The organism is Mycobacterium sp. E787, from assembly GCF_001668725.1.
In the GTDB taxonomy this organism is placed as follows: domain Bacteria; phylum Actinomycetota; class Actinomycetes; order Mycobacteriales; family Mycobacteriaceae; genus Mycobacterium.
This window is the reverse complement of the sequence record NZ_LZKL01000049.1, coordinates 1-56,073: the sequence shown is the minus strand read 5'-3', so window position 1 is coordinate 56,073 and position 56,073 is coordinate 1. Positions and strand designations below refer to the sequence as shown.

The 56,073-nt window shown below is 70.1% G+C and carries 54 protein-coding genes, 3 pseudogenes and 1 riboswitch (1 of these 58 only partly in view); of the genes and pseudogenes, 29 read left to right on the top strand and 28 right to left on the bottom strand.

What is annotated here, in order from left to right:
• Positions 1–109 carry the 5' portion of a cyclic nucleotide-binding/CBS domain-containing protein gene (locus A5705_RS09920; protein WP_067874694.1) on the bottom strand. The gene continues 314 nt to the left of window position 1, outside the view, so the window shows 109 of its 423 coding nt (coding positions 1–109); it begins with the start codon at positions 107–109; its stop codon lies beyond the left edge, outside the window.
• A gap of 152 nt (positions 110–261) precedes the next feature.
• On the opposite strand from A5705_RS09920, the gene A5705_RS09915 reads away from it, so the two are divergent.
• Positions 262–2,607, top strand: a complete 2,346-nt coding sequence (locus A5705_RS09915; RefSeq protein ID WP_068277182.1) for a heavy metal translocating P-type ATPase — start codon at positions 262–264, stop codon at positions 2,605–2,607.
• Here A5705_RS09915 and A5705_RS09910 read toward each other — a convergent pair.
• The 6 genes from A5705_RS09910 to A5705_RS09885 all read right to left on the bottom strand — a co-directional run bounded on the left by A5705_RS09910 (position 2,596) and on the right by A5705_RS09885 (position 10,053).
• The gene (locus A5705_RS09910; protein ID WP_068277179.1) at positions 2,596–3,738 is read right to left on the bottom strand and encodes a PPE family protein; all 1,143 of its coding nucleotides are present in this window, start codon (positions 3,736–3,738) and stop codon (positions 2,596–2,598) included. The genes A5705_RS09915 and A5705_RS09910 overlap by 12 nt on opposite strands.
• 70 nt (positions 3,739–3,808) lie before the next feature.
• Positions 3,809–4,945, bottom strand: a complete 1,137-nt coding sequence (locus A5705_RS09905; protein WP_068277176.1) for a PPE family protein — start codon at positions 4,943–4,945, stop codon at positions 3,809–3,811.
• A 196-nt stretch (positions 4,946–5,141) separates the two neighbouring features.
• The gene (locus A5705_RS09900) at positions 5,142–5,945 is read right to left on the bottom strand and encodes an MBL fold metallo-hydrolase (protein WP_068277173.1); all 804 of its coding nucleotides are present in this window, start codon (positions 5,943–5,945) and stop codon (positions 5,142–5,144) included.
• A 36-nt stretch (positions 5,946–5,981) separates the two neighbouring features.
• On the bottom strand, positions 5,982–6,860 hold the full coding sequence (locus A5705_RS09895; RefSeq protein WP_082956392.1) for a pseudouridine synthase: 879 nt from the start codon (positions 6,858–6,860) through the stop codon (positions 5,982–5,984).
• Positions 6,857–8,581, bottom strand: a complete 1,725-nt coding sequence (locus A5705_RS09890; protein WP_067874674.1) for a glycerol-3-phosphate dehydrogenase/oxidase — start codon at positions 8,579–8,581, stop codon at positions 6,857–6,859. Before A5705_RS09890 ends, A5705_RS09895 begins: the two co-directional genes overlap by 4 nt.
• Positions 8,582–8,637: 56 nt before the next feature.
• Entirely contained in the window at positions 8,638–10,053 is a 1,416-nt protein-coding gene (locus A5705_RS09885; RefSeq protein WP_068277165.1) for an NAD(P)H-quinone dehydrogenase, read from the bottom strand.
• 106 nt (positions 10,054–10,159) lie between these two features.
• Between A5705_RS09885 and A5705_RS09880 the strand changes: the two genes are divergently transcribed.
• Positions 10,160–10,639, top strand: a complete 480-nt coding sequence (locus tag A5705_RS09880; RefSeq protein ID WP_067874668.1) for a gamma-glutamylcyclotransferase — start codon at positions 10,160–10,162, stop codon at positions 10,637–10,639.
• 114 nt (positions 10,640–10,753) lie between these two features.
• On the opposite strand, the gene A5705_RS09875 is transcribed toward A5705_RS09880, so the two are convergent.
• From A5705_RS09875 to A5705_RS09860, 4 genes are all read right to left on the bottom strand, one after another.
• Positions 10,754–11,635, bottom strand: a complete 882-nt coding sequence (locus A5705_RS09875; RefSeq protein ID WP_067874665.1) for a hypothetical protein — start codon at positions 11,633–11,635, stop codon at positions 10,754–10,756.
• A 130-nt stretch (positions 11,636–11,765) separates the two neighbouring features.
• The gene (locus A5705_RS09870; protein ID WP_067874662.1) at positions 11,766–12,935 is read right to left on the bottom strand and encodes a M20 family metallopeptidase; all 1,170 of its coding nucleotides are present in this window, start codon (positions 12,933–12,935) and stop codon (positions 11,766–11,768) included.
• Entirely contained in the window at positions 12,932–14,116 is a 1,185-nt protein-coding gene (locus tag A5705_RS09865) for an amidohydrolase (RefSeq protein WP_067874660.1), read from the bottom strand. The genes A5705_RS09870 and A5705_RS09865 overlap by 4 nt, the downstream gene beginning before the upstream one ends.
• A gap of 36 nt (positions 14,117–14,152) precedes the next feature.
• On the bottom strand, positions 14,153–14,818 hold the full coding sequence (locus A5705_RS09860; protein ID WP_067874658.1) for a cutinase family protein: 666 nt from the start codon (positions 14,816–14,818) through the stop codon (positions 14,153–14,155).
• Between the two features lie 40 nt (positions 14,819–14,858).
• On the opposite strand from A5705_RS09860, the gene A5705_RS09855 reads away from it, so the two are divergent.
• Together A5705_RS09855 and A5705_RS09850 are read left to right on the top strand one after the other, a co-directional pair.
• Positions 14,859–15,665 carry a purine-nucleoside phosphorylase gene (locus tag A5705_RS09855; RefSeq protein WP_067874655.1) on the top strand — a complete coding sequence of 269 codons (807 nt, stop codon included), beginning with the start codon at positions 14,859–14,861 and terminating at the stop codon, positions 15,663–15,665.
• A 13-nt stretch (positions 15,666–15,678) separates the two neighbouring features.
• Positions 15,679–17,169, top strand: a pseudogene (locus A5705_RS09850) (phospho-sugar mutase); the annotation flags it as partial.
• 1 nt (position 17,170) lies between these two features.
• Here the strand turns inward: A5705_RS09850 and upp are convergent.
• A complete protein-coding gene (upp, locus tag A5705_RS09845; RefSeq protein ID WP_067874651.1) occupies positions 17,171–17,794 on the bottom strand; it encodes a uracil phosphoribosyltransferase in 624 nt (207 codons plus the stop codon).
• A 168-nt stretch (positions 17,795–17,962) separates the two neighbouring features.
• Between upp and A5705_RS09840 the strand changes: the two genes are divergently transcribed.
• The 3 genes from A5705_RS09840 to A5705_RS09830 are packed head-to-tail and all read left to right on the top strand — an operon-like array spanning position 17,963 to position 21,150.
• Complete coding sequence (locus A5705_RS09840) at positions 17,963–18,769, top strand: alkaline phosphatase family protein (RefSeq protein ID WP_304442246.1); 807 nt, start codon at positions 17,963–17,965, stop codon at positions 18,767–18,769.
• 35 nt (positions 18,770–18,804) lie between these two features.
• The gene (locus tag A5705_RS09835) at positions 18,805–20,109 is read left to right on the top strand and encodes a primosomal protein (protein WP_067874648.1); all 1,305 of its coding nucleotides are present in this window, start codon (positions 18,805–18,807) and stop codon (positions 20,107–20,109) included.
• 57 nt (positions 20,110–20,166) lie between these two features.
• The gene (locus A5705_RS09830) at positions 20,167–21,150 is read left to right on the top strand and encodes a VWA domain-containing protein (RefSeq protein ID WP_067874644.1); all 984 of its coding nucleotides are present in this window, start codon (positions 20,167–20,169) and stop codon (positions 21,148–21,150) included.
• Between the two features lie 15 nt (positions 21,151–21,165).
• Here A5705_RS09830 and A5705_RS09825 read toward each other — a convergent pair whose 3' ends face one another.
• Together A5705_RS09825 and A5705_RS09820 are read right to left on the bottom strand one after the other, a co-directional pair.
• Complete coding sequence (locus tag A5705_RS09825) at positions 21,166–22,173, bottom strand: VWA domain-containing protein (RefSeq protein WP_068277162.1); 1,008 nt, start codon at positions 22,171–22,173, stop codon at positions 21,166–21,168.
• A 51-nt stretch (positions 22,174–22,224) separates the two neighbouring features.
• Entirely contained in the window at positions 22,225–23,259 is a 1,035-nt protein-coding gene (locus A5705_RS09820; protein ID WP_067878299.1) for a cupin, read from the bottom strand.
• A 146-nt stretch (positions 23,260–23,405) separates the two neighbouring features.
• Between A5705_RS09820 and A5705_RS09815 the strand changes: the two genes are divergently transcribed.
• Positions 23,406–24,086, top strand: a complete 681-nt coding sequence (locus tag A5705_RS09815; protein ID WP_067878295.1) for a GntR family transcriptional regulator — start codon at positions 23,406–23,408, stop codon at positions 24,084–24,086.
• Between the two features lie 7 nt (positions 24,087–24,093).
• Here A5705_RS09815 and A5705_RS09810 read toward each other — a convergent pair whose 3' ends face one another.
• On the bottom strand, positions 24,094–24,519 hold the full coding sequence (locus A5705_RS09810) for a hypothetical protein (RefSeq protein WP_067878292.1): 426 nt from the start codon (positions 24,517–24,519) through the stop codon (positions 24,094–24,096).
• A 90-nt stretch (positions 24,520–24,609) separates the two neighbouring features.
• Here A5705_RS09810 and A5705_RS09805 point away from each other — a divergent pair, with 90 nt between their 5' ends.
• From A5705_RS09805 to A5705_RS09790, 4 genes are all read left to right on the top strand, one after another.
• The gene (locus tag A5705_RS09805; RefSeq protein ID WP_067878289.1) at positions 24,610–24,957 is read left to right on the top strand and encodes a hypothetical protein; all 348 of its coding nucleotides are present in this window, start codon (positions 24,610–24,612) and stop codon (positions 24,955–24,957) included.
• Positions 24,958–24,999: 42 nt separating this feature from the next.
• Positions 25,000–25,356 carry a hypothetical protein gene (locus tag A5705_RS09800; protein WP_067878286.1) on the top strand — a complete coding sequence of 119 codons (357 nt, stop codon included), beginning with the start codon at positions 25,000–25,002 and terminating at the stop codon, positions 25,354–25,356.
• A gap of 94 nt (positions 25,357–25,450) precedes the next feature.
• Positions 25,451–25,846, top strand: a complete 396-nt coding sequence (locus A5705_RS09795) for a DUF4189 domain-containing protein (protein ID WP_197521255.1) — start codon at positions 25,451–25,453, stop codon at positions 25,844–25,846.
• A gap of 139 nt (positions 25,847–25,985) precedes the next feature.
• A complete protein-coding gene (locus tag A5705_RS09790) occupies positions 25,986–26,270 on the top strand; it encodes a GlsB/YeaQ/YmgE family stress response membrane protein (RefSeq protein WP_067878280.1) in 285 nt (94 codons plus the stop codon).
• A gap of 30 nt (positions 26,271–26,300) precedes the next feature.
• On the opposite strand, the gene A5705_RS09785 is transcribed toward A5705_RS09790, so the two are convergent.
• From A5705_RS09785 to A5705_RS09775, 3 genes are read right to left on the bottom strand one after another with little or no spacing between them, the layout of a single operon-like run.
• Positions 26,301–27,386, bottom strand: a complete 1,086-nt coding sequence (locus A5705_RS09785; protein ID WP_067878277.1) for an adenosine deaminase — start codon at positions 27,384–27,386, stop codon at positions 26,301–26,303.
• Positions 27,383–28,669, bottom strand: coding sequence for a thymidine phosphorylase (locus A5705_RS09780; protein WP_068277156.1), 1,287 nt, complete (start codon positions 28,667–28,669; stop codon positions 27,383–27,385). Before A5705_RS09780 ends, A5705_RS09785 begins: the two co-directional genes overlap by 4 nt.
• Positions 28,666–29,064: a cytidine deaminase gene (locus tag A5705_RS09775; protein ID WP_067878271.1), complete on the bottom strand. Its 399-nt coding sequence runs from the start codon at positions 29,062–29,064 to the stop codon at positions 28,666–28,668. The genes A5705_RS09780 and A5705_RS09775 overlap by 4 nt, the downstream gene beginning before the upstream one ends.
• 231 nt (positions 29,065–29,295) lie before the next feature.
• Between A5705_RS09775 and sdhC the strand changes: the two genes are divergently transcribed.
• From sdhC to A5705_RS09755, 4 genes are read left to right on the top strand one after another with little or no spacing between them, the layout of a single operon-like run.
• A complete protein-coding gene (gene sdhC, locus A5705_RS09770; RefSeq protein WP_067878268.1) occupies positions 29,296–29,634 on the top strand; it encodes a succinate dehydrogenase, cytochrome b556 subunit in 339 nt (112 codons plus the stop codon).
• Positions 29,631–30,098 carry a succinate dehydrogenase hydrophobic membrane anchor subunit gene (locus tag A5705_RS09765; RefSeq protein ID WP_067878265.1) on the top strand — a complete coding sequence of 156 codons (468 nt, stop codon included), beginning with the start codon at positions 29,631–29,633 and terminating at the stop codon, positions 30,096–30,098. The genes sdhC and A5705_RS09765 overlap by 4 nt, the downstream gene beginning before the upstream one ends.
• 10 nt (positions 30,099–30,108) lie before the next feature.
• The gene (sdhA, locus tag A5705_RS09760; protein WP_068277155.1) at positions 30,109–31,863 is read left to right on the top strand and encodes a succinate dehydrogenase flavoprotein subunit; all 1,755 of its coding nucleotides are present in this window, start codon (positions 30,109–30,111) and stop codon (positions 31,861–31,863) included.
• A gap of 11 nt (positions 31,864–31,874) precedes the next feature.
• Positions 31,875–32,663 carry a succinate dehydrogenase iron-sulfur subunit gene (locus tag A5705_RS09755; protein ID WP_068277191.1) on the top strand — a complete coding sequence of 263 codons (789 nt, stop codon included), beginning with the start codon at positions 31,875–31,877 and terminating at the stop codon, positions 32,661–32,663.
• 87 nt (positions 32,664–32,750) lie between these two features.
• On the opposite strand, the gene A5705_RS09750 is transcribed toward A5705_RS09755, so the two are convergent.
• The gene (locus tag A5705_RS09750) at positions 32,751–33,815 is read right to left on the bottom strand and encodes a diguanylate cyclase (protein WP_067878258.1); all 1,065 of its coding nucleotides are present in this window, start codon (positions 33,813–33,815) and stop codon (positions 32,751–32,753) included.
• A 58-nt stretch (positions 33,816–33,873) separates the two neighbouring features.
• On the opposite strand from A5705_RS09750, the pseudogene A5705_RS09745 reads away from it, so the two are divergent.
• The 3 genes and pseudogenes from A5705_RS09745 to A5705_RS09735 all read left to right on the top strand — a co-directional run.
• Positions 33,874–34,482: pseudogene (locus A5705_RS09745) on the top strand (carboxymuconolactone decarboxylase family protein); the annotation flags it as partial.
• Positions 34,483–34,527: 45 nt separating this feature from the next.
• Positions 34,528–35,259, top strand: coding sequence for an AraC family transcriptional regulator (locus A5705_RS09740; RefSeq protein ID WP_067878252.1), 732 nt, complete (start codon positions 34,528–34,530; stop codon positions 35,257–35,259).
• Positions 35,260–35,306: 47 nt separating this feature from the next.
• Positions 35,307–36,398 carry an alpha/beta hydrolase gene (locus A5705_RS09735; protein ID WP_068277154.1) on the top strand — a complete coding sequence of 364 codons (1,092 nt, stop codon included), beginning with the start codon at positions 35,307–35,309 and terminating at the stop codon, positions 36,396–36,398.
• Here A5705_RS09735 and A5705_RS09730 read toward each other — a convergent pair.
• Together A5705_RS09730 and A5705_RS09725 are read right to left on the bottom strand one after the other, a co-directional pair.
• Positions 36,342–37,256: a sigma-70 family RNA polymerase sigma factor gene (locus tag A5705_RS09730; protein WP_068277150.1), complete on the bottom strand. Its 915-nt coding sequence runs from the start codon at positions 37,254–37,256 to the stop codon at positions 36,342–36,344. The genes A5705_RS09735 and A5705_RS09730 overlap by 57 nt on opposite strands.
• Before the next feature lie 61 nt (positions 37,257–37,317).
• Positions 37,318–37,944, bottom strand: coding sequence for a DUF4190 domain-containing protein (locus A5705_RS09725; protein ID WP_068277148.1), 627 nt, complete (start codon positions 37,942–37,944; stop codon positions 37,318–37,320).
• A gap of 110 nt (positions 37,945–38,054) precedes the next feature.
• Here A5705_RS09725 and A5705_RS09720 point away from each other — a divergent pair, with 110 nt between their 5' ends.
• Positions 38,055–39,386, top strand: coding sequence for an aspartate aminotransferase family protein (locus A5705_RS09720; protein ID WP_068277146.1), 1,332 nt, complete (start codon positions 38,055–38,057; stop codon positions 39,384–39,386).
• Here A5705_RS09720 and A5705_RS09715 read toward each other — a convergent pair.
• On the bottom strand, positions 39,361–39,612 hold the full coding sequence (locus tag A5705_RS09715) for a hypothetical protein (RefSeq protein ID WP_082956395.1): 252 nt from the start codon (positions 39,610–39,612) through the stop codon (positions 39,361–39,363). The two genes, A5705_RS09720 and A5705_RS09715, sit on opposite strands and share 26 nt — an antisense overlap.
• A gap of 214 nt (positions 39,613–39,826) precedes the next feature.
• Here A5705_RS09715 and A5705_RS09710 point away from each other — a divergent pair, with 214 nt between their 5' ends.
• From A5705_RS09710 to A5705_RS09690, 5 genes are read left to right on the top strand one after another with little or no spacing between them, the layout of a single operon-like run.
• Positions 39,827–41,065: a D-alanyl-D-alanine carboxypeptidase family protein gene (locus A5705_RS09710; protein WP_067878237.1), complete on the top strand. Its 1,239-nt coding sequence runs from the start codon at positions 39,827–39,829 to the stop codon at positions 41,063–41,065.
• A gap of 33 nt (positions 41,066–41,098) precedes the next feature.
• A complete protein-coding gene (locus A5705_RS09705; RefSeq protein WP_067878315.1) occupies positions 41,099–41,428 on the top strand; it encodes a hypothetical protein in 330 nt (109 codons plus the stop codon).
• Positions 41,425–42,801, top strand: a complete 1,377-nt coding sequence (locus A5705_RS09700) for a sugar porter family MFS transporter (RefSeq protein WP_068277144.1) — start codon at positions 41,425–41,427, stop codon at positions 42,799–42,801. The genes A5705_RS09705 and A5705_RS09700 overlap by 4 nt, the downstream gene beginning before the upstream one ends.
• On the top strand, positions 42,792–43,919 hold the full coding sequence (nagA, locus tag A5705_RS09695; RefSeq protein ID WP_068277141.1) for an N-acetylglucosamine-6-phosphate deacetylase: 1,128 nt from the start codon (positions 42,792–42,794) through the stop codon (positions 43,917–43,919). The genes A5705_RS09700 and nagA overlap by 10 nt, the downstream gene beginning before the upstream one ends.
• A 52-nt stretch (positions 43,920–43,971) precedes the next feature.
• Entirely contained in the window at positions 43,972–44,340 is a 369-nt protein-coding gene (locus A5705_RS09690; RefSeq protein WP_067878311.1) for a DoxX family protein, read from the top strand.
• Positions 44,341–44,350: 10 nt separating this feature from the next.
• Here the strand turns inward: A5705_RS09690 and yhjD are convergent, their stop codons facing one another.
• Both yhjD and trpS read right to left on the bottom strand, forming a co-directional pair.
• Positions 44,351–45,376 carry an inner membrane protein YhjD gene (gene yhjD / locus A5705_RS09685; protein WP_067878228.1) on the bottom strand — a complete coding sequence of 342 codons (1,026 nt, stop codon included), beginning with the start codon at positions 45,374–45,376 and terminating at the stop codon, positions 44,351–44,353.
• 8 nt (positions 45,377–45,384) lie between these two features.
• Positions 45,385–46,404, bottom strand: a complete 1,020-nt coding sequence (gene trpS / locus A5705_RS09680; RefSeq protein WP_067878225.1) for a tryptophan--tRNA ligase — start codon at positions 46,402–46,404, stop codon at positions 45,385–45,387.
• A 74-nt stretch (positions 46,405–46,478) separates the two neighbouring features.
• Here trpS and A5705_RS09675 point away from each other — a divergent pair, with 74 nt between their 5' ends.
• Positions 46,479–47,321 (top strand): alpha/beta fold hydrolase, encoded by an 843-nt coding sequence (locus A5705_RS09675; protein ID WP_082956389.1) that lies wholly within the window; start codon positions 46,479–46,481, stop codon positions 47,319–47,321.
• On the opposite strand, the gene A5705_RS09670 is transcribed toward A5705_RS09675, so the two are convergent.
• Together A5705_RS09670 and A5705_RS09665 are read right to left on the bottom strand one after the other, a co-directional pair.
• Complete coding sequence (locus A5705_RS09670) at positions 47,310–48,539, bottom strand: NADP-dependent isocitrate dehydrogenase (RefSeq protein WP_067878221.1); 1,230 nt, start codon at positions 48,537–48,539, stop codon at positions 47,310–47,312. The genes A5705_RS09675 and A5705_RS09670 overlap by 12 nt on opposite strands.
• A gap of 16 nt (positions 48,540–48,555) precedes the next feature.
• Positions 48,556–50,793, bottom strand: a complete 2,238-nt coding sequence (locus tag A5705_RS09665; protein WP_067878218.1) for an NADP-dependent isocitrate dehydrogenase — start codon at positions 50,791–50,793, stop codon at positions 48,556–48,558.
• Between the two features lie 192 nt (positions 50,794–50,985).
• Positions 50,986–51,103, top strand: a riboswitch (SAM riboswitch).
• A 146-nt stretch (positions 51,104–51,249) separates the two neighbouring features.
• Here A5705_RS09665 and A5705_RS09660 point away from each other — a divergent pair.
• Genes A5705_RS09660 through A5705_RS09650 form a run of 3 tightly spaced genes read left to right on the top strand, consistent with a single transcriptional unit; the run spans position 51,250 to position 54,498 of the window.
• Positions 51,250–52,623 (top strand): bifunctional o-acetylhomoserine/o-acetylserine sulfhydrylase, encoded by a 1,374-nt coding sequence (locus tag A5705_RS09660; protein WP_068277137.1) that lies wholly within the window; start codon positions 51,250–51,252, stop codon positions 52,621–52,623.
• Between the two features lie 10 nt (positions 52,624–52,633).
• On the top strand, positions 52,634–53,767 hold the full coding sequence (locus A5705_RS09655; RefSeq protein ID WP_067878304.1) for a homoserine O-acetyltransferase: 1,134 nt from the start codon (positions 52,634–52,636) through the stop codon (positions 53,765–53,767).
• On the top strand, positions 53,764–54,498 hold the full coding sequence (locus tag A5705_RS09650; protein ID WP_067878211.1) for a class I SAM-dependent methyltransferase: 735 nt from the start codon (positions 53,764–53,766) through the stop codon (positions 54,496–54,498). The genes A5705_RS09655 and A5705_RS09650 overlap by 4 nt, the downstream gene beginning before the upstream one ends.
• Before the next feature lie 10 nt (positions 54,499–54,508).
• Here the strand turns inward: A5705_RS09650 and A5705_RS09645 are convergent, their stop codons facing one another.
• On the bottom strand, positions 54,509–55,753 hold the full coding sequence (locus tag A5705_RS09645) for a PE-PPE domain-containing protein (RefSeq protein ID WP_082956388.1): 1,245 nt from the start codon (positions 55,751–55,753) through the stop codon (positions 54,509–54,511).
• A gap of 158 nt (positions 55,754–55,911) precedes the next feature.
• Positions 55,912–56,073, bottom strand: a pseudogene (locus A5705_RS29150) (hypothetical protein); the annotation flags it as partial.

The following is a 56,073-nucleotide window of genomic DNA, read 5'->3' as shown; positions in this document are numbered from 1 at the left end:
TGGCGACGTCGGCGACGGTGGCGTCGGCGGGCACGCGCGCCACCGGCTCGCCGATGAGGGTGGAAATCGGAAGCGAACCCGCGGACGACGGGACAGGTAAGTCGGTCACGCCAGCAATGTTCACCGGAACTTGGTTGACCTTTCTAGTGACCTGAGTCCTCAATTCGAGTGGCACTGGTAACCGCAATCGCCGGCCCCAAGATGTGACCGTGAAGTGACACCCGGCCCTAGTCAACCCGTCGCTGCAGGTTCACGCTGGTCATGGCCTGTTTGCTCGAAGGGAATGGTGTGGGCGGCAAGGGATTTGCGGTCTTGGTGGCGCTGAGCGTCGGCGCGTTGGCAGCGGGCGGGATCGCCTGGCTGGCCGGGGCGCGCGACGTCGCCGACGCGTGCTGGATCGCGGGCACGGTGGTCGGCCTGGTTCCCGCGACGGTGTGGGTGCTGGCCGCGCTGCGCCACGGCCGGTTCGGGGTCGACCTCATCGCGGTGCTGTCGCTGGTCGGCACGCTGCTGGTCGGCGAGTACCTCGCCGGCGCGCTGATCTCGGTGATGCTGGCCGGTGGGCGGGCGCTGGAGGCGGCCGCCGAGCGCCGCGCGTCGCACGACCTGCGGGCCCTGCTCGAACACGCCCCGCGGTTCGCCCGCCGCCGGGTGGGCTCGGCCGTGAGCACGATCGACCTGGGCGAGGTGGCGATCGACGACCTGCTGGTCGTCGGCCCCGGCGAGGTGGTGCCCGTCGACGGGCGCATCGCGAGCGCGGCGGCGGTGCTCGACGAGTCGGTGCTGACCGGCGAGCCGCTGCAGGTGGAGCGCGGGGTCGGCGAACCGGTGCGCAGCGGGGTGGTGAACGCGGGCGGCGCGTTCGAGATGCGCGCCACGGCCACCGCGGAGGACAGCACGTACGCGCAGATCGTGCGGCTGGCCGCCGAGGCCGGGGCGCAGACCGCGCCGGTGGTCCGGCTGGCCGACCGCTACGCCGCGTGGTTCCTGCCGCTGGCCCTCGCGGTGGCCGGCGGGGCGTGGCTGGCCAGCGGGTCGGCGGTGCGGGCGGTGGCGGTGCTGGTGGTGGCCACGCCGTGCCCGCTGCTGCTGGCGGCCCCGGTGGCGATCGTGTCGGGGCTGTCGCGCGCGTCGCGCCGGGGCGTGGTGGTCCGCGGCGGGGCCGCGCTCGAAAACCTGGGCCAGGCAACGACTTTGGTGATGGACAAGACCGGCACGCTGACCATGGGGCGCCCGGTCGTCGTCGACGTCGCGGCCGCGCCGGGGCGCGACGCCATCGACATCCTGCGGCTGGCCGCTTCGGTCGATCAGCTGTCGCCGCACGTGCTCGCCGAGGCGATCGTCACCGAGGCGCTCGGCCGCGGCCTGCGGCTGTCGCTGGCCACCGACGTCGTCGAGGAACCCGGCCGGGGCGTCACCGGCACCGTCGGGGGGCAGCGGATCTACGTCGGCAAGCTCGCCGGCGATATGTCGACGGATTGGGCCCGCGCCGCGGTGAACCGGGCCCTGCTGGACACCGCCGCGATCGCCTGGGTCTGCGTCGACGACCGACCGGCCGGCGCGGTGCTGCTGCGCGACCCCCTGCGCCGCCACGCGCCGCGGACGGTGCGCCGGTTGCGCGGCGCCGGGTTGCGGCGATTGGTCATGCTCACCGGCGACCGGGCCGAGCCCGCCCGCGAGGTCGCGGCCGTCCTGGGGCTCGACGACGTCTACGCCGAACAGAGCCCGGCCGACAAGGTCGCCGCCGTGCGCGCCGAACAAGGCCGCGCGGTCACCGTGATGGTCGGCGACGGCGTGAACGACGCCCCCGCGCTGGCCGCGGCAGGCGTCGGCGTGGCGATGGGCGCCCGCGGTGCCACCGCCTCCTCGGAGGCCGCCGACATCGTGCTGACCACCGACCGGCTGGAGCGGCTGGCGGACGCGATGGACATCGCCCGCTGGTCGCGGCACATCGCCGTGCAGAGCGCCGTCGTGGGCATGGGCCTGTCGCTGGCCGCGATGGCCGTCGCCGCCCTCGGGTGGCTGCCGCCGGCCGCCGGCGCGCTGCTGCAGGAGGGCATCGACGTGGCCGTGATCGTCAACGCGCTGCGGGCCCTGCGCGGCAACCCGTCCCTCGAGGTCGACCTGCCCGAGGAGACCGAGCGGATGCTGCGCCGCTTCGACGCCGAACACGACGAACTACGCGACGCCGTCGGGCTGCTGCGCGACGCCGCCGACCGGCTGGCCGCGGCGCCGGATGAGTCCGCGCTGCAGGCGATCACCCGCGCCCATGCCCTGCTCGTCGAGCGAATCCTGCCGCACGAACGCGCCGAGGAAAGCCAGCTCTATCCGGCACTGGCGAATCCGCTCGGCACCGGTGAGGCCACCGCCACCATGAGCCGCACGCACGCCGAGATACAACGGCTGTCGGACCGGATCGGCGCGCACCTGGAGCTGGCCCAGGCCGGCGGCTCCATCGGAGCGGACCAGGTCGACGACCTGCTCGCCTGCCTTTACGGGCTGTACGCGTTGCTGCGCCTGCACTTCGTGCAGGAGGAGGAGAACTACTTCACCCTCGCCCCGGACGAGCCCGCCGAGTCCGACGAACCCGGGGCGTCATCCCGCTGAGGGCGGCCGGGTCATGAAGGTGCCCTTGATCTCCAGCCCGATCTCGATGTCGTCGTATTTGCCCGCCTCGCGCTTCTTCTTGTCCCGCGGCGTCACCGGCGGCATCATCGGCGGCGGCATGAAGGGGAACCCTGATTCGCCTGCCGGCAGCGGGGACACCGCGGCGGCCAGTTGCACCGGCGCCTTCGCGGCGGCCAGCATGCCGACGACGGCCGGCGGCATCTTGAGCCCGCCCATCGAAACCCCCACGCCGAAAGCCCCCGCGGGCGCCGCCCCCGATCCGGCGGCCCGCACCGCGCCGGCCAGATCCGCCCCGGCCGCCGAGAGGGCCGACTCGCCCTCCGAGAGGCCTTGGCCGATGTCCCCGCTCACGCTTTGCAGCGACTGCGCCGAACTCAGCTGCGCCAGATAGCTGAGCAGGTTGATGGGAATCCCGCCCGCGATGAACTGGTTCCCCCAGGTCTGGGCCAGCCCGAACCAGCCCTTCTGGGGATTGAAGCCGCCGGGGAAGCTGAGGATCGACGTCAGGAAGTCCCCGATCGCCGATTGCGCCGGGGTGGCGGCCGCGGCGGCGGGCGCGGCGCCGGCCTGCGCGGCCGCCGCGATCGGATTGACGATCACGGGGGGCGACGAGAACTGGGACAGCCGCGTGGCCTGCGCCGAGGTTGCCGCGTAGCGGTACATCGCCGCCGAGTTGTTCACCCACATGCCCTCGTACTGGGCGTCGGTCTCGGCGATGGCCACGGAGTTGGTGCCGAGCCAGTTGGTGGCGATCAGCTGGGCCAACCGAGTCCGGTTGGCGGTCACCTGGACCGGGAAAACCACTGTCCGGCAAGCCAATTCGAATGCCGCGGCTACGGTCTGGAGCGAGGACCCGACCTGCTCGCACTGCTGCGCGGTGGTGCGCAACCAGTACAGGAAGGGCTCGACGGCCTGCGTCATCGCCGTCGCGGACGGGCCCTGCCAGGTTTCGGTCACCGACGAGAGCACCGAGGCGTAGCCCGGCAGCGACTCCTCCAGCTCAGTGCCCAGCCGCTCCCACGCGGCCGACGCCTCGATCAGGGAACCGGCACCCGGTCCGGAGTGGATCAGCGCCGAGCTGATCTCTGGCGGCAACGTCCCGAAGTCCATGACGTGTCAACCCGCCAACTCTGTGGCAGTTTCCAACTGCCTTACGCGGCAGGACATTTCGGTTTGTCCCTCATCCCGCCGACGGCGGTGGGCGCATCACTTTCCCCTTGACCTCCGCGCCAACCTGGAGTTCCTCGGGAGTCGGTTGTTTCCTCTTGCGCCAACCACTTCCCGCCGAGATGGGCGGCGGCATCAACGGCGGCAGCATCGGGAACCCGGCGTCGGCGCCGTCGAGCGGCGAGGCGGCCGAGGCGAGTTGGACCGGGGTTTGCGAGGCCGGGAGCAGCCCCACCACCGCGGGCGGCGCGGTCAGCTTGCCTATCGACACCCCCGCGGCCAGCTGCGCGGTGGGCGCAGCCGACCCGATGCCCCGGATCGCGCCGGACAGTTCGGCCCCCGCCGCCCCCAGCGCCGACTCGCCCTCCGACAGGCCCTGGCCGATGTCGCCGCCCACGCTCTGCAGCGCCTGGGCCGAGGTGCTCTGCGCGACGTAGCTGAGCAGGTTGATGGGGAACCCGGACGAGATGAACTGGTTCCCCCAGGTGTTGGCCAGCCCGAACCACCCGACGTTGGGGTCGAAGCCGAACGGGCTGTTGAGCGCGTTCAACAAATCCCCGATCGCCGACTGCGCCGGGGTGGCGGCGGCCGCGGACGTGGCGGTGGCCTGCGCCGCCGTCCCCGCGGCATCGGTGATCGCGGGCGGCGACAGGAACTTCTGGAGGTCGAGCGCCTGCGTCGTCGCCGCCTGGTAGCGGCTCAGCGCCGCGGAGTTGGTCGCCCACATGGCCTGGTATTGGTCTTCGGTTGCCGCGATGGCCGGCAGGTTGCGGCCGAACGCGTTGGTGGCGATCAGCTGCGCCAGCCGCGTCCTGTTGGCGGCGACCGCCGCGGGCTGCACCACGCTGGCTTGCGCGGAGTTGAACGCCGCCGCGGCGGCCTGGGTCGACTCGGCCAGCTGCTGGGACTGCTGGGCGGTGTTCCGCAGCCAGGTGACGTAGGGCTGGACGGCCTCGACCATCGCCGCCGAGGAGGGACCCTTCCACGACTCGCTGAGGGTCGACAACGCCGAAGTGTAGACGCTTGCCGAGTTCTCCAGTTCAGTGGTCAGGCGCTGCCAGGCGGCGGACGCTTCGAGCAGCGAGCCGGCTCCGGGTCCGGAGTGGATGAGCACCGAGGTGACCTCGGGCGGCAGCGCTAGAAGATCCATGACATCTCACATTCCGTATGCGGGCAACGAACCAGCAAAGTCGCGCTGACCACACCGTGACCTGCGCTGAAACAATGCACGTCGACGCCTCACGGGTGGCCCCCCGATCACCTTTCGTTCGAGTACCGGACGAGACGAACGATATACCGACGAGGTTAGCCACCGGAGCAATTAGCAGCTAGGAGCCCTGCGGTCGTCACAGGGTCGCCGAGGCGCCGCGGTCCAATTCGATGATGCGATCGCCCATGCCGCGACGCTTCATCTCCGCGACGAAGTCGGCCAGCGGCGAGGCGAACACGCCGTAATCGTCGAAGTGGACGGGGATCGTCGTCGGCAGCGCGAGCTTTGCCACGAGTTCCGCACCCTGGCGGCCGTCCATGGTCACCGTCAGCCCGAACGGGAGCCGCCCGCCGGCCGGCAGCCGCGTGCCGCCCAGGTGCAGCACGCCCGCGTCGATCGAGTCGAAGCGCACGGGAATCTCGTCGAGCTCCTCGACGAGCAGGGTGTCGCCGGAAACGTAGAGCCGGCGCACCGAGCGGTCGGCCGACACGAATTCCAGCATGGTGCCCATCACCGGCGGCAGCAGCCGATGGGTCCACAGCGGCGCGTGGCGTCCGGGCAGTGAGGTGATGTGAATCGTGTTGCCGCCCTTGGTGATTGTGTGTCGCTGCCACGTCGACAGGCCAAGCGCGTGGCCGAAGCCACGGTGGTGCAGCCGCTTTGCCGCGTGCGGGGTGGTGATGATCGGCAGCTGGTGGTCGAGGCCCTGCTGCGCCACCCGGTCCCAGTGGTCGCCGTGCATATGGGAGAGCACCACCGCGTCCACCGGCGGAAGCTCGTCGACGCTCAGCGCCGGTTCGCGCAGCCGCTTGGACACCAACCCGTAGCCCAGATAGGCGTGCTGGCCGCGGTGCAGGAAGTTCGGATCGGTCAGCAGCGTGAGCCCGCCGGCGCCGATCAGCGTGGTGGCGTTGCCCACGAAGGTGACGGTGATGTCCATGCCCGCGGGCTACCCCGTCCCGCGGTGTTCACGCGGTCAGCAGCGCAGCGGTTCGTCGTCGGGGTGGTCAGGGCCGGGCCGCCGGCTGACGAACTCCCGGCGCACGCCGGTGACCGGATCGTCGAACTCGATGCGCTGGGCGAGCAGCCGCAGCGGGGCGCTGAAGTCGTCCGGGGGCACGTCGATCACGTTGGGATACAACGGATCGCCCTCGATCGGCAGGCCCAGCGAGGCCATGTGCACCCGCAGCTGATGGGTGCGCCCGGTGCGTGGGGTGAGCCGGTACAGGCCGTCCGGCGAGACGCGCTCTACCAGCGTCTCCGCGTTGGGCACACCCGGCTCGCGGGCCGCCTGTAAAACGCCGCGGCGCTTGACGATCCGGTTTCGCACCACCCGGGGGAAAGCCAGCGAGGGGTCGACGCCGGCCCGCGCGAGGTACGTCTTGGCGACCAACCCGCGCGCGAACAGCGTTTGGTAGGCGCCGCGCACCTCGCGGCGGACCGTGAACAGCAGCACCCCGGCCGTCAGCCGGTCCAGCCGGTGCGCCGGGCTCAGCTCGGGCAGGCCCAGTTCGCGGCGCAGCCGCACCAGCGCGGTCTGCGCGACATGCCGCCCCCGCGGCATGGTGGCCAGAAAGTGCGGCTTGTCGACGACGACGATGTCGTCGTCGCGGTGCAGCACGGGAACGTCGAACGGCACCGGAACCTCAACCGGCAGCTCGCGATACAGGAACACGTGGGAACCCGCGGGCAGTACCGTCGCCTCATCGACCACCACGCCGTCGGCGTCGACGACCGGTCCGTGCACAACCCGCGCGCCGAACCGGGCGGTCAGCTCCGCCAACACCGATCCGCCGCGCAGCCGCACCCGCGCCGGGCCCAGCCCGTCGCGCACGGGAAGCGGCGCGGGCCTCAACTGAGCGGCACCGGCTCGAGGATCTCGGCGCGCGCCTCGGGGGCGCTGGCCCGCAGCTCGTCCGCCGACACGTCGTCGGGCTGGGCCTGCGACAGGATCTCGGCCTCCACCCGCGCGGTGTAGTTGGCGACCTCGCGGTCGATGTCCTCTGCGCTCCAGCCCAGCACCGGCGCCACCACCTCGGCCACCTCGCGGGCGCAGTCGACACCGCGGTGCGAGTATTCGATGGAAATGCGCATCCGGCGGGCCAGGACGTCCTCGAGATGCAGCGCACCCTCGGCGGTGACGGCATAGAGGGCCTCCACCCGCAGATAGCCCGGCGCCTCCTTGATCGGGCTGAGCAGGTCGGGGGATTCGGCCGCCAGCTGCAGCACCTCGCCGATCAGCGACCCGTAGCGGTCCAGCAGGTGGCGCACCCGATACGGGTGCAGGCCCTTCAGCGCGCCGACGTGTTCGGCCTGGTTGACCAGCGCGAAGTAGCCGTCGGCGCCGAGCAGGCTTACCTTCTCGGTGATCGACGGCGCCACCCGCGCGGGAACGAACTGCGCGGCGGCGTCGATCGCGTCGGCGGCCATCACCCGGTAGGTGGTGTACTTCCCGCCAGCGATCGCGACCAGCCCGGGCGCCGGCACCGCCACGGCGTGTTCGCGGGACAGCTTGGAGGTCTCCTCGCTCTCACCGGCCAGCAGCGGGCGTAGCCCGGCGTACACGCCGTCGATGTCGGCGTGCGTCAACGGGTTGGCCAGCACGGTGTTGACCGTCCCGAGGATGTAGTCGATGTCGGCCTTGGTGGCCGCGGGGTGGGCGAGGTCGAGGTTCCAGTCGGTGTCGGTGGTGCCGATGATCCAGTGGTTGCCCCACGGGATGACGAACATCACCGACTTCTCGGTGCGCAGGATGATCGCGACGTCGCTGACGATGCGGTCGCGCGGCACCACGATGTGCACGCCCTTGGACGCGCGGACCTGGAACCGCCCGCGCTGCTTGGACAGCGCCTGGATCTCGTCGGTCCACACCCCGGTCGCGTTGACGACGACGTGCCCGCGGACCTCGGTGATCGAGCCGTCCTCGGAGTCGCGGACCCGCACGCCGGTCACCCGGTCCCCCTCCCGCAGCAACGCGACGACCTGGCTGGACGACCGCACCACCGCGCCGTAGTGCGCCGCGGTGCGCGCGACCGTCATGGTGTGGCGGGCGTCGTCGACGACGGTGTCGTAGTAGCGGATCCCGCCGATCAGCGAGGTGCGCTTGAGGCCCGGACTCAGCCTCAACGCCCCGGCCCGAGTCAAATGCTTCTGCGCGGGAACGGATTTCGCGCCGCCGAGGCGGTCGTAGAGGAAGATGCCGGCGGCGGTGTAGGGACGTTCCCACCCCCGGTGCGTGAGCGGGAACAAAAAGGGCATGGGCTTGACCAGGTGCGGCGCCAGCTTCGTCAGCGACAGCTCACGCTCGTGCAGCGCCTCGCGCACCAGGCCGAACTCCAGCTGCTCGAGGTAGCGCAGCCCGCCGTGGAACATCTTCGACGACCGGCTCGAGGTGCCCGACGCGAAATCGCGCGCCTCGACCAGGGCCACCTTGAGCCCGCGGGTGGCGGCGTCCAGCGCGCACCCGGAGCCCACCACGCCGCCGCCGATGACCACGACGTCGAACTGCTCGGCGCCCAGCCGCTCCCAGGCCACGGTGCGCTGCTGGGGTCCCAGCGCGTCGATCGGGTCGCTCACTGCGGGCTCTCCTGTCCGGTTACTCGTCGGTAGGTGTGCGGTTCCCAGGCTAGGCGCTAATCCAGATCGTCGTGTGCCATCAGCCGGCGCGCGGCCTCGGTGATGGACCCGGACAGCGAGGGGTAAACGGCCAGCGTCTGAGCCAGTTCGTTCACGGTGATGCGGTTGGTCACCGCGACCGCGATCGGCAGGATCAGCTCGGAGGCGATGGGCGCGACCACCACGCCGCCGATCACCACGCCGGTGGATCTCCGGCAGAACATCTTGACGAACCCCTGCCGCAGCCCCGACATCTTGGCCCGCGCGTTGGTGCGCAGCGGCAGCATGATCGTGCGCGCCGGCACAGAGCCGTCGTCGATCATCGACTGCGGCACCCCGACCGCTGCGATCTCCGGCCTGGTGAACACCGTCGCCGCCACCGTGCGCAGCCGGATCGGGCTGACCCCCTCGCCCAGCGCGTGGTACATCGCGATCCGGCCCTGCATGGCCGCGACGGACGCCAGCAGCAGCAGCCCCGTGCAGTCCCCCGCGGCGTAGATGCCGGGCACCGAGGTGCGCGACACCCGGTCGACGCGCAGGTAGTCGCCGGGCCCGAGCTCGATGCCGACCCGTTCCAGCCCAAGCCCGCCGGTGTTGGGCACCGAGCCGATGGTCATCAGGGCGTGGCTGCCCTCGACGGTGCGCCCGTCGGTCATGGTGACCAGCACCCCGGCATCGGTGCGGGTGACCGACTCGGCGCGGGCGTTCTTGACCAGCTTGACGCCCCGCTCGGCGAACGACTCCTCCAGGACGAGCGCGGCGTCGGCGTCCTCGTAGGGCAACACCCGGTCGCGGCTGGCCGCCACGGTGACCTGGACGCCCAGCTCGGTGTAGGCGCTGACGAACTCGGCGCCGGTGACCCCGGAGCCCACCACGATCAGGTGCTCGGGCAGCGCCTCCAGGTCGTAGAGCTGCCGCCAGGTCAGGATGCGTTCGCCGTCGGGCCGCGCCGACGGCAGGATCCGCGGGCTGGCGCCGGTGGCGATCAGCACGACGTCGGCCTCGTGCTCGGTGGTCGTGCCGTCCGCGGCGGTCGCCTTGACGCGGTGCTTTGCCAGCCCGGGCGTCGGGTCGATCAGCTCGCCGCGGCCCGCGACCACCTGCACGCCCACGCCGAGCAGCTGCGCGGTGATGTCGGCCGACTGCTCGGCGGCCAGCGTGCGCACCCGGGCGTGGATCTGCGGCAGCGAGATCTTGGCGTCCTCGATGTCGATGTCGAAGCCCAGCCGCGGGGCCCGGCGCAGCTCGGTGCGCAGCCCGGTGGAGGCGATGAACGTCTTGGACGGCACGCAGTCGTCGAGCACGGCGGCGCCGCCGACGCCCTCGGAGTCGATCACGGTGACGTGGGTTGTGTCTGGATGTGAGGTGGCGGCGACCAGAGCGGCTTCGTAACCGGCCGGCCCCCCACCGAGGATCACGATGCGGGTCACCACACGCCCTAACCTATCGCCCGCCGACGATGCGCGCCGCGCTGCGGCGTGAGGCCCACGAAACGTTCGGGTGAATACCTCGCGGGGTTCCGACGTTTAAGCTTCTTCCGTGCCGATCTACGCCGCGTACGGGTCGAACATGGATCCCGAGCAGATGCTCAAGCGCGCGCCGCACTCGCCGATGGCCGGGACGGGCTGGCTGCACGGGTGGCGGTTGACGTTCGGCGGGGAGGACATCGGCTGGGAAGGGGCCCTGGCGACCATCGTCGAGGACCCGGGTTCGAAGGTGTTCGTCGTGCTCTACGACATGACGCCGGCCGACGAGGCGAACCTCGACCGATGGGAGGGCTCCGAGTTCGGGGTGCACAAGAAGATCCGGTGCCGGGTGGAGCGCATCTCGTCGGACACCACGATCGACCCGGTGCTGGCTTGGCTGTACGTGCTCGACGCCTGGGAGGGCGGGCTGCCGTCGGCGCGTTACCTCGGCGTGATGGCCGACGCCGCCGAGATCGCCGGTGCGCCAGAGGATTACGTGAGCGACCTGCGCAACCGGCCGGCCAGCAACGTCGGCCCGGGGACCAGCGGCTAGAACAGGGCGGCCGGCCCCGCGAGCCCCCATCGCGCGAGCCCCATCCCGCGAGCGTGCGTGTTTGTACGGCGACACGCCGCACCAGCCGGCATTCTGCGCACCCTCGTCGCTGCGTCACGCGGCTTTTCGCAAGTGCGTCTCGAGCCGGCGGACAAGTTCGCGAGGTCGATATCTCACGTCCTCCGCGATGATGGGCACTACCACCCACCCCAGCTGTTGAAGGGCCGAAGAACGGCGGCGGTCCCGCAGAAACGCGTCCGGCCCGCTGTGCCAGTCGATGCCGTCGTACTCCGCCGCGACCCGACGCACCGGCCACGCGAAGTCGAGTCGCCAGAGACGTCCATGCAGGTCCAGGACCTCGTACTGCAGCACAGGCCAGGGCAGGCCGCCGTCGATCATGACCAGCCGTGCCTCACTCTCCATCGGCGACTCAGCGAGCGGGCTGGCCAGTCCCAGCAATTCGCGCACGGTCACGATCCCGCGACGGCCGGATTGCTGCCTAACGGCCCGCTGAAGGTCTTCGTTGCTACAGGTGCCGCTGCGCAGCGCGGCGTCCAGTGTCGCCAGCGCTCTGGGTCGACGAAGGCTGCGGGCGACCTCGATCGCCGTCCACGGGGGCGCGGTGACGGGGCGTCCCCCGACCATGGCCAACGGCGCCCCTTCCCGCCGGTGCACGACGAGGCCGCCGGACGACCGCAGTTGCCCACCGGACGGATTGAGCACGTGCAGATCAGCGGTCCGTTCGGTGTCGAAGCCGTACATCGCCGCGGCGGTGCTTAAGCAGACCGCGATCGTCGTTCCCGTCGCCAAATCCAACCCGCGCAGTCGCAGCGCGTCGGTGATTTCACCGCGGCCGTAGACGCCATACCAAACTTTTTGCAGCACACCGCATTTCAGGTCCGCTTCCAGCCCGCGGCGGCTCAAGAACGTCAACGCCTGCGCGGTTGTCACCACTCCGCCTTGCGTGTCCAGCAATCGACTGAGCCCTGCATGCATGCGGGCTATCGTCTGGGCACCGCGGCTTCCCCACAATTCACTGCGCCGAGCGTGCACAGAATGCCGACTGCAACGGCGTGTCGCCGTACAAACACGCACGCTCGCGGGGAGGGGAGCGCGGCAGAAGCGGCTAGAACAGGGCCGCCTGCTCGACGATGTTGACCATCACGCGCAGGCCGATCGCCAGGGCCCGCTCGTCGAGGTCGAAGGTCGGCTGGTGCAGGTCCAGCTGCGGCCCCTCGCCCGACCACACGCCCAGCCGGGCCATCGCGCCCGGAATCTCCTCCAGATACCAGGAGAAGTCCTCGCCGCCGCCGGACTGCCGGGTGTCGGCCAGCGCCTCGGGGCCGACGGCCTCGATGGCGTGGGTGAGGATGCGCGTCGAGATGTCCTCGTTGACCACCGGGGGCACCCCGCGCCGGTACTGCAGCGTGTGTTCGATCGCCAGTGGCGACAGCAGCGCCGTCACGGTCTCGCGGATGATGTCCTGCAGCGCGACCCAGGTCTGGCGGCTCGCGGTGCGCACGGTGCCGGCCAACACGCCCGTCTGCGGGATCGCGTTGGGGGCCACCCCGGCGTTGACGGCGCCCCAGACCAGCACCGTCGCGTTGCGCGGGTCGATGCGGCGCGACAGCACCCCGGGCAGCCCGGTGATCAGCGTGCCCAGGCCGTAGACCAGGTCGCCGGTCAGGTGCGGCCGCGAGGTGTGCCCGCCCGGCGAATACAGGGTGATCTCCAGCTGGTCGGCGGCCGAGGTGATCGGGCCCTGCCGGACCGCGACCTTGCCGACCTCCAGCCGGGGGTCGCAGTGCAGGGCGAAGATCCGCGACACCCCGGACAGCGCCCCGGCCGCGATCGCGTCGATCGCCCCACCCGGCATCAATTCCTCGGCGGCCTGGAAGATCAACCGCACCCCGACCGGCAGCTCCGGCACGGACGCGAGCGCCAGGGCCGTGCCCAGCAGGATGGCGGTGTGCGCGTCGTGCCCGCAGGCGTGGGCGACGTTGGGCATCGTCGAGGTGTACGGCGCGCCGGTCCGCTCGGCCATCGGCAGCGCGTCCATGTCGGCCCGCAGCGCGATCCTCGGCTCGTGCTCGGGCCCCATGTCGCAGACCAGCCCGGTGCCGCCGGGCAGCACCTTCGGGTTCAGCCCGGCGTCGGCCAGCCGTTCGGCGACGAACTGGGTGGTCGCATACTCCTGCCGGCCCAATTCCGGGTAGCGGTGGATGTGCCGGCGCCACGAGACCAGGTCGTCGTGGTGAGCGGCCAGCCACGACTCGGCGCTGTCGACGAGGCTCATGCCCGCGCCCCTCGCCGCTCCTGCGCGGCCAACACCCGGTCGCGTTCACCGGGGGTCTGGGCGAGCTGAACGACGGTGCGCGCCAACATGATTGCGCCGTCGACCACGGCACGGTCGGCGCTGGGGCCGGCGGCCGCCGCGGCGAAGGCGCGTTGGTGCACCGTGGCACCGCCGGCGTCGACGCGGATCACCGGATGGATACCGGGCAGCACCTGTGTCACGTTGCCCATGTCGGTGCTGCCCATCGGCAGCCCGGTCTCGAATTCGGCCGCCACCGGCTCGCGGCCGAGCCGGCGCATCTCTTCCCGGAACACGTCCGCCAGCCAGGGGTCGGGGTTGAGCTCCGCGTACGGGGGCGCGGGGCTGTCGATCTCGTACTCGCAGCCGGCGGCCAGCGCGCCCGCGGCGAAGCACGCGTACATCCTGCCCTCCAGCTGCCGCAGCGATTCGGATTCGAGCGCCCGCATCGCGTACTGCAGGGTCGTGTGGCCGGGGATGACGTTGACGGCCTGCCCGCCGTTGGTGACGATCCCGTGGACCAGTTGGCCCGGCGCCAGCTGCTGGCGCAACAGCCCGACCGCCACCTGCGCGACGGTCAGCGCGTCGGCGGCGTTGAGCCCGAGGTACGGCGCGACGGCGGCGTGCGATTCCTTGCCCCGGTAGTCCACCGTCACCTCCGACAACGCCAGCGAGCGGGCCGCGGCGATGTCGGTCGGCCCGGGATGGACCATCACCGCCACCGCGACGTCGTCGAACGTCCCGGCCTCGAGCAGCAGCGCCTTGCCGCCGCCGGCCTCCTCGGCGGGAGTGCCCAGCAGCGCCACCCGCAGGCCGAGCTCGTCGGCCACCTCGGCCAGCGCCAGCGCGGCGCCCACCGCCGACGCGGCGATGATGTTGTGGCCGCAGGCGTGCCCGATCTCCGGCAGCGCGTCGTACTCCGCGCACACCCCGACGACCAGCGGCCCGCTGCCGAAGTCGGCGCGGAACGCGGTGTCCAGACCGCCCGCCCGCGCGGTGATCTCGAAGCCCCGCTCGGCGACCAGCGCCTGCGCCTTCGCACAGCTGCGATGCTCGGCGAAGGCCAGCTCGGGCTCGGCGTGGATGGCGTGGGAAAGCTCGACGAGGTCGGCGCCACGTCGCCGCACGACGTCCTCAACACTGTCCAATGCGGTCGCGGGCATCCTCGCAGTATCCCACCGCGACCTGAGGGGTCTGGGCTACACCAGTCCGGCGATGAATCCCGCGGCCTGTCGGGGGTAGGGCGGGTCGCCGTAGTCGTGGTGCGCGTCCCGGTCGCGACCGCCGACGACGCAGACCGGATCACCGGGACTGCAGAGGTCGATGGCGCGGCCGGCGAACAGACCCGTCGTCGAAAGCGGCGTGTCGAAGCGGTTGCCGGGGTTGCCGAAAACCGCGACCGCCGCGACCTTGCTCGCCAGGCCGGGATCCAGCGCCGGAGCCGATCCGAAGTTGCCGATGCGCTCGCCCAGCGGCGGCACCCCCGCCAGCATCGAGACCGCGGCCGCGCCCTGTGAAAAGCCGCCGAGCACCAGCCGCGTGGCGGGGCACTGGCCGACCATCTGCGCGATGTGGTCGCGCGCGTCGTTGGCCCCGTCCGCGGTGGTCAGAAAGTTATAGCTGGCCGGATAGTTCACCGCGTACGCGTCGACGCTGCGCGAGCCGAGGGCCGACTGCAGCGCCGCGAGCAGCGCATCGCCGGCCACGCCGAGGCCGGGCGGCTCGGCGGTGCCGCGCGCGAAGATGAGTTGGACATCGGGACACCCGTCGGCTCCTGCCACCGGAGCCGGGCCGCCCGTGATCACCGCCACCGAGACCGCGACAGTGACGACCACGCGGAGTACGGACCACCAACGACGACGCATACGGCAGATCCTCACATACGGCGGGCTAGGCTCGCCCAGTGTGAGCGAGCCCGCGTCCGACCCCGACGACCTCGCGCGGCGGGCCGGGCGGGCCATCGCCGAGCGCACCGGCGTCGACGAGCACGACGTCGCCGTCGTTCTCGGGTCGGGATGGCGGCCGGCGGTGGCGGCGCTGGGTTCCCCGACCGCCACACTCCCACAGGCCGAACTGCCCGGGTTCGCGCCACCGACCGCGGTCGGGCACACCGGCGAGCTGCTGTCGACGCGCATCGGCGACCACCGGGTGCTGGTGTTCGTCGGTCGCGTGCATGCCTACGAGGGGCACGACCTGTGCCACGTCGTGCACCCGGTGCGGGCGGCCTGCGCGGCGGGGGTGCGGGTCGTCGTGCTCACCAACGCGGCCGGCGGGCTGCGCCCGGACATGGCGACCGGCCAGCCGGTGCTGATCAGCGACCACCTGAACCTCACCGGGCGCTCGCCGCTGGTCGGCCCGCGCTTCGTCGACCTGACCGACGCTTACGCGCCGCGGCTGCGCGAGCTGGCCCGCGAGGCCGACCCGGCGCTGACCGAGGGCGTCTACGCCGGCCTGCCCGGACCGCATTACGAAACCCCCGCGGAGGTGCGGATGCTGCAGACGCTGGGCGCCGACCTGGTCGGCATGTCGACGGTGCACGAGACGATCGCGGCCCGGGAGGCCGGCGTCGAGGTGCTGGGGGTGTCGCTGGTGACCAACCTGGCCGCGGGGATCAGCGGCGAACCGCTCAGCCACGCCGAGGTGCTGGCCGCCGGCGCCGCCTCGGCGAGCCGGATGGGCGCCCTGCTGGCCGACGTCGTCGCGCGGTTATAGCGACGTGACAACCGCCCGTCCACTGAGGTTCGGCACCGCGGGGCTGCGCGGTCCGGTGCGCGACGGGCCCGACGCCATGAACGCCGAGGTGGTCGCGCGCGCGACGTGGGCGGTGGCGCGCGTGCTCACCGAGCGTGGCCTGGCGGGCTCCGCGGTGGTCGTCGGCCGCGACGCCCGGCACGGCTCGGCGCCTTTCGCCACGGTGACCGCCGAAGTGCTTGCCGCGCAGGGCTTTTCGGTGCTGCTGCTGCCCGGCGCGGTGCCCACGCCGGTGGTCGCGTTCGCGGTGCGCCGCACCGGCGCCACCGCCGGGGTGCAGATCACGGCGTCGCACAACCCGCCGGGCGACAACGGCTACAAGGTGTACTTCGAGGGCGGCGTGCAGATCATCTCGCCCACCGACCGCCAGATCGAAGCCGCGATGGCCGCCGCTCCGCCGGCCGGCGAGATCCCCCGCGAGCCGGTGGCGCCCGCGCGGACCGACCTGGTGGAGCGTTACGTCGACCGGGCGGCGGCGGTGCGCCGGGGTGCCGGTTCGGTGCGGGTGGCGCTGACACCTTTGCACGGGGTGGGCGGCACCGTGGCCGTGGAAACCTTGCGGCGCGCGGGATTCCACGAGGTGCACACCGTCGGCGCGCAGTTCGCGCCCGACCCCGATTTCCCGACCGTCGCGTTTCCCAACCCCGAGGAACCGGGCGCCAGCGATGCGCTGCTCGCCCTGGCCGCCGAGACGACGGCCGACGTCGCGATCGCGCTGGATCCCGACGCCGACCGGTGCGCCGTCGGCATCCCCGCGGCGCCGGGCTGGCGGATGCTGTCCGGCGACGAGACCGGTTGGCTGCTGGGCGATTACATCCTGTCGCGCGAACCCGATCCCGCGTCGGCGGTGGTGGCCAGCACCCTGGTGTCGTCACGGATGCTGGCCGCGATCGCCGCCCACCACGGCGCGACGCACGTCGAGACCCGCACCGGCTTCAAGTGGCTGGCCCGCGCCGACGCGAACGTGTCCGGCGGTCGGCTGGTGTACGCCTACGAGGAAGCGATCGGCCACTGCGTCGACCCGGATGCGGTGCGCGACAAGGACGGCATCAGCGCGGCGGTGCTGGCGTGCGATCTGGTCGCCACTTTGAAGGCGCGGGGCCGTTCAGTGGCCGACCGGCTCGACGACCTCGCCCGGCGCCACGGCGTGCACGACGTCGCGGCGGTGTCGCGCCGCGTCGCCGACGCCGACGAGGCCGACGCGCTGATGCGCCGGCTGCGCGCCGCCCCGCCGGCCCGTCTCGCGGACTTCCCCGCCACCCTCGACGACATCAGCGACGCGCTGATCTTCGCCGGCGGCGACCAGGAGACGTCGGCCCGGGTGGTGGTGCGGCCGTCGGGCACCGAGCCGAAGCTGAAGTGCTACATCGAGATTCGCTGCGCACCGACCGACGACCTGTCATCCGCCCGGGACCGGGCCCGCGCGCTGCGCGACGAGGTGACCGCGCAGGTGCGCGGCTTCTGAGCTAGCGCGGCCCGAATTGGCGGTCGCCCGCGTCGCCCAGCCCGGGCACGATGTAGGCGATCTCGTTGAGCCCGTCATCGACCGCGACGGTGAAAAGCCGCGCTTCCGGCGCCGCTTTCTCAAGCGCCGCAACGCCTTCCGGCGCCGCCACCGCACACAACACCGTGATGTCCGACGCGCCGCGGGGGTGCAGCAGCCCGATCGTGTGCGTCAGCGACCCGCCGGTGGCCAGCATGGGATCCAGCACCAGCACCGGCAGCCCGGTCAGGTCGCGGGGCAGCGACTCCATGTACCCGCTCGGCAGGTGGGTCTTTTCGTCGCGGGCCACGCCGACGAACCCCACGCGGGCCTCGGGCAACAGCGCGAGCGCCTGCTCCACCATGCCCAGCCCGGCGCGCAACACGGGAACCAGCAGCGGCGGCCTGGCCAGCCGCACCCCGAGCGTCTCGGCCAGCGGCGTGTGGATCGGAAATGTTTCGCGGGCCGCCTCGCGGGTGGCCTCGTAGACCAACATGGCGGTCAGGTCGCGCAGGGCGGCGCGGAAGTGGGCGTTGTCGGTGTGTTTGTCGCGCAATGCCGTCAGTCGCGCCTGCGCCAGCGGGTGATCGACGATGCGCACGTCCACGAGATGTGACCCTATATAACGATTGCGACGAGCAACGCAGACACGCTCGCGCCGGCGCCGCCCGCGGACCGGATCCGCTCATATACTCCCGGGGTGCGGCACCGGGCAGGGTTGGTGGACAAGGCATATCGCGCGCTGCGGTTGGCCGGTGCGGCGGCTTTCGCGGCCCTGGTGACGATCCCGTCGGCGCCCCGGGTGGGGCCGTCGGCGGCCGCGCTGCCGCAGCCCGCGCACGTGGTGATCGTCATCGAAGAGAACCGCGCGGCGGCCCACATCATCGGCAACAAGTCGGCGCCGTTCATCAACGCGCTGGCCGCGGGCGGAGCCAACATGGCCCAGTCGTTCGCCGAAACGCACCCCAGCGAGCCGAACTACCTGGCGCTGTTCGCCGGCAGCACACTCGGGGTGACCAGCGACTCGTGCCCGGTCAACGGCGGCGCCGCCCCCAACCTGGCCTCCGAATTGCTGTCCGCCGGTTACACCTTCGCCGGTTACGCCGAGGGCCTGCCCGCGCCGGGTTCGCCGGTGTGCAGCGCGGGCAAGTACGCGCGAAAGCACGTGCCGTGGGCCAACTTCACCAACGTGCCGGCGGCCGACTCGCTGCCGTTCTCGGCGTTTCCGATGGGCAACTACGCCGGCCTGCCGACCGTGTCGTTCGTCATTCCCGACAACGACGACAACATGCACGACGGCTCGATCGCGCAGGGCGACGCCTGGCTGAGCCGGGACCTGTCCGGCTACGCCAACTGGGCGGTGGCCAACAACAGCCTGCTCATCGTGACGTGGGACGAGGACGACGGCGGGCCGCGCAACCAGATTCCGACGATCATCTACGGCGGGCACGTGCAGCCCGGCACCTACAACGAGCAGATCAACCACTACAGCGTGCTGTCCACCCTGGAACAGATGTATGGGCTGCCCAAGATCGGTTACGCGGCCGGCGCCGCGCCCATCGCGACCATCTGGGCCGCTTAGCCGCAGCTTCGCCGCGCGTCGCTATTGTGTGCCGCATGGCTGCTGACCTCGTGCCCATCCGCCTGAGCCTGTCCGCCGGCGACCGCTACACCGTGTGGGCGCCCCGCTGGCGCGACGCAGGCGACGAGTGGGAGGCGTTCCTGGGCAAGGACGAGGACCTGTACGCGTTCGAGACCGTCGCCGACCTCGTCGCCTTCGTGCGCACCGACGACGACAACGACCTGGTGGACCACCCGGCGTGGCAGGACCTGACGTCCGCGCACGCGCACCGCTTCGAGCCGGCCGACGACAAACAATTCGACCTGGTCGCCGTCGAGGAACTGGTGTCGGAGAAGCCGACCGAGGAATCGGTCACCGCGCTGGCGGGCACCCTGGCGATCGTGTCGTCGATCGGGTCGGTGTGCGAGCTGGCGGCGGTGGCGAAGTTCTTCAACGGCAACCCCAGCCTGGGCACGGTGGCCGGCGGCATCGACACCTTCACCGGGAAGGCGGGGCAGAAGCGCTGGAACGCGATTGCCGAGGTCATCGCCCGCAGCTGGGACGACGTGCTCAGCGCGATCGACGACATCGTCAGCACCCCGGAGGTCGACGAGGAAGTTGCGGCCAAGGCCGCCGAGGAACTCGCCGAAGAGCCCGACGAGGACGAACAGCCGGCCGAAGACACCGCCGCCGGCGACGAGGACGCCCGGGACTCCGAGGAGCCCGACGAGGACGAGACCGACGTCGCCGAAGACGAAGCGGCGGAGCAGGAGGATGCCCGCGCGGCCGGCGACACCGTCGTGCTGGGCGGCGCCAAAGACTTCTGGGTCCAGGTGGGCATCGACCCGATTCGGATCATCACGAGTTCGGACACCTTCTACACCCTGCGCTGCTACCTGGACGACCGCCCGATCTTCCTGGGCCGCAACGGCCGGATCAGCGTGTTCACCTCCGAGCGGGCGCTGGCGCGCTACCTCGCCGACGAGCACGACCACGACCTGTCCGACCTGAGCACCTACGACGACATCCGCACCGCCGCCACCGACGGCTCGCTGGCGGTCGACGTGACCGACGACAACGTCTACGTGCTGAGCGGGCTGGCCGACGACTTCGCCGAGGGGCCGGACGCGGTCGACCGCGACCAGCTCGACCTGGCCGTCGAACTGCTCCGCGACATCGGCGACTACTCGGAGGATCCCGCGGTGGACAAGGCGCTCGACACCGGCCGGCCGCTGGGCAAGCTAGTGGGCTCGGTGCTGGAGCCCGAGTCGGTCGGCAAGCCCGGCCCCCCGTACGCCGCGGCGGTACGCGAGTGGGAGAAGCTCGAGCAATTCGTCGAGGGCCGGCTCAGGCGGGAATAGGGCGCGAACCGCCCGCCGCGTTTGACGGGCCACCGAGTCTCCTCTTTACTGGCGCAGGTGTCATTCCCCGGCATCGGCCCGCTGCCCCTGTACGGGTTCCAGCGTCCGGCCATGCTGCTGTTCGCTGCGGTCCCGCTGGCGCTGCTGGCGGTCTACATCCTGGTACAGGCCCGGCGCCGGCGGCGCCTGCGCCGGTACACCGAGTCGCCGGTGCCGCAATCGTGGTGGCGGCATGTGCCGATCGCCGTTGCGCTGCTCTCCCTGCTGCTGTTGACCGTCGCGCTCGCCACCCCCACGCACGACATGCGCATCCCGCGCAACCGCGCCTGCGTCGTGCTGGTCATGGACGTGTCGAACTCCATGCGGGCGACCGACGTCGAACCCAACCGCCTCAAGGCGGCCGAGCAGGCCGCCGGCCAGTTCGCCAGCCAGCTGACGCCCGGCATCAATCTCGGGCTGGTCGCGTTTTCCGGGACGCCCTACCTGCTGGTGCCGCCCACCCCGCAGCACCAGGCGACGCTGGATGCGCTGACAAAGCTTCAGTTCGGCGACAGCACGGCGACCGGCGAGGCGATCTTCACCGCCCTGCACGCGGTTTCGGCCTCGGGGGTCGCAAGCGGCGACACCCCGCCGCCGGCCCGCATCGTGCTGCTGTCCGACGGCGGCGAGAACAAGCCGACCGACCCCAGCGACCCGCACGACGGCGCCTACACCGCCGCACGGCTGGCCAAGGACCAGGGTGTGCCCATTTCGACGATCACGTTCGGCACCAAGGGCGGCGAGATCGAGATGGACGGGCAGCGGGTCGCCGTGCCGGTCTCGGCGGACCAGATGCGCACCATCGCGCGGCTGTCGGGCGGCCAGTCCTACACCGCCAGCAACATCGCCGAGCTCAACAAGAGCTACAGCGCCATCGAGAACGACATCGGGTACCGCGTCGTGCCCGGCCCCGGCAGCGCCGGGTGGCTGCGCCTGGGCGTCATCGTCGCCCTGATCGCCACGGCGCTGGCCCTGCTGATCAACCGGCGATTGCCGACCTGAGCGGCCGCGCGGGGCCTACGACGGCAGCCGGCTGTTGAGGGCGAGCCCGGCCAGGATGGCGCCGGCCAGCACCACCGCCCCGAGCAGCATCCAGGCGAGGCTGGCGTCGCCCTTCACGGTCTGGTAGCCGATCTGGCGCTGCAGGGTGGAATAGACCTGGTTGAGGGATTCCAGGCTGTCGGCGTGGAAGGCCTGGCCGTCGGTGATCTTGCAGATCTCCTGCAGCGTCTGGTCGTCGACGGGGACCGGGATGGTGGCGCCCTGGTAGTCGACGGTGCCGTAGGGGGTGCCGAAGGAGATCGTGGAGATCTGCACGCCCTGGTCTTTGGCGGCCCGGGCGGCGGTGAACGCGCCCTGCGGGGCGTTGGGGTCCAGCGGCACGTTCTCGGCGCCGTCGGACTCCAGCACGATGCGGGCGGGCGGGGGGCCCTCCCCGCCCCCCATCACCGAGCCGACGGTGGCGATGGCCTGCAACGCGGTCAGGATGCCTTCTCCTGTCGCGGTTTTCGGCATCGGTTTGAGGCTGTCGATCGCCGTCTTGACGGCCTCGCGGTTCGTGGTCGGGGCGACCATCAGCGACGCGTTGGCCGCGAACTGCACCAATCCCAGGTTGATCGCCGGCGTCAGCTCGTCGGCGAACTTCTTGCCGGCCTCCTGGGCGGCGGCCAGTCGGTTCGGGGGCACGTCGGTGGACGCCATCGATTCCGAGACGTCGATCACCAACATGACGACCGCGCGGTTGAGCGGGATGCGGATGTCGGACGTCGGCCCGGCCATGGCGGTGGTCAGCAGCACCAGCGACGCGGCCAGCAGGATCGTCGGCACGTGCCGCCAGCGGCCGGAGCGCAGGGGCGCCACGCGCTCCAGCACCTCCATGTTGGCGAACCGCAACACCCGCCGGCGGCGCGCGTACTGCAGCGCGACATAGGCGCCGATCAGCAGCAGCACCGCCAGCAACAACAGGAAAAACCAGGCGTTCTGGAAGCCGGTCAGCGATACCGGGCCCAGCAGCGGCAGCTTCATGTCCAGCCACACTATTCGCCAAATGTCGACGCTGCATGGAGCCCGGCCGGGTCAGCCCGCCACCAGGTCCCGGCGCTGGGTGAACTTGATGTCCAGGCTGCGCAGGTGCGTCTGCAGCCCGGCGTCCTGGATGGGGATCAGGTGGGCCGGGGTGTCCGTCTCGTTGTAGTGCGCGTGCCACATGCCCGGCGGGGTGGTGAAGGCGCCGCCGGCCTGCCAGTCCACCCGGATCGGGTCGACGATGTCGCCGCGCTCGTCGAGGCGGCTGCCCAGCAGGGTGTAGCAGCCGCTGGGCGGCGCGTCGAGGATCAGGTCCAGGGCGACCGACTGATGCCGGTGTGGGCGCTGTTCCTGCCGGGGCGGCAGCACCCCGAACATCGCCCACAGCACGTGGGTGATGGTCATCGTCTGTTCCTGGTTGGCGTTGGCCAGCAGCACGCTGACCCGGCTCTTTTCGTTGGCGCCGGGACGGGCGGCGATCTCTTCCAGCTTGGCCACCGCGTCGGCGCGGCAGAACTTGGTCGCCCGGAACCGCGGCCGGGTGGCCTCGGCGCCGAGGTAGCGCAGCAGCGGCTCGTCGTGGACCCAGTACATGGCCGTCTCGTCGTCGCCGTAGAACACCGAATGCGTGCCGGCGGGCAGGGTCAGAAAGTCACCCTTTTCCCACTTGACCAGCCGGCCGTTGATGGCCGCGAAGCCCCGCCCGTACAGCACGTAATACAGCTGCGAGGTGGCGTTGGGGCTGGCGTCGACCTGCTCACCGGGGCGGATGCGGATGAAGTTGGCCAGCAGCGCGGGGCTGGTCGCCGGGCCGGTGTCGATGCCCAACTCCTTGGACAGGTCCAGCGGGAAAACTCCGGTCGGCCGATCGACGTAGATCTCCGGATCGAAGCGGGTAATCGGAACCTGCGGCGCGTGTCCGGATCCGATCGGGTTGGCGGCCTTCGAGTACTCGAAGTAGCAGGCGTCGTCGGCCCAGTCCTCGAACCGGCCCTCGAAGCCGTACTCGGCGACGTTGGTCATCGGCGCCGGGATCGTCGGGTCGAGGTTGGGGACCTGCGCTTGATTCGTGCCCAAGAGGGACATGGCGGATTGCTTTCTATTGGGGTACGTCTTACATTTCTAATGTATCTATCTAGTATCTCAGTCGTCAACCGGTGTCGCACAGGTTTTCGCCTGATGTACCGTCAGGGACGCATCTGAGATGCGACTGAGCCGCGAGGAAGGCTGCAGTGGCGACGATCAACCCGCGGGCGGGCACGGCGAAGGACCGCGCGCTGGACTACGTCAAGGCGCAGGTGCTCACCGGCCGGTTTCCCGGCGGGGAGCTCATCAGCGAGGGCGAGGTCGCCGCGGCGCTGGGAATGTCGCGGACCCCGGTTCGCGAGGCGTTCCTGCGGCTCGAGGCCGAGGGGCTGCTGCGGCTGTACCCGCAGCGCGGCGCGCTCGTCGTCCCCGTCTCACCCGACGAGGCCCGGGCGGTCATCGAGGCGCGCCTGCTGCTGGAACCGTTCGCCGCGGCCAAGGTGGTCGGGCGCGGCCCCACCGCCTGCGCCGCGGTGTACGAACGGCTGGCCGGCGAGCTGAAGCGGCAGCGCGACGCCGCCGCCGCCAACGACTGGCGGGAATTCCTGGATGCCGACCGCGCCTTTCACACCGTCACCCTGGAAGAGTCCGGCAACGCCATCCTGTCCGGCTTCTACTCGTCGCTGCGGGACCGCCAGATGCGGATGATCGGTGAATCGGCGCTGGGCGACCCCGATCGGATGGCGACGATCATGGACGAGCACCGCGGCATCGCCGAGGCCCTGCGCGACGGCGATCTGCCGCGCGCCCAGCGGGCCGTGCGGGCGCACCTCGCCAGCACCGGCCGGGCCATCGGCATCGCCGTCGATCCGCCGCTCGACCCTTGACGGCCGACTACCGGCCCTTGCCCGTGCCGTATTTGCGCCGCACCGACCACCACAGGACCCCGCCCGCCACGATCGCGACCGAGGACCCGGACAACAGCAAGACGGCCGGAACCCGACTCGGGTGGCCCGCATAGGCCTGGCCGCGCCAGATGTAAACGTCGACCCGCGATCCGACCGGATGGGTTCCGGGAATATCCCCGTAGATCCGGCGGATCCTCGACGTTCCGCCGGCGCCCCAGGTGCCGTAACAGGTCGTGTCGTTGTCGCAGTGCGCGATCGTCGCGGCCACAGTCGGCGTGCGCAGCACGGCTATGTAGTTGAAACACCCGACGGCGAAGTAGTAGGCGCCTCCGGCCACACACACGATCGCGAGCGCCCGAACGAACTTCGCCCCGAGCCGCGGTCGCTGCTTCTCGGGGTCGTCCTTGTCCATCGCTGAATCTTCCCACTCCCAGTTCGACGCAAGAATTCCGCAAGCGGGCGGCATTACGGTTCGGCCTGCCAAGAGGGAAAGGAAGTCGTTATGAACGCCATCCGCGCCCTGGGGAAGGTTGTTGCCCCGGCGCTGTTGTCGGGCGGGATCGCGGTGGCCGGTTTCGGCCTGGCCGCGGGCAGCGCCCAGGCCCAGCCCGGCCCCGCCCCGATCAACCACTTCACGTGGTGCCCCGGCCACCCGGATCCGAACGACCACATTTCGCCGGGCGGGCCGATCGCCGCGATGCAGCGGGAGGGTTGGGATCTCAATGTCTGCCACGACTATTGGTATCCGGCGGCGGGCTTCCCGGATAGTCCGCAGCACAACGACATTGTCGAAGGAGACCACGTGCCGCGCGGGCCCGCCTGCGCCCCCCTCTGCGCTCCCTGGCCGTGATGGCGTCGATCACCGCCCGCCTCTACCCAAGAAGGAAGCGCCATGGACACCACCCGCACCCTGAGGAAAATGCTGGCGAGGGCGCTGCTGTCGGGCGGCGTCGCGGCGGCGGGCGTGGGGCTTGCCGCGGGCACCGCCGCAGGCGCGCCCGGCTGGGCCCAGCACCCCGGTGACCCGTTGCCGGCGGACAATTTCACGGTTCCGCACGACTGGTGCCCTGGACAGCCCCTGCCGATGCCGGATGTCCGCTGGGACATGAACGTCTGCCATCACTGGTACTGGGTCCCCGTCGGCGGCATGGGTAACGTCGGGCAATTCGTCTGGGAGGGCGATGCCCCACGGCAACCGCTGGGTCCGCCCCCGTGCTACGGCGCCCCCATCTGCCTGCCCGGGTTGTAGGTCTCATGGCCCTCAGAGCCGGTTCATAGCCGGCTCTGGGTCAAGGCTGCGACGGTGAAAGGCGTCCATGGGGGGCCCAGCCGAGGTCGTGACCATGAGAACCGTTGCGCTGCCAGCGATTATCGCCATTCTCGCCGCCGCGGGGTCCGCGGCCCCGCCGGCGGCCCGGGCCGATATCGACTTCTACTGCCGGCCGGGATGCTGGGGCGCGGTCGCGGCATCCACCTCGACCGGAGAAGAAGCGATCCGGCTGAACTATCGGACCCGAAACCAGGCGGAGGACGCCGCCGTGCTGTGGTGCAACGTCATGGGCAAGACGAACGACTGCCAGGTGCTCACGTCCGGGCTCGGTTGCCTGTCGATCGCGTCGAGCGCCGACGGGAAAACCTTTGCGGGAAGGGTTGCACAGTTCCAGGGCGCGGCAGACGCCGCGGCGCTGGAGGGCGCGGGACCAGGTTCGACCGTCGACCTCAACGGCTGCAACGACTGACTTCGCCGCGACGCGCCGGCCATGCCGGCTGGTGCGCCAGAGCCGGTTCGGGGGCACAAGGGGTTACAAGCCCGCCGGTTAGGGAACCCCTGTCGAAGGTGGCGCCCGCCCCGGGCGCCCCGAAGACAGGAGCTGCAAAATGATCGGATCAATCATCCTCGCGATCATCGTGGGCGCCATCATCGGTGTGGTGGCGCGCTTGGTGATGCCTGGTAAGCAGAGCATCGGCATGATCATGACGGTCGTGCTCGGCGCCGTGGGCGGCCTGATCGGGTCGGCCGTGGCCGCCCAGTTCGGATACCACAACGCCAACGGCGGAATCGCCTGGATCCCGTTCTTCATCGGGGTCGCCGCCGCCGTGGTGCTCATCGCCATCTACGAGGCGGTGACTGGTCGTCGCAGCCGCACCGGGCTGCCCCGGTAGGTCCGCCGGACGAGGGCCGGCGATCGTCGACTAACCGATCAACACCGCATACCGCGGCTTGATCACCTCGTCGATGATCGCCAGCCGCTCGTCGAACGGGATGAAGGCGGACTTCATCGCGTTGATCGTGAACCGCTCGAGGTCACTCCACCCGTAGCCGAAAGCGTCTACCAGGCGCGACATTTCGAGGCTCATGGTGGTGTCGCTCATCAGCCTGTTGTCCGTGTTCACGGTGACCCGGAAGCGGGTGCGGGCCAGCAGATCGAACGGGTGCTCGGCGATGCTCTTGACCGCGCCGGTCTGCACGTTCGAGCTGGGGCACAGCTCGAGCGGAATTCTCTTGTCCCGCAGGATGGATGCCTGCGGACCCAGCCGGACCCGCCCGCCTTCGAGGACGTCGATGTCGTCGACGATGCGTACCCCGTGGCCCAGCCGGTCGGCGCCGCAGAACGCGATCGCCTCGTGGATCGAGGGCAGCCCGAACGCCTCACCGGCGTGGATGGTGAAGCGCGCGTTGTGGTCTCGCATGTACTCGAAGGCGTCGAGGTGGCGCGTCGGCGGGTTGCCGGCCTCCGCGCCCGCGATGTCGAATCCCACGACGCCCTTGTCCCGGAACCGGATTGCCAGTTCGGCGATTTCGCGGGACACCGCGGCGTGCCGCATGGCGGTGACCAGGCACCGCACCTTGATCGGGCGGCCCGCGGCGGCGGACGCCTTCTCGCCGGCGGCGAAACCCTCCAGGACGGCGTCGACGATCTCGTCGAAGGACAGCCCACGGTCGATGTGCAGCTCCGGCGCGAAGCGCACCTCGGCGTAGACGACGGCGTCGGCGGCCAGGTCCTCGACGCACTCGTAGGCGACGCGGTACAGCGCATCGGGCGTCTGCATCACCGCCACGGTGTGCGAGAACGGCTCCAGGTAGCGCTCCAGTGAGCCGCTGTGCGACCGGGTGCGGAACCACTTGGCGAGCTCGTCGACGTCGGTGGCGGGCAGGCCGTCATAGCCGGTCTGGCCGGCGATGTCGATCACGGTGGACGGCCGCAAGCCGCCGTCGAGGTGATCGTGCAGCAGCGCCTTGGGCGCCTTGGTGATCTGCGCGAGATCCAGTGTGCTCACGGGGCGATCCGATCGATGATCAGCGGCCTGGCGGCCGGTGGCGCGTCGCCGACGCCGAAGCCGCCGTCCAGCTCGGCCAGCGCGGCGCCGAAACGCTCGGGGGTGTCGGTGTAGAGGGTGAAGAGCGGCTCGCCGGCCGCGACGGGCTGCCCGGGGCGGCGGTGGATCCGGATGCCCGCGCCCGGCTGCACCGGTTCACCCGGGCGGGATCTCCCCGCGCCGAGCCGCCAAGCCGCCTGCCCCACTGCCATCGCGTCGATATCGCCCATTGTGCCGCCCCGGGAAGCCGTCACGGTCTCGGAACACGAAGCGACCGGCAACGGGACCGACAGGTCGCCGCCCTGGGCCGCGACGAGCCGGCGAAACCGGTCCATCGCGGTGCCGTCGCGCAGGGTCTGGGCGGGATCGCGGTCGTCGATCCCGGCGAGCCCGAGCATCTCGGCGGCCAGCCGCACCGTCAGCTCCACCACGTCGGGCGGCCCGCCGCCGGCCAGCACCTCCAGCGACTCGGCGACCTCGAGCGCGTTGCCCACCGTCGCGCCCAGCGGGCGGTTCATGTCGGTCAGCAGCGCGCGGGTGGGCACGCCGTGCGCCGCGCCGAGGCGCACCATGGTCTGCGCGAGCTCGCGGCTGGCCGCCTCCGAGGCCATCAGCGCCCCCGACCCGACCTTCACGTCGAGCACCAGCGCGCCGGCCCCCTCGGCCAGCTTCTTGCTCATCACCGAGCTGGCGATCAGCGGCAGCGACTCGACCGTGCCGGTGATGTCGCGCAGCGCGTACAGCTTGGCGTCGGCCGGCGCCAGCTCGCCGGCGGCGAAGATGGCGGCCCCGACGTCACGCAGCTGGTCACGCACCCGCCGGCCCGACAGCGCGGCGGAGAACCCGGCGATGGCCTCCAGCTTGTCCAGGGTGCCGCCGGTGTGCCCCAGCCCGCGGCCGGACGCCTGGGGCACGGCGGCGCCGCACGCGGCGACGACGGGCACCAACGGCAGGGTGATCTTGTCCCCGACTCCCCCGGTCGAGTGCTTGTCCACCGTCGGCAGGTACAGGTCGGTGAAGTCCAGGCGCTCGCCGGACGCCAGCATCGCCGCCGTCCACCGGGCGATCTCGCCGCGGTCCATGCCGCGGAAGAAGATCGCCATCAACAGCGCCGACATCTGCTCGTCGGCGACCCGGCCGTGGGTGTACGCGTCGACGACCCAGTCGATGGCCGCATCGGACAACCGACCGCCGTCGCGCTTGGTCCGGATCACCGTCGGCGCGTCGAATTCGAAGCCGGTCAAGGGCGTTCCCGGGGCAGGTCGGCGGTGAACGCGTCGGGCAGCAGCTCGCCCAGGCGGCGGGGCCCCGCGGGATGGTCGATCAACAGGCCGGGGCCGCCGTGCTCCAGCAGCACCTGACGGCACCGCCCGCACGGCGTCAGCGGGGCGCCCCGGGCGTCGACGCACGCCAGCGCGACCAGCCGGCCGCCGCCGGTCGAATGCAGGGCGCACACCACCCCGCACTCGGCACAGAGACCAAGGCCATATGAGACGTTCTCCACATTGCAGCCGGTGACCACGCGGCCGTCGTCGACCAGCGCGGCGGCGCCCACCGGAAACCGCGAGTACGGCGCGTAGGCCCCCGCCGCCACCTGTGTTGCCTTGTCCCGCAGCGCATTCCAGTCGATATCGGGCATATCCACCTCGCTCGAACCCCGCTCGTCATGGCCGGCTCGACGCCGTCACCCTCACTCTGACACGACCGTTCGCCCGGCGGACTGTTCGGCGCAGGCCTCCCGCCGGCGGGGTTAGGCTGAACTGCCCGGCTTGACAGTCGTATCAACGTTAAAGGCGGTGAGGACTTGGTAAGCACTGCCCCCGCGCGCAAGCGGCGACCGCCCCGGACCCTGTATCGCGGCGACCCCGGCATGTGGTCATGGGTGCTGCACCGCATCAGCGGCGCGACGGTCTTCTTCTTCCTGTTCGTCCACGTCCTGGACGCCGCGATGCTGCGGGTCAGCCCGCAGACCTACAACGCGGTGATCCACGACTACCAGACCCCCGTCGTCGGGCTGATGGAGTACGGCCTCGTCGCCGCCGTGCTGTTCCACGGCCTGAACGGCATCCGGGTCATCCTGATCGACTTCTGGTCGCAGGGCCCCCGCCACCAGCGGCTGATGTTCTGGATCGTCGGCGTCGTGTTCCTGTTGCTGATGGTTCCGGCGGGCGTGGTGACCGTCATCCACATCATGGGGCACTTCCGATGAGCAGCCCCGACCTGCAGCTCGGGCGGGGCCAGGTCGCGCCGGTCAGGCAGCGCTTCTACGACCGCCCGGCCAGCCTGGACAATCCGCGCTCCCCCCGCCGGCGCGCCGGCATCCCCAACTTCGAGAAGTTCGCGTGGCTGTTCATGCGGTTCTCCGGGATCGCGCTGGTGTTCCTGGCGGTCGGGCACCTGTTCATCATGCTGATGTGGGACGACGGCGTGTACCGCATCGACTTCAACTACGTCGCGCAGCGCTGGCATTCGCCGTTCTGGCAGATCTGGGACATGGCGCTGCTGTGGCTGGCCGAGCTGCACGGCGGCAACGGGCTGCGGACCATCATCGACGACTACAGCCGCAAGAACTCCACCCGGTTCTGGCTCAACAGCCTGCTGCTGCTGTCGATCGGGTTCACGTTGGTGCTGGGCACATACGTGCTGGTGACCTTCGACCCGAACATTTCCTGAGGGAGGCGCGTTGATCCAGCAACACCGATACGACGTGGTGATCGTCGGCGCGGGCGGCGCCGGGATGCGTGCCGCCGTCGAGGCCGGGCCGCGGGTGCGGACCGCGGTGCTGACCAAGCTCTATCCCACCCGCAGCCACACCGGTGCCGCCCAGGGCGGCATGTGCGCGGCGCTGGCCAACGTCGAGGACGACAACTGGGAGTGGCACACGTTCGACACGGTCAAGGGCGGCGACTACCTGGCCGACCAGGACGCCGTGGAAATCATGTGCAAGGAAGCCATCGACGCGGTGCTCGACCTGGAGAAGATGGGGATGCCGTTCAACCGCACCCCCGAGGGCCGCATCGACCAGCGCCGCTTCGGCGGGCACACCCGCGACCACGGCAAGGCCCCGGTGCGCCGGGCCTGTTACGCCGCCGACCGCACCGGCCACATGATCCTGCAGACCCTGTACCAGAACTGCGTGCGGCACGACGTGCAGTTCTTCAACGAGTTCTACGCCCTGGACCTGGTTTTGACGCAGACGCCGAGCGGGCCGGTGGCCACCGGCGTGGTCGCCTACGAGCTGGCCACGGGTGAGATCCACGTCTTCCACACCAAGGCGGTGGTGATCGCGACCGGCGGGTCGGGCCGCATGTACAAGACCACGTCCAACGCCCACACACTGACCGGCGACGGCATCGGCATCGTGTTCCGCAAGGGACTTCCGTTGGAGGACATGGAGTTTCACCAGTTCCACCCGACGGGCCTGGCCGGCCTGGGCATCCTGATCTCGGAGGCCGTGCGCGGCGAGGGCGGCCGGCTGCTCAACGGCGAGGGCGAGCGCTTCATGGAGCGCTACGCCCCGACGATCGTCGACCTGGCGCCGCGCGACATCGTCGCCCGCTCGATGGTCCTGGAGGTCCTCGAGGGCCGCGGCGCCGGTCCGCACAAGGACTACGTCTACATCGACGTCCGCCACCTGGGCGAGGACGTGCTGGAGGCCAAGCTGCCCGACATCACCGAGTTCGCCCGCACGTACCTGGGCGTGGACCCGGTGCACGAGCTCGTGCCGGTCTACCCGACGTGTCATTACGTGATGGGCGGCATCCCCACCACCGTCACAGGACAGGTGTTGCGGGACAACACTTCTATCGTGCCGGGTCTGTACGCCGCGGGCGAGTGCGCGTGCGTGTCGGTGCACGGCGCCAACCGGCTGGGCACCAATTCGCTGCTGGACATCAACGTGTTCGGGCGCCGGGCCGGCATCGCGGCGGCGGCCTACGCGCGGGGCCATGATTTCGTCGACATGCCGCCGGAGCCGGAGGCGATGGTCGTCGGATGGGTGGCCGACATCCTCTCCGAGCACGGCAACGAGCGCGTCGCCGACATCCGCGGCGCGCTGCAGCAGTCGATGGACAACAACGCCGCGGTCTTCCGCACCGAGGAGACGCTGAAGCAGGCCCTGACGGACATCCACGCGCTGAAGGAGCGCTATTCGCGAATCACCGTGCACGACAAGGGAAAGCGGTTCAACAGCGACCTGTTGGAGGCCATCGAGCTCGGCTTCCTGCTGGAGCTGGCCGAGGTCACCGTGGTCGGGGCGCTGAACCGCAAGGAATCCCGCGGCGGGCATGCCCGCGAGGACTACCCGAACCGCGACGACGTCAACTACATGCGCCACACGATGGCCTACAAGCAGGGCAGCGCTCTGCTGAGCGACATCGCGCTGGACTTCAAGCCGGTGGTGCAAACCCGCTACGAACCGAAGGAACGGAAGTACTGATGGCCTTCGACATGGAGCCGGCCGTCGAGCCGCGGGTGGAACCCCCGCTGCCGCCGATCCCCGAGGGCGCCGTGCTGGTGACGGTGAAGATCGCCCGGTTCAACCCCGACCAGCCCGAGGCGTTCGCGAAAACCGGTGGCTGGCAGAGCTTTCGGGTGCCGTGCCTGCCCAGCGACCGGATGCTCAACCTGCTGATCTACATCAAGAGCTACCTCGACGGGACGCTGACGTTCCGGCGGTCCTGCGCCCACGGTGTGTGCGGGTCGGACGCCATGCGCATCAACGGCGTCAACCGGCTGGCCTGCAAGGTGCTGATGCGGGACCTGCTGCCCAAAAAACCCGGCAAACAGCTCACCATCACGGTCGAGCCCATCCGCGGGCTGCCGGTGGAGAAGGACCTCGTGGTCGACATGGAGCCGTTCTTCGACGCCTACCGGGCGGTGAAGCCGTATTTGATCACCACCGGCAACCCCCCGACGCGGGAACGCATCCAGAGCCCGACCGACCGCGCCCGCTACGACGACACCACCAAGTGCATCCTGTGCGCGGCCTGCACCACCAGCTGCCCCGTCTTCTGGCACGAGGGCAGCTACTACGGGCCGGCGGCGATCGTCAACGCGCACCGCTTCATCTTCGACAGCCGCGACGAGGCCGCCGCCGAGCGACTCGACATCCTCAACGAGGTGGACGGCGTGTGGCGCTGCCGGACCACGTTCAACTGCACCGAAGCCTGCCCGCGCGGCATCGAGGTCACCAAGGCGATCCAGGAGGTCAAGCGCGCGATCATGTTCTCGCGCTGACCCGCCGGCGAGCAGACGCAAAAGCCCCCACCACACCGGCGTGTCGGGGGCTTTTGCGTCTGCTCGGCACGGGTGACAGACGCGCGCTCAGCAGAGTTCGTGATGGTAGCTTTGGTTTCCGCCCAGCCGCTTGGCCTGGTACATCGCGGCATCGGAGGCGCTGATCAGCTGCTCCAGCAGCGCCTGCGGTTCGGGTGCGGCGTCGTCGAGACGGGCGCAGGCGGTGCCGATGCTGGCGGTGACCCCCGCGGCCGAGTCCGCGATGGCCCGGCACATCCGCGCGGCCAGCGACTCGGCGTTGCAACCCGACGACGTGCCGGCCAGCAGGAATTCCTCACCGCCGCTTCGCGACACCACCGCCTGATTGTCGGCGGCCGCCAGCAGCGCCTGGGCGACCTGGACCAGCGCGTGGTCCCCCGCCGCGTGGCCACACCGGTCGTTGAGGGCTTTGAAGTGGTCGAGATCGATCAGCATCACCACGAGGTGGGAGTCGATGCCCCGCCGGGCCAGGATCATCCCCAGCGCCTCGTGCCGAAATGCGCGCCGGTTGAGCAGTCCCGTCAACGGGTCGCGGTCGGCGCGCAGCAGATCTCCCGACAAGGCACGCACCAGGATGCGGATGGCCAGCGGCAGCGCGATGTTGACCTCGATCACGAGCCACAGGTCCACGCCGGCGAGGCTGGGGTGTCCGGATCTCGCCAGGGACAGCGCCTCCCAGGACGCGACGGCGGCGGCGACCGCGAAGTTGTACAGCACCCATCCCGTCGTGTGAAAGAACGCCATGTAGGCGCCGAAGGTCGCGAAAGCGACGCACCCGATCAGCGCGGCCAGCGGGTTCGGGTGCGCCAGGCACGCCAGCGCGACGGCGGTGTTGCACGTGACGGCGTACGCGAGCGACTGCCTGCGCGTCGGCCAGCGCCAGACCCACAACAACATCCCCGCCACTCCGCCGGCGACGGCGGCCCAGGTCATCGCCACCGGCACCGTCCCGCGGGGCCCGTCCGAGCCGGCCAGCAGCGCGAGAAGGCACAACACCAGCGACGCCGAGATGGACGCCAGGACGGCCCGAGTGGCGCCGCTGATGCCCCGCGACGCGAGATAACCGGACAGCCAGTCGTACTGATCGGCCCGTCGGCTAAACAGCGCGGTCATCGTCAACTCGCAATCGCCACCACAGGTCGAGAGACTAGCCGCATACCGCAGGTATGTGTCACACTTTCGCACCCCGTCCCGTCTGACGGGTATGACACAGAAGACCCGCATCGAGCCCCTGTCCCCCAAGCGCGTCGGGCCGCTGACCCGCGCCATGTATTCCGTCGCCAAGCGGCGCTACGGCCAGGTTCCCGAACCGTTCGCCGTGTCCGCGCATCACCGCAGACTGATGATCGCCGGCGCCGTGCACGAAACCATGGTCGACCGGGCCTCCAGGGCGCTCCCCGTCAGCGTGCGCGAGCTGGCGGTCTACTGGACAGCGCGCGCGGTCGGCTGTTCGTGGTGCGTCGACTTCGGGTCCATGCTGCAGCGCCTGGACGGCCTGGACATGGAGCGGCTCAAGGACATCGAAAACTACGCAACGTCAGCGCTTTTCAGCGACGACGAGCGCGCCGCCATCGCCTACGCCGACGCGATGACCACCGACCCGCACACCGTCACCGACGAGCAGGTCGCCGACCTGAAGGCCCGCTTCGGCGACGCCGGCGTGTTCGAGCTGACCTACCAGATCGGGCTGGAGAACATGCGGGCGCGGGTGAACTCCGCGCTGGGCATCACCGAGCAGGGCTTCAATTCCGGTGACGCGTGCCGCGTCCCGTGGGTCTAGGCGGCGATGCTCGGCGAGGCCCCGGCGCGGCGCTAAAGTGGCGGCATGCGCGTCTGGGACCTGGGCCCGGGTCGGCTCGTGGTGGCCGGCGCATTCTCGGACCTCGCGCTGCACCATCACCCCGCGGTCCAGGTCACGCTCGGCGCGCAGGGTCCGTTGACCGTCACGCGGGCCGGCGGTCGCCGCGACGTGTGCCGGCTCGTCGTGGTGGGCAGCGGCGTCCGGCATGCCGTGCGCTCGGACGTCGACTCCGGGGCGGTGACGCTGTACTTCGGGATGCAGACGGCGCAGGGCGTGGCGCTGAACGCCTTGGCGCGCGACGGCGTCCGGGTCGTCGCGGACGGGCAACCGCTGGCGGAGGCGACGGCGGCGCTGCTCCGATGCGACGGCCCGCACGCCGCGGCGGGTTTCCTGGTCGACCGGCTGTGCGGGCGGCGGGACGCGCCGCGGTCCGTGCACCCGCAACTGCGGCGCGCGATCGAAGTCGTGACGAGCCGGGTTCCGGGCCACGTCGACGTGGCCTCGGTCGCGGATGACGTTGCGCTGTCACCTGATTACCTCGGGCGGCTGTGCCGCCGGCAGACCGGGGTGTCGTTGTCGGCCACCATCCGCTGGGCCCGGCTGGTGGCGGCGATCGGCCACGTCGTCGACGGGTGCACCGTCACCGACGCCGCCCACCTGGCCGGGTTCGCCGACGGCGCGCACGCCACCAGGGTGTGCCGGGAGATGACCGGTTCCGCCCCGCGCGACCTGGCCCGAGCGGCCCGCGAATCCTGACGGATCCGTACAAGCGTTCCCGGGCCTGGTCGGCCCACGCTTGCGATATGACATCACCAGATATCCGGGCGGCGGTGGTCCGCGGTGCGTTCGGGTTGCCCACCCCGATCCGCCGGCTAGTGGCGGGTCCGCCGGTGCGGATCGACGGGCAGCAACTGGACCTCGACGCGCACCTGTTCATCCGCCTCAAAAACCGTTCGGGCTCAGACGTTTTCACCGATCCGGTGGACGAGGCCCGGGCGCGCTATGACCAGCTCCCGCGAATCGTCGGCTACGAGTCGCCGGTCCCCATCGCGACGCTGGAGATCGTCGTCCCCGACGAACACGGCGACCTCCCTGCCACCCTGTACACCCCGGCCGGCCTGTCCGCGCCGTCGGGGCTGCTGGTGTATTTCCACGGCGGCGGTTTCTGCGTCGGCTCGCGAATCAGCCACGACCCCGTCGCCCGTTACCTCGCGAGCCACGCCGGCGCGCGCGTGCTGTCGGTCGAGTACCGCCGCGCCCCCGAGCACCCGTTCCCCGCCGCCGCCGAGGACGCGATCGCGGCGTTCGACTACGCGCACCGCCACGCCGCCGAGCTGGGCGCGGATCCCGACCGCGTCGCGGTCGGGGGTGACAGCGCCGGCGGGAACCTGGCGGCCGTGACGGCACAACAGGCGGTGCGCCGGGGCGGCGCGGTTCCGGCGTTTCAGCTGCTGATGTATCCCCCGACGGACCTCGCGGCGCGGCGCGGATCGCACGACCTGTTCAACGGGGCGTCGACGTTCACCGACCGGAATCTGCGCTGGGCGATGGCCAATTACCTACCGGACGGGACCGACCCGGACGATCCGCGGGTGTCACCGCTGCGCGGCGACGTCACCGGGCTGCCGCCGGCCTATGTCGCCGTCGCCGGCTTCGATCCCCTCCGCGACGACGGCATCGCCTACGCGGACAAGCTGCGCGCCGGCGGGATCCCGGTGGCGCTGAGCCGCCAATCCGACCTGCCGCACGCCTACCTCAACTTCGTCGGCCTGGGCGGCCGGTTCGCGGAGGCCGCAGCCGAGGCCGCCGGCGCGTTGCGGCTCGGCCTCGCGCTGGCCTCAGCGACGGCCCAAGGGGGAACCGGTGAACTTGTCGGGGTTGGCGACATCCCATAGGGCGCAGACTTTTCCGTCGCGCACCGTCAGCGCGAGGATCCGCGGCCGCATCTCCCAGTGGCCGTCGTCGCCGGGGCTGCCCGCCGTGTAGGCGCCCAGTTCGCCGTTGACCAGCGCCAGCTGGTTGGCCGCGAAGAACGCCGGACCGTAGCGGCGGGCCAGGCCGAACATGAACCGGGCCACCTTGTCCGCCCCGTGAATCACGTGGACCGCGGTGGGCGCCTTGCCGTTTGCATCGCCGGTGAAGACCACGTCGGGATGCAGCAGCGCCACCACGGCCTCCAGGTCGCCGGCGGCCATGGCGGCCATCAGCCGGCCGACGACCTCGTCGTGCGACGGATCGGGTTCGGGCGGCGGCTGGGCGCCGACCGCCTTGCGGGCCCGCGACGCCAGCTGCCGCGCGGCGGCCTCGCTGGTGCCCAGCACCTCGGCCACGTCGGCGAACGGCACGGCGAAGCCGTCGTGCAGCACGAACGCGACCCGCTGGTCGGGCGACAGGCGCTCCAGCACCACCATCGCCGCGAACCGGGCGTCCTCGCTGGCCACCACGGCCGACAGCGGGTCGGCCTGGTCGAACCCGGTGACCACCGGCTCGGGCAGCCAGTTGCCGGTGTAGGTCTCGCGGCGATGCGCGGCCGAGCGCAACCGGTCCAGGCCCAGCCTGCTCACCACGGTGGTCAGCCACGCCCGCAGGTCCGAGATGGCCGTTCCATTTTTGGAGTCCTGCCCGTGCCAGCGCAGCCAGGCCTCCTGAACGATGTCCTCGGCGTCTGCCACGGTGCCGGTCAGCCGGTAGGCGACGGACATGAGATGCGGTCGCAGGGCCTCGAACTCGCTGACCTGCTTCGCTGCGGTCATAAGGTCGAGCGTAGCGGCGCGCCCGCAGCTACCGGGCTTCGCAGCGGAACCGCTGCCGAGTTCACTTCCTGATCGACCCCACCCGATCGGGAGTGAAATGCGCAGCGCACGCTGTCGTGTGATTGTCCATGTACTTCCAATCCGTGCCCGGGCCCCACGTGACCACCTGCACCCCGGCGTCGCGGCTCGCCGACGGCGAATACTTCCGCAACTCGGCGCGGCAGCGGTCCTTCAGGGTCTGAGAGTCGTCGGCGTTGGGAAAGTGGGACAGGCTGAGGATCGCGAAGACCTCGTCGGAGTGCGGTTGACCGCAGTCGACACGGCTATTGATGTCCGGATTGAAGCACTCACCGACCCTCACCAGTGGCGACGAGTCGACCGTTCCGGTGACCAAGAGTCCGTTGGTCATCCGGAAAAGGGCAATGCCCCCCACCAGCAGCCATACCGCTGAGATCACCAGCCCGGCAATCGCCAGCCCGCGACCCGACTGTCGGCCCCCACGGGTTTTGACGAGTGCGACGATCCCGAAGACCGCGCCGAGCGGCACACAGGCCAGCAGGCCCAACACGAACGCCGCGATCGCCCAGCCGCTGGTTGTGCGCCGCGGCGGATACCCGGGCGCCCCCGGGTAGGGGTACGGCGGTGGATATGAGCCCTGCCCAGGATCCGGTGACTGCGGCAGCGTCATGGCGAGGGAGATCCCACTCGCGCGCAGGGTAGCCCCATCGGTACATCACACCACTTCAGGCCCGCCGCACAAGTGCTGCCGGACAACCGGGAGCTACGCTCACGGACAAGATGACCGACAACCTGTGGCTGCACTTCGCCCGGCACGGCCCCAGCATCACGCCGCCGGTCATCACCCGCGGCGAGGGGGTCAGGATCTTCGACGACCGCGGCCGCGGCTACCTGGACGGGCTGTCGGGGCTGTTCACGGTGCAGGTCGGCCACGGCCGCGCCGAACTCGCCGAGGTCGCCGCCCGGCAGGCCGGCACGCTGGCGTACTTCCCGCTGTGGGGGTACGCGCACCCATCCGCCATCGAGCTCGCCGAGCGGCTCGCCCGATATGCGCCCGCCGACCTCAACCGGGTCTTCTTCACCAGCGGCGGCACCGAGGCCGTCGAGACGGCGTGGAAGGTGGCCAAGCAGTACTTCAAGCTCACCGGCAAACCCGGCAAGCACAAGGTGATTTCGCGCTCGGTCGCCTACCACGGCACCACGCAGGGGGCTTTGGCGATCACCGGGCTGCCGCGCTACAAGGCGCCGTTCGAGCCGGTGACCCCGGGCGGCTTTCGGGTGCCCAACACGAACCTCTACCGCGCGCCCGAGCCATTCACCAACGACCCCAAAGGGTTTGGGCGATGGGCCGCCGACCGCATCGCCGAGGCGATCGAGTTCGAGGGACCCGACACCGTCGCCGCGGTGTTTCTGGAGCCCGTGCAGAACGCGGGCGGCTCGATCCCGCCTCCCCCGGGCTATTTCGAGCGGGTGCGCGAGATCTGCGACTCTTACGACGTGCTGCTGGTCTCCGACGAGGTGATCTGCGCGTTCGGCCGGATCGGCTCGATGTTCGCCTGTACCGACTTCGGGTACGTGCCCGACATGATCACCTGCGCCAAGGGCCTGACGTCGGGCTACGCGCCGCTGGGGGCGATGATCGCGCGCGAGCGGCTGTTCGAGCCATTCAACGACGGCAAAACCATGTTCCCGCACGGCTATACGTTCGGCGGCCACCCGGTGTCGGCCGCGGTGGCGCTGGCCAACCTCGACATCTTCGAGCGCGAGGGGCTGGGCGAGCGCGTCAAGCACCACGCGCCGGCCTTCCGGGCCACGCTGGAGAAGCTCTACGACCTGCCCATCGTCGGCGACGTGCGCGGCGAGGGGTATTTCTACAGCGTCGAACTGGTCAAGGACCAGGCGACCAGGCAGACCTTCACCGACGACGAACGCGGGCCGCTGCTGGGCCGGGTGTCCTCGGCGCTCTTCGAGGCCGGGTTGTACTGCCGCACCGACGACCGCGGGGATTCCGTCGTCCAGCTGGCGCCGCCGCTGATCAGCGGCCGGGCCGAGTTCGACGTCATCGAGGCCGCCCTGCGCGGCGTGCTCAGCGAGGAGTCTCGGCGGCTGTAGCGAGGATCCGGTTGACCTCGTACGCGGCCAGCAACACCTCGCGCGAGTGCGCGGTGCTCGGATTGCCCGCCATCCGCGTCTGCGCGTTGCAGAGCCAGGTGAGCGCCGACCGCAGGTCGCCGTCCGGCGCGGCATCGCGATGCTGCTTCAGCTCGGTCAACACGCCGTCGAGCCGGGAGTGCCGGACCTGGGTGCCCTTCTCGACCTGCTTGATCAGTTGTTCCAGCGAGCGCGGGCCGTCACCGTCGCGCCGCCACTTCGAGAAAATTCGGTTGTTCCCCAATGGGCAGACCCTTCGGTGGAGGTGGTCAAGCCGACCGCATGACAGCGTAGTGGTTCGCCGCGAGGGCGGCTCGTCCGGGGGATTTGTAACATCCGCCCCACCAGTCACAGCGCGGCTCCCGGGGATCGGGCGCCGGATCGCCTAGTCTGCACACACAATGAACCTCTTACGCCGAGCGTCGTGCCTGGTTGCTGCGGTTTTGATGGCGGCCGCGCCTGCGGCGCTCGCCGCGCCGGCGTTCGCCGAACCGCCCCCCGGCCCCAACGCCGGCCCGGGCAACTGCCCGTATCAGGTGAACACCCCGCCCGCGGTGGATTCGTCGGAGGCCCCGGCCGCCGGCGACCCGCCGATGCCGCTGGCGGTGCCACCCAAGCCGGTCGGCGGCGAGGCGCTGGGCAGCTGCGGCGTCGTCGCGGCGCCCGACACGGCGCCGCTGCCCGGCGACGTGTCCGCCGACGCGTGGCTGGTGGCGGACCTGGACAGCGGCGCGGTCATCGCCGCCAAGGACCCGCACGGACGGCACCGCCCGGCCAGCATCATCAAGGTGCTGGTCGCGATGGCCTCGATCAACGCGTTGCCCCTCAACAAGTCCGTCCCGGGCACCGCCGACGACGCGGCGGCCGAGGGCACCAAGGTCGGCGTGACCGACGGCGGCGTGTTCACCGTCAACCAGTTGCTGCACGGCCTGTTGATGCACTCCGGCAACGACGCCGCCCACGCGCTGGCCATGCAACTCGGCGGCATGCAGCAGGCGTTGGACAAGATCAACGTGCTGGCCGCCAAGCTCGGCGGCCGCGACACCCGGGTCGCGACCCCGTCCGGGCTGGACGGGCCCGGCATGAGCACGTCGGCCTACGACATCGGGCTGTTCTACCGCTATGCCTGGCAGAACCCCACCTTCGCCGACATCGTCGCGACGCGGACCTTCGACTTCCCCGGCCACGGCGACCACCCCGGCTACGAGCTGGAAAACGACAACCAGCTGCTGTACAAGTATCCCGGCGCCATGGGCGGCAAGACCGGCTACACCGACGACGCGGGCCAGACCTTCGTGGGCGCGGCCAACCACGACGGGCGACGGCTGATGGCGGTGCTGCTGCACGGGACCCGGCAGCCGATCGCGCCGTGGGAACAGGCGGCGCACCTGCTGGACTACGGATTTTCCACGCCGCGGGGCACCCAGGTCGGCACGCTGATCGAGCCCGATCCCTCGCTGCTGCCGACCCGCCACGACGGCGCCGCCGACCGGCCGGGCGCCGGCGCGCAGGCCGCCGGGTTCATGCCGTCGGCGGACGCGCTGCCGGTGCGGGTGGGCGTCGCGGTGATCGGCACGATCATCGTGTTTAGTTTGATCATGGTCGCACGCTCGCTGAACCGCCGACCGCAACACCGTTGACCGCCCCGATTTCGCTGTGGCAGCGTCGTGCAGGTGAGTAAAGCCCTGTACGAAGACGCCGGCCTCCGGCTCGACGAGGACGGAATCACCATCCGCCGCTACTACTTCCCTTGGACCGGGCCGAAGCGGATCGCCTACGCGCAAATCCGGCAGATCCAGACGAAGCTCATGACCTGGCTTTCCGGCAAGGGCCGCCTCTGGGGGACGGCCGACCCCCGCTACTGGTTCCCGCTGGACATCCACCGCCCCGGCAAACGGATGCTGCTCATCCTTGACATCGGCCGCCTAGTAAGGCCCTGCATTACGCCCGACGACCCCGACCGGGTCATCGAGCTGCTGCGCGGCCGGGCGCCGGTCAACTGACCGGCGGCGAGTCGCCGCGCGCATCGCAGCGGGGCCTGCGGGTCGGGCTCACCGCCGCCGCCGTGGGCGTCATCTACGGCTACGACCTGTCGATCATCGCCGCCGCGCAGCTGTTCGTCACCGAGGACTTCGGCCTGTCCACCCGGCAACAGGAACTGCTGACGACGATGGTGGTGATCGGACAGATCGCCGGGGCGCTCGGTGCCGGCGTGCTCGCCAATGCCATCGGACGCAAGAAGTCGATGGTGCTGATCGCCGTCAGCTACGCGCTTTTCGCGGTGCTGGCCGCGTTCTCGGTCTCGCTGCCGATGCTGTTGGCGGCGCGCTTCCTGCTCGGGCTGACCATCGGCGTGACGGTGGTGGTGGTCCCGGTCTACGTGGCGGAATCGTCCCCGGCGGCGGTGCGCGGCTCGCTGTTGACGGCCTATCAGCTGGCGATCGTCAGCGCGCTGATCGTCGGCTACCTGACCGGTTACCTGCTGGCCGGCACCCACAGCTGGCGGTGGATGCTCGGGCTGGCCGCGGTGCCCGCAATCGTGTTGCTGCCCATGCTGATCCGGATGCCCGACACCGCCCGGTGGTACCTGCTGAAGGGCCGCGCCGACGACGCCCGCCGGGCCCTGCTGCGCATCGAGCCGGACGCGCGCGCCGACGAGGAGCTGGCCGAGATCTCCCGCGCCCTGACCGAGGGTAGCGGCGGCGTCTCCGAGATGCTGCGCAAGCCGTACCTGCGGGCCACCGCCTTCGTGGTCACGCTGGGGTTCCTGATCCAGATCACCGGCATCAACGCGATCATCTACTACAGCCCCCGCATCTTCGAGGCCATGGGTTTCACCGGCAATTTCGCGCTGCTGGGGTTGCCGGCGCTGGTTCAGGTCGCCGGTGTGGCGGCCGTGTGCACCGCGCTGCTGCTCGTCGACCGCGTGGGCCGGCGCCCGATCCTGTTGTGCGGCATCGCGATGATGATCGTCGCCGACATCGTGCTGCTGGCTGTGTTCGCCCACGGCCGCCTCGGCGGCGCGGGGCTGGTTTTCGGGTTCGGCGGTGTGCTGCTGTTCATCTTCGGCTACACCGCGGGTTTCGGGTCGCTGGGCTGGGTGTACGCCAGCGAGAGTTTCCCGTCCCGGCTGCGGTCGATCGGGTCGAGCGCGATGCTCACCTCCAACCTGGTCGCCAACGCGATCGTGGCCGCCGTGTTCCTGACGATGCTGCATTCCCTCGGCGGCGCCGGGACTTTCGCGGTGTTCGCGGCGCTCGCGGTGGTCGCGTTCGGCTTCGTCTACCGGTTCGCCCCCGAGACCAAGGGCCGCCAGCTCGAGGAGATCAGCAAGTTCTGGGAAAACGGCGGGCACTGGGAGAACCGGTGCGATTGATCGCCGCGGGCGCCGTGGTCCTCGACGATCGGGTCGGCCGGCCGGGCTGGCTGGAGTTTTCCGGCGGGCGGATCCTGGACCGCGGGGCCGGGCCGCCGCCGCGGCCGGCCGACGACGACTTCCCGGATTGCCTTGTGGTTCCGGGCTTTATCGACATGCATGTGCACGGCGGCGGTGGGGCGTCCTACATCGATCCCGCCGGCGCCGGCGCCGCCGCCGGCTTCCACCTGCGGCACGGCACCACCACGACGCTGGCCAGCCTGGTCACCGCGGCGCCGGACGAGCTGATCGCCGGCGTGGATGCGCTCGCCGCGGCCACCCGGCGGGGCACGGTCGCGGGCATCCACCTGGAGGGGCCGTGGCTGAGCCGGGCGCGCTGCGGCGCGCACGACCCCGCCCGGATGCGCGACCCCGATCCCGCCGAGATCGACGCCGTGCTGGCCGCGGGGGGCGGGGCGATCCGGATGGTGACGTTGGCGCCCGAACTGCCCGGATCCGACGACGCGATCCGGCGCTTCCTTGACGCGAATGTCGTTGTGGCCCTGGGCCATACCGATGCGACCTACGAGCAGGCGAAACGGGCCATCGCCGCGGGCGCCACGGTCGGCACCCACCTGTTCAATGCGATGCCGCCGCTGCACCACCGCGAGCCGGGGCCCGCGCTCGCTCTGCTGCAGGAGCCGGGGGTGACCGTCGAGCTCATCGCCGACGGCGTGCACGTGCACCCGGAGGTGGCGCGGGCGGTGATCCAAGCCGCGGGGCCCGACCGGGTCGCCCTGGTGACCGACGCGATCGCGGCGGCCGGCCGCACCGACGGGGCCTTTCGGCTCGGCGGGGTGCCGATCGACGTCGAATCCGGTGTGGCGCGGGTGCGGGGCACGTCGACGATCGCCGGCGGCACCGCCACGATGGACCGGATCTTCCGCACCGTGGCCTCAGACGCGGGAGACGCGGGGCTCGAGGCCGCCGCGCGGATGACCGCCACCACGCCGGCCCGGGCGCTGGGGCTCGACGGGGTGGGCAGCCTGCGGGTCGGTTACGACGCCAATCTGGTTGTGCTGGACGGCTCTTTGGAAGTCAGTGCCGTCATGGTCCGCGGCGAGTGGCGTCACATCTAGGGCGGCCATCGCGTCATACCTCTGAGTCGCCGTCAACGACAAGGAGGTCATGATGAACGTGTTGCTATGGACGCTGCAGGCAGCGCTCGCCGCGGTGTTCACCGCGTCCGGCCTGGCGAAGATCAGCCGGCCCAAGGACCGGCTCATCGCCAGCGGCCAGACCGGGGTCGCGCCGTTCCCGCTGCCGGTGATCCGCGTCACCGCGCTGTGCGAATTGCTGGGCGTCATAGGCATTCTGCTGCCCCGGCTGCTGGGTGTCGCCGCGTTCCTCACCCCGCTGGCCGCCGCCGGGTTCGCGATCGTCATGGTGGGCGCCATCGGCTCGCACGCTTACCTGCGTGAACCGCGCAACGTCGCGCTGACCGCGGTGATCTTCGTGGCCGCCGTCATCGTGGCCGTCGGCAGGACGCTCGGCCCGTGAGCCCGCGGGGCTAGCGAAGCCACCGGGCCACGCGCGAAAACGCCAGCACCCCAGCGGCGCCCACGCCCATCGCGGTCAGGGTCTGGCGCGCGCTGAGTCCCTCGTCCACCACGCGCGGGGCGATGATCGCCGGCGGCGGCGGTTCGACGGGCCTGGCCCGCGGGTCGGTCGACGCGGTGGCGGCCCAGGCCGCGGCGAACAGCACCAGATACGCGGTGATGTAGGAGAACACCATCAGCCCCAGCACCGGCCCGAAGGTGGCGCCCGCCGGGCTGCGCAACACCACCCGCAGATACACCGATGCCACCTGCTTGAACAGTTCGAAGCCGACCGCCGCCAGCAGCCCGGCCCGCGCCGAGTCCACGACGCTGACCTTCTGTCGCGGCAGCCGGGCGATCATCCAGGTGAACAGCAGCCACGACACCAGCACCGCCACCAATATCGAGACGAGCCAGAAGAGCCAGTCGAACACCGAAACATGCGGAATCTTGAGCCATTTCAGCAGGGCGGCCAGCGGCGCCTGGTGGCCGAGGGTGGTGATGGCGATGGTGGCCACGGTCACCGCGAAGGTGCCCAGCATCGCCAGCAGATCCGAAAGTTTGTTGCGCACAAAGCCGGGCGACTCGATGCGCCGATCCCACCACATCTCGGTGATCGCCCCCCGCAGATGGGAGATCCACCCCAACCCCGCCCAGGCGGCGGTCACCAGTCCGATGACGCCCACGGAGGTCCGCGCGTCGATCGCCGAATTCATCAGGTCCACGAGCTGCTGCGACAGCGCGCCGGACACCGCGGACCGGATGTGGTCGTCGATCGTGCTCAGCAGCTGACGCCGGGTCGCCAGCACGAAGCCGAATGCCGCGAAACCGACCATCAGCAACGGGAATAGCGCGAAGATCGTGTAGTACGAGAGGCCGGCCGCGTAGAAGCCGCCGTTGCGCTCGTCGAAGCGCTCATAAGCCCGCATGACGTGGTCGAACCAGCCGAACCGCGCCCGCAGCCGATCCAGGACCCCGGGCTTGGCCGGCTCGCTCATGATGAGACCTATCCCCGTTGCGGAAGGAAACCTAACCGATCGTAAACCCGCCGAACGGTTTTCCCGGCGACATCCTCGGCGCGCTCGGCCCCGGCCGCGAGCACCGACTCCAATTCGGCGCGGTCGGCCAGCAATTCGTCGACGCGCGCCTTGATCGGGCTCACGAATTCGACGACGGCGTCGGCGGTGTCCTTCTTCAGGTCGCCGTAACCGCGCCCGGCGTAGCCGTCGACCAGCTTCTCGATGCCCACCCCGGTGACGGCGGATTGGATCGTGAGCAGGTTCGACACCCCCGGCTTGGCGTCGGTGTCGTACCGGATCTCGCGCTCACTGTCGGTGACGGCGGAACGAATCTTCTTGGCCGACAACGCCGGATCGTCGAGCAGGTTGATCAGCCCCGCGTCGGTGGACGCCGATTTGCTCATCTTCGCGGTCGGCAGCTGCAGGTCGTAGATCTTGGCGGTCGCCTTGGGGATGAGCACGTCGGGAACCACGAATGTATCCGGGAAGCGGCCGTTGAACCGCTGCGCGATGTCGCGGGCCAGCTCGAGGTGCTGGCGCTGGTCCTCGCCCACCGGCACCAGGTCGCTGTCGTAGGCCAGCACGTCGGCGGCCTGCAGCACCGGATAGGTGAACAGCCCGACGGTGGTCGCGTCGCTGCCCTGGCGCGCCGACTTGTCCTTGAACTGCGTCATCCGCGACGCCTGGCCGAAGCCGGTGAAGCATCCGAGCACCCACGCCAGCTGGGTGTGGGCGGGCACCTGGCTCTGCACGAAGACGGTGCTGCGGCCCGGGTCGATGCCCAGCGCGAGGTACTGGGCGGCCGTGACCAGGGTCCGGCGCCGCAGCGCTTCGGGGTCCTGCGGGACGGTGATGGCGTGCAGGTCGACGACGCAGAAGAACGAGTCGTGATCGTCTTGCAGCGCGACCCACTGGGTGACGGCGCCCAGCGCGTTACCGAGATGAAGCGAGTCGGAAGTGGGTTGCACGCCGGAGAAAATCCGGCGGGATCCGGTGGCGATGCTCATGGTCTCCCGATCTTTTCACGCGCGCACCCGCCCTTGTTTGCAGTACCGCCGGTACCGCCATTACTGTCGGGGATATGGGGAATCGTTCGCCGATCCATCTCGGTTCCGGGGAGCCGGTCCTGCTGCTGCACCCGTTCCTGCTGTCGCAGGCGGTGTGGGACGACGTGGCGCGGCAGCTGGCCGACACCGGCCGCTACGAGGTCTTCGCCCCGACGATGGCCGGCCACAACGGCGGCCCCAAGGCCGGGACCTGGTTCCTGTCGTCGGAGGTCCTCGCCGACCACGTGGAGCGCCAGATGGACGAGCTGGGCTGGGAAACCGCCCATATCGTCGGCAACTCGCTGGGCGGATGGGTGGCCTTCGAGCTGGAGCGGCGCGGCCGGGCGCGCAGCGTCACCGGCATCGCCCCGGCCGGCGGCTGGACGCGCTGGACCCCGGCGAAGTTCGAGGTCATTTTCAAGTTCATCCTGGGCATCCCGCTGTTGCTGCTCGCCTGGGCGTTCGGGCCGCGCGTGCTGCACCTGCCGTTCAGCCGGCAATTGGCGACCTACGCGATCAGCGCCAAACCCGACGGCGTCAGCGAGCGCCAGCTGTCGGCCATCATCGACGACGTCAGGCACTGCCCCGCCTACTTCCAGCTGCTGGTCAAGGCCACGCTGCTGCACGGCCTGCGGGAGGTCGCCCAGAACGCCGTCCCGGCCCATCTGGTGATCTGCGAGAAGGACCGGATCCTGCCCGCGCCCAGGTTCAGCCGGCACTTCACCAGCCAGCTGCCCAGGGACAGTCACCAGGTCACCAAACTCGACGGCGTCGGGCACGTGCCGATGTTCGAGGCGCCCGAGCGGATCACCCGGGTGATCACCGAGTTCATCGAGGAATGCTGCCCGGCCCCGAACCGGGGGGAATCAACCGGCTAGGGCCTTCTCCAGGTTCTCGGCGATGGAGTTCAGGAACTCCTCGCTTTGCTGCCATTCCTGCTCGGGGCCGATCAGGATGGCGAGGTCCTTGGTCATCTTGCCGCCCTCGACGGTGGCGATGACGACCTCTTCCAGCTTCTGGGCGAACTCGATGACCTCGGGGGTGTTGTCCAGCTTGCCGCGGTGCTGCAGTCCCCGGGTCCAGGCGAAGATCGACGCGATCGGGTTGGTCGAGGTCGGCTTGCCGGCCTGGTACTGCCGGAAGTGGCGCGTGACGGTGCCGTGCGCGGCCTCGGCCTCGACCGTCCTGCCGTCGGCGGTCATCAGCACCGACGTCATCAACCCCAGCGAGCCGTAGCCCTGCGCGACGGTGTCGGACTGCACGTCGCCGTCGTAGTTCTTGCAGGCCCAGACGTAGCCGCCCTCCCACTTCAGGCAGGCCGCGACCATATCGTCGATGAGCCGGTGCTCGTAGGTCAGCCCCTCCGCTTCGAACTTGTCCTTGAATTCCTCGTCGTAGATGCGCTGGAACTCGTCTTTGAACATGCCGTCGTAGGCCTTGAGGATGGTGTTCTTGGTGGACAGGTACACCGGCCACTTGGCGTTCAGGCCGTAGGCGAACGAGGCGCGCGCGAAATCACGGATCGAGTCCTTGAAGTTGTACATCCCCATCACGACGCCGCCGTCCTCGGGGATGGACACCACCTCGTGCACCATGGGCTCGCTGCCGTCGGCGGGCGTGAAGGTCAGCGTGACGGTGCCCGGCTTGTCCACCTTGAAGTTCGTCGCCCGGTACTGGTCGCCGAAAGCGTGCCGGCCGATGACGATCGGCTTGGTCCAGCCCGGCACCAGGCGCGGCACGTTCGAGATCACGATCGGCTCGCGGAAGATGGTGCCGCCCAAGATGTTCCGGATCGTCCCGTTGGGTGACAGCCACATCTTCTTGAGGTTGAATTCGTGGACTCGCGCCTCGTCGGGGGTGATGGTTGCGCACTTGACGCCCACGCCGTGCCTCTTGATGGCGTAGGCCGCGTCGATCGTGACCTGGTCGTCGGTGCGGTCGCGGTGTTCGATCCCCAGGTCGTAGTACTCCAGGTTGATGTCCAGGTGCGGCAGGATCAGCATGTCCTTGATGAGCTTCCAGATGACGCGCGTCATCTCGTCGCCGTCGAGCTCGACGACCGGGCCCTTGACCTTGATCTTGCCTTCGCCTGTCATATCGAGCTCGACTTTCTCAGCCTTGCGAAGCTGCCAGCGCTTTGTTGAACGTTTTGCTCGGCCGCATGACTGCAGTCAGCTTCTCGGTGTCCGGGCGATAGTAGCCGCCGATGTCCACGGCCCCGCCCTGCGCTTCCGCGAGCTCGGCCACGATGGCGTCCTCGTTGCGGCTCAGCGAGTCGGCCAGCGCGGCGAAGTGCTCGCGCAGCTCGTCGTCCTCGGTTTGCGCGCCAAGTTGCTCGGCCCAGTACAGCGCGAGGTAGAACTGGCTGCCGCGGTTGTCGAGTTCGCCGGTCTTGCGCGACGGACTCTTGTCGTTCTCCAGCAGCTTGCCGATCGCCGCATCCAGCGTCTCACCCAGAATCTTGGCGCGTTCGTTGCCGGTCTTGATCCCGATGTCCTCGAAACACGCTCCCAGAGCGAGGAACTCGCCGAGGGAATCCCAGCGCAGATGATTTTCCTCGACCAGTTGGTGGACGTGCTTGGGCGCCGAGCCGCCCGCCCCGGTTTCGTACATTCCGCCGCCTGACATCAGCGGCACGATGGACAGCATCTTGGCGCTGGTGCCGAGCTCCAGGATCGGGAACAGGTCGGTGAGGTAGTCGCGCAGGATGTTTCCGGTGGCGGCGATGGTGTCCTGCCCGCGCATAGCGCGCTCGATCGTGTACCTCATCGCCCACACCTGCGGCATGATCTGGATCTCCAGGCCCTCGGTGTCGTGCTCCTTCAGGTACTGCTTCACCTTCTTGCGCAGCTCGACCTCGTGCGGCCGTTCGGTGTCCAGCCAGAACACCACCGTCATGCCCGAGTTCCGCGCGCGGGTGACGGCCAGCTTGACCCAGTCGCGGATCGCTTCGTCGGTGACGATCGGCATGCGCCAGATGTCGCCGGCCTCCACGTTCTGGGTGAGCAGGACTTCCCCGGTGTCGAGGTCGACGATGTCCGCGACGCCGTCCTCGGGGACCTCGAAAGTCTTGTCGTGCGAGCCGTACTCCTCGGCCTGCTGGGCCATCAGGCCGACGTTGGGCACCGTGCCCATCGTGGTCGGATCGAACTGCCCGTGCGTCTTACAGAAGTTGATGATCTCCTGATAGATGCGCGAGAAGGTCGACTCGGGGTTCACGGCCTTGGTGTCCTTCTGCCGCCCGTCGGCGCCCCACATCTTGCCGCCGGCACGGATCATCGCCGGCATCGACGCATCCACGATCACGTCGCTGGGCGAGTGGAAGTTGGTGATGCCCTTGGCCGAATCGACCATCGCGAGCTCGGGGCGGTGCTCGTGGCAGGCGTGCAGGTCGCGGATGATCTCCTCGTGCTGCGTCGCGGGCAGCGACTCGATCTTGTTGTAGAGATCGATCAGTCCGTTGTTGACGTTGACGCCGAGCTCGTCGAAGAGCGCCTGGTGCTTGGCGAACGCATCCTTGTAGAACACCTTCACGGCGTGGCCGAAGACGATGGGATGGGACACCTTCATCATCGTCGCCTTGACGTGCAGCGAGAACATCACGCCGGTCTCGTAGGCGTCCTGCATCTGTTCCTCGTAGAACTCGACCAGGGCCTTCTTGCTCATGAACATGGAATCGATGACGTCGCCGTCGCGCAGCTCCACCTTCGGTTTGAGCTCGAGGGTCTCCCCACTCTTGGTCCGAAGCACCATCTTCACGTTGCGCGCGCGGTCCAGGGTCATCGACTTCTCGCCGTGGTAGAAGTCGCCGTGCCGCATGGTCGCGACGTGAGTGCGCGAGGCCGGCGACCACTTGCCCATGCTGTGGGGATGCTTGCGCGCGTACTCCTTGACGGCCTTCGGCGCGCGGCGGTCCGAGTTGCCCTGCCGCAGCACCGGGTTGACCGCGCTGCCGAGGCAGCGGGCGTAGCGGTTGCGAATTTCCTTGTCCTCGTCGGTCTTCGGGCTCTGCGGGAAGTCTGGGATCTTGAATCCCTGACCCTGCAGCTCCTTCACCGCGGCGATCAGCTGGGGCACCGAGGCGCTGATGTTCGGCAGCTTGATGATGTTGGTGTCGGGGAGCTTCGTCAGCGCGCCCAGCTCCGCCAGGTTGTCTTCGACCCGCTGCTCTTCGGTCAGGTGGTCGGGGAACTCGGCCAGGATCCGAGCGGCCAGGGAGATGTCACTGGTCTCGATCTTGATGCCGGCCGGCTCGGCGAAGGCGCGCAAGATCGGCAGGAAAGCGTAGGTCGCCAGCAGCGGCGCCTCGTCGGTCAGCGTGTAGATGACGGTCGGTTGTTCGGCGCACACGGTCCATCTCCCGGCGTCGTTGTCAGATATCGATGTCAGCTGTCGATGCTTGCTCAGCGTTCTGGTTGCCACGTTATCAAGGGTGTTCGGACGGGCGTCGACCTGCAGGTCCGCACGCTGGACGGCAGTACCCACGGCGACCGGATCGGCTCCGTTGGCATCCACGCGGCCTGATGAGATAGGCTTCACATCGGTCATGAGCGCCAGCGCTAAGCCCCGGCTTGCTGGCCGGCAACCCTCCAACCGCGGTGGGGTGCCCCGGGTGAAAGACCAGGTCTAGTAGCCACAGGCTGCGCGGCAAGCGCGGGTCCGCCATACCGGACCCCTGACTAGAGGGGAAACGTGATGCGCATTCAGCAAGCTCCTTCGCGTCTCGTCGTGTGCCGGCGTTAACCCATCGCCGCAAACGCCCCGATACCCGATTCATGCCCTCCCGAGAGAAAGCATTCCAGTCAAGTGAGCTCTGACAACGCCACGAACAGCGCCGAAGCCGACCCGGCGGCGCATTGGTCCTTCGAAACCAAGCAGGTGCACGCCGGCCAGCAACCGGACCAGGCGACCCACGCCCGCGCCCTGCCGATCTACCAGACCACGTCCTACACCTTCGACGACACCTCGCACGCCGCGGCGCTGTTCGGGCTGGAAGTGCCGGGCAACATCTACACGCGGATCGGCAACCCGACCACCGACGTCGTCGAGCAGCGCATCGCCGCGCTGGAAGGCGGCGTGGCCGCGCTGTTCCTGTCCTCCGGACAGGCGGCTGAGACATTCGCCATATTGAACCTCGCATGTGCCGGGGATCACATCGTCTCCAGCCCGCGGCTCTACGGCGGCACCTACAACCTGTTCCACTACTCGCTGGCCAAGCTCGGCATCGAGGTCAGCTTCGTCGAGGACCCGGACGACCTCGATTCGTGGCAGTCCGCGGTCCGGCCGAACACCAAGGCGTTCTTCGGCGAGACCATCTCCAACCCCAAGATCGACCTGCTGGACATCCCGGGGGTCGCCGGGGTCGCCCACGCGAACGGCGTCCCGCTGATCGTCGACAACACCATCGCCACGCCCTACCTGATCCAGCCGTTCTCCCACGGCGCCGACGTCGTGGTGCACTCGGCGACCAAGTACCTCGGCGGGCACGGCTCGGCGATCGCCGGCGTCATCGTCGACGGCGGCACCTTCGACTGGACGCAGGGCCGCTTCCCCGGCTTCACCACCCCCGACCCCAGCTACCACGGCGTGGTGTATGCCGAGCTCGGGCCGCCGGCGTACGCGCTCAAGGCGCGCGTGCAACTGCTGCGCGACCTCGGGTCGGCCGCTGCGCCGTTCAATGCGTTCCTGGTCGCCCAGGGCATCGAAACCCTGAGCCTGCGGATGGAACGCCACGTCGCCAACGCGCGGCGGGTCGCCGAGTTCCTGCAGGCCCATGACGGCGTGCTGTCGGTGAACTACGCGGGCCTGCCCAGCTCGCCGTGGCACGAGCGGGCAAAGAAGCTGGCGCCCAAGGGAACCGGGGCCGTGCTGGCGTTCGAGCTGGCCGGTGGGGTCGAGGCCGGCAAGGCGTTCGTGAACGCGCTGAAGCTGCACAGCCACGTCGCCAACATCGGCGACGTGCGCTCCCTGGTGATTCACCCGGCGTCGACCACCCACGCCCAACTGTCGCCGGAGGAGCAGCTGGCCACCGGCGTCACGCCGGGGTTGGTGCGGCTGGCCGTCGGCATCGAGGGCATCGACGACATCCTGGCCGACCTGGAGCTGGGCTTCGCCGCGGCGCGCAAGTTCGGTGCCGGGGCCGATGGAGCGGCAGACCCGCAGGCCGTGGCGGCGTTCTGAGGGCACCGGCATGACGATCTTTGACGTCGGAACCCAGACGCTGCCCGCCGAGGGCGAGGTCGGGTACGTCCACATCGGCTCGCTGACCACCGAGAGCGGAGCCGTGATCGACGACGTGTGCATCGCCATCCAGCGCTGGGGCGAGTTGTCGCCCACGCGCGACAACGTCGTGGTGGTCCTGCACGCGCTGACCGGCGACTCGCACATCACCGGCCCCGCCGGCGCCGGGCATCCCACGCCCGGCTGGTGGGACGGCGTGGCCGGGCCGGGCGCGCCGATCGACACCGATCGCTGGTGCGCGGTGGCCACCAACGTGCTCGGCGGTTGCCGTGGCTCCACCGGCCCGAGCTCGCTCGCCCGCGACGGAAAGCCTTGGGGCTCAAGGTTTCCGCTGATCTCAGTGCGCGACCAGGTACAGGCCGACGTTGCCGCGCTGGCCGCCCTGGGCATCGACCGGGTGGCCGCGGTGGTCGGCGGATCCATGGGCGGCGCAAGGGCTTTGGAGTGGATCGTCGGCCATCCCGACCGGGTGCGGGCCGGGCTGCTGCTGGCCGTCGGCGCCCGCGCCACCGCCGACCAGATCGGCACCCAGGCCACGCAGGTCGCGGCGATCAAGGCCGACCCGAATTGGCAGGGCGGCGACTACCACGACACCGGCCGCAAGCCCGACGCCGGGCTGACGATCGCCCGCCGCTTCGCGCATCTGACCTACCGCGGGGAGGTCGAGCTCGACACCCGGTTCGCCAACGACGCCCAGGGCGACGAGGACCCGGTTCCCCCATTTGGCGGCGGCCGCTACGCGGTGCAGAGCTACCTGGAGCACCAGGGCGACAAGCTGTTGTCGCGCTTCGACGCGGGGAGCTATGTCGTCCTGACCGAGGCGCTGAGCAGTCATGACGTCGGCCGGGGCCGCGGCGGGGTGCGCAAGGCCCTGAGCGGCTGCCCGGTGCCCGTGGTGGTCGGCGGCATCACCTCGGACCGGCTCTACCCGCTGCGCCTGCAGGAGGAGCTGGCCGAGCTGCTGCCCGGCTGCACCGGGCTGCACGTCGTCGACTCCCTCTGTGGGCACGACGGCTTCCTGGTGGAGTCGGAGGCCGTCGGCGAGTTGATCCGCGAGACACTCGATTTGGCGGACAAACAGTGACCCGATCCCGACAGGACCGCTCGCTCTCATTCGGCTCGGCGGCCGCTGCCTACGAGCGAGGCCGTCCCTCCTATCCGCCGGAGGCGATCGACTGGCTGTTGCCCCGCGGCGCGCGCCGGGTGCTCGACCTCGGCGCGGGCACCGGCAAGCTGACGACCCGCCTGGTGGAGCGCGGCCTGGACGTGGTGGCCGTCGACCCGATTCCCGACATGCTGGAAGTGCTGCGCAGCTCGCTGCCGGAGACCCGCGCCCTGCTGGGGACGGCGGAAGAGATTCCGTTGGAGGACAACAGTGTTGACGCCGTGCTGGTCGCCCAGGCCTGGCACTGGGTGGATCCGGAGCGGGCGATTCCCGAGGTGGCCCGCGTGCTGCGTCCGGGCGGGCGGCTCGGCCTGGTGTGGAACACCCGCGACGAACGGCTGGGCTGGGTGCGCGAACTCGGCGAGATCATCGGCTCCGACGGCGACCGGGGACGCTTCGACGTGACGCTGTCCGAGTCCTTCACCGCGCCGGAGCGCCATCAGGTCGAATGGACGAACTACGTGACGCCGCAAGCCCTTATCGACCTGGTCGCGTCGCGCAGCTACTGCATCACGTCGCCGACCGAGGTCCGCACCCAAACGCTGGACCAGGTCCGCGAGTTGCTGGCCACCCATCCGGCGCTGGCCAACGCCAACGGCCTGGCATTGCCGTATGTCACCGTGTGCATCCGGGCGGCGCTGGCCGGGTAGGTTTGCGACCTCACCCCGGCAGGCTGGGCAGGCCTTGCAGTGTTCCCTGGGAGAAGTAGGGCCCCGCGTTCGGTGTCAGGGACGAGTAGCCGTCGTTGACGATCGGCTGCAGCCACGAGTTGAGGCCGCCCACGATTGGTTGCGGAACACCGATCTGCTCGAGCGGCAACAACATCGGGAGCGTCGGCGAGGGAATCATGTAGGTGGTGACCGTGCCGCCCAGGGACGTGGTTGTGCTGGATATTTCGACCGCTTCGGACAGCGAGGCGAGTGCCGTCGGGTCGTGGTAGTAGAGCCCACCGAAGAAGCAGTTGACCACTGCCGGCAGATCCCAGGGCCGGTCGGGCGGATTGCCGAAGAAGTCGTACTGGCCGAACACCACGCTGACGTCGTACTGGGTGTTGGGCAGGCCCTGCGCCGTGTAGTTGATCACGGGCACGGTCATCCCGTTCGGCAGGTAGATGTGCGCCAGGCCGAGCTCGGGGCTGGAGAAGACGGCGAACTGCAGGGAATGGGGCGGCGGAGCGGTGGGATCGGTTGCCAGATAAGCCAACTCGCGGTCGACGACGACGGTTCCCTCCGACAGCGCCGCAATGTGCACCGGTGAACCGTTACCGCTGGCGAGCGCAGTCATGATCTGGCCGTTGAGCGCTTGCTGTCCCATCGCGACGGCCTGGTTGACGCCGGGGGCCGCCAGGCTACCGCTGATGATGCCGATGCTGGCCGGGTAGCTGACCACCTGAGCCGTGGTGCCGGGGAACCAGTTCTCCCCGATGGCCTGGTTGAGCAGGTCGTAGCCCTGCAGGAATGACACCGAACTGGGCCCCGCGACCCCGCCCTGGAGCAGCACCTGGCCCAGATGGGGCAGCTCAGTGAGGAACCGTGGGTAGTAAAGCGGTCCCGCGCCCGGAACGGTGATCCGCGTGCCTGCCGCTGCTCCCGGGATAGGCTGGCGCACCGACAGCGTCTGGGCCGTCGCCGTCTCGGTGGTCAGATACGTGTTCGCGTCCGCCGCCAACGCGAGCACGAATCGCTCGTGCAACTGCGCCGCTTGTGCGGTGAGCGCCTGGAATTCGACGGCTTGCGCGCCGAACAACCCGGCAATGCACCTCGACACCTCGTCGGCGCCCGCGGCCAACAGCGATGTGGTGGAGTGCGCAGCCGCCGCGTTCGCCGCGTTGACTGCGGCCCCGATCCCGGCCAAATCCTCAGCAGCGCTCAACAACAACTCGGGCGTTGCGAGGACATACGACACTGGCGCCTCTTTGCGGAGCTAATACGGTGGCTGTGAGGGTACTCGCAGCCGCAAGGCCAGGTGTGGCTTTCGCGCGCCGCCGTCGCCGCATAGCCCCGACGTTTTCCGGAGATCGACGCTACTGCGGAACGAAAGTTCCGGAGCTGGGACCGTGTCAGCTACGCCGCCTCGTCGTCGTCTCCATCGCGAAGCAGCTTCTCGGGGTGATGGAATGTGTTGGTTCTTGGTTGCCCGTAATCCAGATGCGGGGGCGGGATCCATTCGGTTTCGCCGCGGGCGTTGGTGCGGGTGGTCCAGCCTTGTTCGGCGAGTCGGTTGTC

Coding starts and splice junctions, on each gene's coding strand:
- A5705_RS09805 (WP_067878289.1), top strand. CDS start 24,610: ATGAACGCCATCCGCGCCCTGGGGAAGGTTGTTGCCCCGGCGCTGTTG.
- A5705_RS09670 (WP_067878221.1), bottom strand. CDS start 48,539: ATGACAGGCGAAGGCAAGATCAAGGTCAAGGGCCCGGTCGTCGAGCTC.
- sdhC (WP_067878268.1), top strand. CDS start 29,296: ATGTGGTCATGGGTGCTGCACCGCATCAGCGGCGCGACGGTCTTCTTC.
- A5705_RS09825 (WP_068277162.1), bottom strand. CDS start 22,173: ATGAAGCTGCCGCTGCTGGGCCCGGTATCGCTGACCGGCTTCCAGAAC.
- A5705_RS09755 (WP_068277191.1), top strand. CDS start 31,875: ATGGAGCCGGCCGTCGAGCCGCGGGTGGAACCCCCGCTGCCGCCGATC.
- A5705_RS09900 (WP_068277173.1), bottom strand. CDS start 5,945: ATGGACATCACCGTCACCTTCGTGGGCAACGCCACCACGCTGATCGGC.
- A5705_RS09905 (WP_068277176.1), bottom strand. CDS start 4,945: ATGGATCTTCTAGCGCTGCCGCCCGAGGTCACCTCGGTGCTCATCCAC.
- A5705_RS09740 (WP_067878252.1), top strand. CDS start 34,528: ATGCGCGTCTGGGACCTGGGCCCGGGTCGGCTCGTGGTGGCCGGCGCA.
- A5705_RS09690 (WP_067878311.1), top strand. CDS start 43,972: ATGAACGTGTTGCTATGGACGCTGCAGGCAGCGCTCGCCGCGGTGTTC.
- A5705_RS09730 (WP_068277150.1), bottom strand. CDS start 37,256: ATGACCGCAGCGAAGCAGGTCAGCGAGTTCGAGGCCCTGCGACCGCAT.
- A5705_RS09865 (WP_067874660.1), bottom strand. CDS start 14,116: ATGCCCGCGACCGCATTGGACAGTGTTGAGGACGTCGTGCGGCGACGT.
- A5705_RS09910 (WP_068277179.1), bottom strand. CDS start 3,738: ATGGACTTCGGGACGTTGCCGCCAGAGATCAGCTCGGCGCTGATCCAC.
- A5705_RS09675 (WP_082956389.1), top strand. CDS start 46,479: ATGGGGAATCGTTCGCCGATCCATCTCGGTTCCGGGGAGCCGGTCCTG.
- A5705_RS09720 (WP_068277146.1), top strand. CDS start 38,055: ATGACCGACAACCTGTGGCTGCACTTCGCCCGGCACGGCCCCAGCATC.
- A5705_RS09775 (WP_067878271.1), bottom strand. CDS start 29,064: ATGCCCGATATCGACTGGAATGCGCTGCGGGACAAGGCAACACAGGTG.
- A5705_RS09870 (WP_067874662.1), bottom strand. CDS start 12,935: ATGAGCCTCGTCGACAGCGCCGAGTCGTGGCTGGCCGCTCACCACGAC.
- trpS (WP_067878225.1), bottom strand. CDS start 46,404: ATGAGCATCGCCACCGGATCCCGCCGGATTTTCTCCGGCGTGCAACCC.
- A5705_RS09765 (WP_067878265.1), top strand. CDS start 29,631: ATGAGCAGCCCCGACCTGCAGCTCGGGCGGGGCCAGGTCGCGCCGGTC.
- A5705_RS09835 (WP_067874648.1), top strand. CDS start 18,805: ATGGCTGCTGACCTCGTGCCCATCCGCCTGAGCCTGTCCGCCGGCGAC.
- A5705_RS09735 (WP_068277154.1), top strand. CDS start 35,307: ATGACATCACCAGATATCCGGGCGGCGGTGGTCCGCGGTGCGTTCGGG.
- A5705_RS09750 (WP_067878258.1), bottom strand. CDS start 33,815: ATGACCGCGCTGTTTAGCCGACGGGCCGATCAGTACGACTGGCTGTCC.
- A5705_RS09820 (WP_067878299.1), bottom strand. CDS start 23,259: ATGTCCCTCTTGGGCACGAATCAAGCGCAGGTCCCCAACCTCGACCCG.
- A5705_RS09795 (WP_197521255.1), top strand. CDS start 25,451: ATGAGAACCGTTGCGCTGCCAGCGATTATCGCCATTCTCGCCGCCGCG.
- A5705_RS09725 (WP_068277148.1), bottom strand. CDS start 37,944: ATGACGCTGCCGCAGTCACCGGATCCTGGGCAGGGCTCATATCCACCG.
- A5705_RS09915 (WP_068277182.1), top strand. CDS start 262: ATGGCCTGTTTGCTCGAAGGGAATGGTGTGGGCGGCAAGGGATTTGCG.
- A5705_RS09710 (WP_067878237.1), top strand. CDS start 39,827: ATGAACCTCTTACGCCGAGCGTCGTGCCTGGTTGCTGCGGTTTTGATG.
- yhjD (WP_067878228.1), bottom strand. CDS start 45,376: ATGAGCGAGCCGGCCAAGCCCGGGGTCCTGGATCGGCTGCGGGCGCGG.
- A5705_RS09875 (WP_067874665.1), bottom strand. CDS start 11,635: ATGCATGCAGGGCTCAGTCGATTGCTGGACACGCAAGGCGGAGTGGTG.
- A5705_RS09790 (WP_067878280.1), top strand. CDS start 25,986: ATGATCGGATCAATCATCCTCGCGATCATCGTGGGCGCCATCATCGGT.
- A5705_RS09810 (WP_067878292.1), bottom strand. CDS start 24,519: ATGGACAAGGACGACCCCGAGAAGCAGCGACCGCGGCTCGGGGCGAAG.
- A5705_RS09860 (WP_067874658.1), bottom strand. CDS start 14,818: ATGCGTCGTCGTTGGTGGTCCGTACTCCGCGTGGTCGTCACTGTCGCG.
- A5705_RS09800 (WP_067878286.1), top strand. CDS start 25,000: ATGGACACCACCCGCACCCTGAGGAAAATGCTGGCGAGGGCGCTGCTG.
- A5705_RS09655 (WP_067878304.1), top strand. CDS start 52,634: ATGACGATCTTTGACGTCGGAACCCAGACGCTGCCCGCCGAGGGCGAG.